Here is a 56,803-nt window from a genome sequence, read left to right as displayed (position 1 = left end):
CCAACGTGCAGCCCCACTCGGGCGCCCAGGCCAACGCCGCCGCCCTCGCCGCCATGATTCGGCCCGGCGACAAGATCATGGGCCTCTCGCTGGCCCACGGCGGACACCTCACCCACGGCATGAAGCTGAACTTCTCCGGCAAGCTCTACGAGGTCGCCGCCTACGGTGTCGAAGAGGACACCCACCGGCTCGACATGGACCGGGTCCGCGCCCAGGCGCTCGCCGAGAAGCCCGACGTCCTCATCGCCGGCTGGTCCGCGTACCCGCGCCACCTCGACTTCGAGGCGTTCCGCTCCATCGCCGACGAGACCGGTGCGCTGCTGTGGACCGACATGGCCCACTTCGCCGGACTCGTGGCCGCGGGCCTGCACCCCAGCCCGGTCCAGCACTCCGACGTCGTCACCTCCACCGTCCACAAGACCCTCGCAGGCCCGCGCTCCGGGGTCATCCTGGCCAAGCAGGACTGGGCCAAGAAGCTCAACTCGAGCGTCTTCCCCGGCCAGCAGGGCGGGCCGCTCATGCACGTCATCGCCGCCAAGGCCACCGCCTTCCGGATCGCCGGATCCGCCGAATTTAAGGAACGCCAGGAGCGGGTCCTCGAGGGCGCCCGGATCATCGCCGAGCGCCTGACCGGGTCCGACGTCACCGAGCACGGCGTCTCCGTCCTGACCGGCGGCACGGACGTGCACCTGGTGCTTGTGGACCTGCGCAACTCGAGCCTCGACGGGCAGCAGGCGGAGGACCTCCTCCACTCGGTCGGCATCACCGTCAACCGCAACGCCGTTCCCTTCGACCCCCGGCCTCCCATGGTCACCTCCGGGCTGCGCATCGGCACCCCGGCGCTGGCCACGCGCGGGTTCGGTGCCGCCGAGTTCACCGAGGTCGCCGAAATCATTGCCGCGGCCCTCAAGCCGTCCCCCGACGTCGCAGCCCTGCGGGCGCGGGTGTCGGCGCTCGCCGCCAACTTCCCGCTGTACCCGGGCCACGAGGAGTGGTAGGAGAACTCCCCGCGGGCGCCGCCTCCTCCCGGGCGGCGGCGTCCGGGGAGTTCGACATTCCCAGCGCGGAATGCTGCTTCACCGGGTGCTGCAACCGCGGGAAGGCGTTCCTTCTCGAACTGATAGACACCCCTGAAACGACCGGAGAACGTTCATGAGCACCACCACCGCCCGCGTCCTCGACGGCAAGGCCACGGCCGCCGCAATCAAGGACGAGCTCGCCGTGCGCGTCCGCGAGCTTGCCGCCCGCGGCGTGCAGCCCGGGCTCGGCACCGTCCTCGTGGGGGACGACCCGGCCAGCAAATCCTATGTCGCAGGCAAGCACCGCGACTGCGCCCAGGTCGGCATCCGTTCCATCCGCCGGGACCTGCCTGAGTCCATTACTCAGGAGGAGCTCGAGGCGGTCATCGACGGGCTCAACGCCGACGACGAAACCACCGGGTACATCGTCCAGCTTCCCCTGCCGAAGCACATCGACACCAACCGCATCCTTGAGCGGATCGACCCCGACAAGGACGCCGACGGCCTGCACCCCACCAACCTGGGCCGGTTGGTGCTCAACGTGGGCGCGCCGATGGCCTCGCCGCTGCCGTGCACGCCCAACGGGATCATCGAGCTGCTGCGGCGCCACGGCATCGAACTTGCAGGGCGCAACGTGCTGGTGGTCGGCCGCGGCGTCACCGTCGGCCGGCCCCTGGGGCTCCTCCTGACCCGCAAGGCGGTCAACGCCACAGTCACCCTCGCCCACACCGGCACCACCGACCTCGAGGATCACCTCGGGCGGGCCGACGTCGTCGTGGCCGCCGCGGGCTTCCCCGGCATGATCAAGGCCGCGCAGCTGAAGCCCGGAGCGATCGTGCTCGATGTCGGGGTCACCCGGATCGAGGATCCGGAGACGGGGAAGGCTGTCCTTTCCGGCGACGTCGAACCGGCCGCGGCCGAGGTCGCCGGCTGGCTGTCGCCCAACCCCGGCGGCGTCGGGCCCATGACCCGGGCGATGCTGCTGGCCAACGTCGTCGACGCCGCGGAGCGCCGGCTCTAGGCGCCAACGCACCCGAAAACGACAACCGCACCGGATATATCCGGTGCGGTTGTCGTTTCGGGGTGTGCTCGTCGTTCCTGGCTGCGCCGGCTGTCCACCCACCGCCCATTGCCCGGATTGGCTAGTCCCAATGACTTTTCTGGCCTAGGCTGGGCTGGTGCCTCCCAACCTCACCGCTGAGCCTGTTATTGCCGCGCGCGCCCTGAGCAAGCACTACGGCGAGTTCGCCGCGGTCGACGGGATCTCCTTCGAGGTGCCGGCCGGTGAGGCCTTCGGATTGCTGGGCCCCAACGGAGCCGGCAAGTCGACGACGATGAAGATGATCGGCGGGGTCTCCCAGCGCACCTCGGGCGAGCTTTCCATTATGGGCCTCGACCCCGAACGGCACGGCCCCGAGGTCCGCGCCCACCTTGGCGTCGTCCCGCAGCAGGACAACCTCGACGAGGAACTGCGGGTCCGCGACAACCTCCTGGTGTACGGGCGCTACTTCGGCCTGCCGATGAGCTACCTGAAACCCAAGGCCGACGAGCTGCTCGAGTTCGCGCAGCTGACCGAGAAGGCGACGGCGAAGGTCGACTCGCTCTCCGGCGGCATGAAGCGCCGGCTGACCATCGCCCGGTCGCTCATCAACGAGCCGAAGATCCTGCTGCTCGACGAGCCCACTACGGGCCTGGACCCGCAGGCCCGCCACATCCTCTGGGACCGGCTCTTCCGCCTCAAGGAGTCCGGGGTCACCCTGATCCTGACGACCCACTACATGGATGAGGCCGAGCAGCTGTGCGACCGGCTGGTGGTCGTGGACAAGGGCAGGATCATGGCGGAGGGCTCGCCGGCTACCCTTATCCGGCAACACTCGACCCGCGAGGTGCTCGAACTGCGGTTCGGCTCCGAACGCAACACCACCGTGGCGGCTGACCTCGAGGGTATCGGGGAGCGGCTCGAAACCCTGCCCGACCGGGTCCTGATCTATGCCTCCGACGGCGAGGCGGCCCTCGAGCAGGTCACCGCCCGCGGCCTCCACCCCATCACCTCCCTGGTACGCCGGTCCTCCCTCGAGGACGTGTTCCTGCGCCTGACCGGAAGGAGCCTCGTTGACTGAGCACCGCACCGGAGCCCCACCCACGGCCTCCGCGGGCACGCCGGGGCCGGGGCAGGGCGCCCATCCTCCCGCGGTCTCTGCCGCCCGGGCCCGTGCCTTCGGCTCCTGGTACTACGCCGAACATGTCCTGCGGGTAATGAACAGCTACCGGTGGACCATCCTCGCCTCCAGCGTGGGCACCCCGGTGATGTACCTCTTCGCCATGGGGGTCGGCCTGGCCAGCCTTGTGGACAGCTCCGGGGCCGGGACGTTCGGCGGCGTGAGCTACCTCGTCTTCCTCGCCCCCGCCCTGCTGGCCTCGGCCGCCCTGATGGCGGCGACGAACGAATTCACCTACCCGGTGATGGACGGCTTCAAGTGGCGCCGGGTCTACTACGGCCCGCACGCCTCGCCGCTGGGCACCCACCAGATCGTCAACGGCCACATTCTCGCCGTGACCCTGAGGCTGGCGGTCATGTCGATCATCTACTTCGCCATCGTCGCCCTCTTCGGTGCATCGCCGTCGCCCTGGGGCTGGGCCGCCGTCCCTGTCGCGGTGCTCAGCGGCCTGGCCTTCGGCGTGCCCCTGATGGCCTACGCGGCAAGCCTCACCGAGGACAAGGGCCAGTTCGCCCTGGTGATGCGGTTCATCGCCACCCCGCTGTTCCTGTTCTCCGGAACCTTCTTCCCGCTCGACACCCTCCCGCTCCTGCTGCGCTGGATCGGCTGGATCTCACCGCTGTGGCACGGCACGGAACTGGGACGGGCCCTGACCTACGGGCACGCCATCCCGCCGGGCCTCGCCGCGGTCCACCTGATCTACCTGGTTGCCCTGACGGTGCTCGGCTGGCGCCTGGCCCAGCGGACTTTCGCCCGGAGGCTGGGCGCGTGACGAACTCGCTCTCCGTCGAGGACTACCGGCTCACCGGCCGCACGCGCACCCTGGGCGCCCTGTATTCGCGCAACGCCCGCGCGGTCATCGCCCGCGGCCTGCGCGCCACGAAGAGCAGCAACTGGATGGTGATGGTCTCCGGTTTCTTCGAACCGGTGCTGTACCTGCTGTCGATGGGCGTGGGCCTCGGCGCGCTCGTGGGCACGGTGACCGGCCCCGGGGGTTCCGAGATCAGCTATGCCGCCTACATCGCTCCGGCTCTGCTGGCGGTCTCGGCGATGAACGGCGCCGTCTATGACAGCACCTGGAACGTCTTCTTCAAGATGAACTTCGCCAAGCTCTACCAGGGGATGCTCTCCACCTCGCTCGGGCCGCTCGACGTCGCCATCGGCGAGATCTTCCTGGCCCTGCTGCGCGGGGCCCTCTACGCGACCGGGTTCACAGCGGTGATGGGCCTGATGGGCCTGATCACCACCCCGTGGGCGCTGCTGATGATTCCGGCCTCGGTGCTGATCGCCTTCGGGTTCGCGGCGTTCGGCATGGCCATCACCAGCTTCATGAAGACCTTCCAGCAGATGGAGTGGGTCAACTTCGTGATGCTGCCGATGTTCCTGTTCTCGGCGACCTTCTACCCGCTGAGCGTCTACCCGCAGCCCATCCAGTGGTTCATCCAGGCCCTCCCGCTCTGGCACGGCGTCGAACTCCTCCGGCAGATCAGCGCCGGGGTGTTCACCGCGGCCACCGGCGTGCACGTGCTGTACTACGCCGTGATGATCGGAATCGGCGTGGTACTCACCACCGGGCGGCTGCGCGCGCTGTTCCTCAAATAGCCGGCGCCGACCCCCGGTGCACCCCGATGCAGCGGCTGACCCCGCACGGTGGCGCATACTGTGCACATGAATTCCGCTCGGCGCGACCGCAGCCTTCCCGTCCTGCTCGCGGTGCTTGGCCTCCTCGTGGTGGTTGCCCTGGCTGTCGTGTTCTCCCGCGGGGACGTGAAGCTGCTTGATGCCTCCACCCCCGGCGGTGTTGTCCAGCGCTACTCCGCGGCGGTGATCGACGGCGATGAGGAGGCCGCGGCCGCCTACCTCGCGGAGCCGTCCGAGCCCTGCGACGAGTTCTACACCCCCGTCGAGGACAACCTTCGAATCAGCCTCGTGGCGACCCGGGAGCGGGAGAACACGGCGGACGTCGAGGTGTCGATCGTGACGTTCGATGCGGGCGGTCCGTTCGGCTCCTCGGAATACGAATCCCGGGATGAGTTCGGCCTCGTCCGCGACGACGGCGGCTGGCTCATCGAGCGGGCCCCGTGGCAGCTGCGCGTATGCGGTTCCGACGCGGGGGCCCGGTGAGCACCGGCACGCGGGCCGCCCCCGGGCGGAGCTCCGCCCAGCCGGTCCTGCGCCGGCTGATTGTCTTCACGCTGCTCTTCGCCCTGGTGCTCATCGGCGCCGGCGGCCTCACCGGACTGCTCGGCCGGGCCCTGAATGCCGGCGACGTGCTGGTCGCAGACGATGTCACCGGCCTGGCCCGCTCGCTGGCCTTCACCCTCGTCGGCGGGCCGCTGGCCGCTCTCCTGTGGTGGGCCACGTGGCGGCGGGTGGAAAGCGAACGGTCCTCGACCGCCTGGGGCCTCTACGTGGCCGGGATCTACGCGGTTTCCCTGATCACCGCGGCCACCGCGCTGCTCGGCACGGCGGCCACGCTCATCGGCGGCGACCCGGAGCGGTGGTCCTCGGGCCTGGCGCGCGGCCTCGTCTGGACCGGGGTCCTCCTGTGGCACCACTGGATGTGGCGGCACCGGACCAGGGGACCGCTGGCGCTGAGGGATCTTCCGCGCGTTGGAGGCTACGTCTTTGGACTCATCCTGGCGGTCGGCGGGGCCTACTCGGCGCTGGCGGGCCTCTTCGGCGCGGCCGTCGAGGGCTCGGCCTCGGCGGGAGCCATCGGGGTGCCCTGGTGGCGCGCGTCCCTTTCGGCCCTCGTGTGGGCGGCCGGGGGAACCGGTCTGTGGTTCGCGTACTGGGTGCGCAGCGGCGGACGGCACCTGCGCACGGCGCTCTCCAACGTCGCCCTGGTGCTGCTCGGGGTGTTCGGTGCGGGACTGCTGACCCTCGGCGGGCTGGGCACGGTGCTCTTCGTGTTGCTGCGGCTCGCCTTCGACCGGACGGATCCGCTGCCGGCGCTGCTGGATCCCCTGGCGCCGGCGCTCGCCGCGGCGGGAATCGGCGCCCCGGTGTGGGTCTACCACCTGCGCGCCGCCGCCACGCGGGCCGAGGGCATCCGCCTGGCCGGCCGCCTTGTCACCTCGGGCGTTTCCCTGGCGGCCGCTGCGGCCGGCGTCGGGGTGATCGTCAACGCCCTCCTCGCATCTCTCGCCTCGCCCGTGGTGGGCGCCGATCCCCGGACCCTGCTGCTCGGGGGAATCAGTTCCCTGGCGGTGGGCGGCCCGGTCTGGTGGTCCGCGTGGCGCCCGACGGCAGCACCCGGTACCGGGGAACGGTCCCGGCGCAGGGTCTACCTTGTAGCGGTCTTCGGCATCAGCGCCCTCGTTGCGCTCATCACGCTGCTGGTGCTCGGGTACGTGATCTTCGAGTTCCTGCTCGCGGACGTCGGCGGGGCGGCCCTGATCGAGCGCGTGCGGGCGCCCCTCGGGCTGCTCCTGGCGACGGGCGGCACGGCCGCCTACCATTTCAGCGTCTGGCGCCAGGACCGGGCGGCGGGAGGAAACGCGCCCGCGGACCGCCGGGCGATCGGCTCGGTGATCCTTGTGGCCGGGGCCGGAGCCGCCGCTGAACCGCTCGCGGAGCTGATCGGCGGGATCACCGGCGCCGGGGTCACACTTTGGCGGCTGGCCGATCCCGCCCCGGACGCTGCGGTGCCATCCGCGGAGGACCTCGCCCGGGCCCTCGACGGCGTGGTGGGGGAGCGGGTGCTGGTGATCGTCGGCGCGGGCCGGGGGATCCAGGTCATCCCGCTGGCCGGGTAGGGCACCGCCGGAGGCTGCCTCCAGCATCTACCGGACGGGGACCCGCCCACGCATACTGGGACCATGATTGGATCCTGGCAAGCAACCGTCCTTGACTGCCCCGACCCCGGGCGGCTCGCCACCTTCTACCAGAACCTGTTCGGCATGGTCCGGGTCGACGAGTCAGATGACTGGATCACCATTGGTGACGCCGCCGACCGGCCCGCGCTGGCCTTCCAGCTGGTGGAGAACTACACCGCGCCGAAGTGGCCCGGACAGGAGGTCCCGCAGCAGATGCACCTCGATGTGCTCGTAGCCGACCTCGACGAGGCCGAGGCGAAGGTCCTCGCCGGCGGCGCCGTGAGCCTCAACTCGGGCACCGGCTCATTCCGCGTCTACGTCGATCCGGCCGGCCACCCGTTCTGTCTGGTCGCTGGCTGAGGCCGGGTCCGGAGGACGGGTCCAGCCCGGCGGGTTCAGCCCCGGCGGGTTCAGCCCGGCGGGTTCAGCCCCGATCGATTCAGCCCGCGAGGGCCGCGTACACCACGTAGTTGTCGTCGAACTCCCCGGTGGCGGGGTCGTAGCCGTCACACGTGATGAGCCTCAGCTCCGCGCCGGGGGTGTTCCCATAGACCTTGGCGGTCGGGAAGGCGTCCTTGGCGTACGCTTCGCCGCGCAGGACCTGAAACTCAGCGGTGGTTCCGTCCTCGCGCGCGACGCTGACGAGGTCGCCGGGTTTCAGCGCCCGGAGGCCGGCGAAGACGCCCTTGCCGCCGTCGGTGGCGTTTACGTGGCCCAGCAGGACGGCCGGCCCCCGTTCTCCCGGGGTAGGGGACTCGGTGTACCAGCTGGCGGGGGCGCCGGGGCCGTCGGGCGGCACCTCAAGGGTCTCATCCGCGCGCAGTCCCAGCCGGAGCAGCTCCGAGGTGGCGCCGATCGCGGGAATGGAGAGGGATAGCGGCGGTGAGGCCGCCAGGACCGCCGGCGCCTGAGGTGCAGGCGCCGGGGCCTTGGTGGGCGCCGTGGTCTCGGCCGGCGCCGGGGAGTCCGCGGTCGGCGCCGGCGTGCCGGGCGCTGCGGACGGGCTGGGGGAGGACGTGCTCGTCGGGGGTGGGGAAGTCTCGGGGCCGGAGGCGGCCGGGGTTCCGCCGCATCCTGCCAGGAGGAGGATGACAGCCGCCGCCGGGGCTGCGAAGCCCCAGCGGCGGCCGGTTGTTCTGTTCATCACGGGATGAGGATGGAGTTACGCGTTGTCCGCTGAACGGCGGCGGACGGCGTAGGTGCCGCCGGCTGCTGCCGCGAGGAGCAGGCCACCACCGAGGGCGATCATGGCGGTGTTATCGCCTGCAACCCCCTGCTCGACGCCGGTGTCCGCGCCGCCGTTGGGCATGGCCCCCATCTGCGAGGCGACGAGCGTGCCACACAGCGCGGGCGAGGTGGCACCCAGCGGGAGGTCGGGGTTCAGGTCGCTGGGCGAGTTGAACGCTTCTTCCGAGCCGGTCGAGGTGGCGGGGTCGAGGCCGTGGACCACCACGACGGCGGTTCCGGCTTCGAGTGCGGCCTTGGTTTCCGCGTTGAGCTCGATGGAACGCTGGATGGAGTAGGTTCCGCCCTGTCCGCCCAGTGCCAGGTTCAGGCCCTCGTCGGGGGTCGTGGCACCGCTGGTGCTCAGGGTGGTGAGGATGCCGCCGTAGCCCGGGGCGCCTTCACTGACGCTGATGATCCCGTCGCCGTTGGCATCGGCCTCAGGGGTCGGGCAGACGCCCTGGGCGCCGCCGTGGATGTGCTGGACGTGGGGGTAGGGCCCGTCCATGAAGGTCTCTGCGAGGCCGGAAACCTGAAGGTTGACCATGGCGGTGTCGCCGGTGACATCGACGGTGATGCTGCCGGTTCCCGTGGTGCCGTTCAGCTGGCCGAGGGTCGATGAGTAGGAGCCGTCCGCGGCCAGGGCGGGGGATCCCGCCAGGGCGACCGCGCCGAGGGCGAGGGCTGGGGCTGCAAGGAGACGCATTTTCTTGGTCATGAGAATTTCCTCCATAAGTGCGGATGATGCAGGCCGGTAGGGGCGCGCACACAGGAGGTTCGGGGTGAGATGCATCACGGATGGGTGGATCGGGGAAAACTTTTCCGGGCCCGGTGCGGCGGGTGCGTGCGCGCGGGCGTTCGCCGGTGGTGGAAGCCGTCGGGAGGGGGTTCGTTGTTTGGAAGAATGGGCCTATGCAGTCTTTGGGAAGCACAGGAAAGCCCGCCCGCCGGGGTATCAGCGTCCGCATGGGGACGGTGGGCATGGCCATCATGATCGTCGTTTTCCTCGTCGCCGTGGTGTTCGCGGCCAACGAGAACGACGTCGTCGGCTGGCTCGTCGTGCTCATCTCCCTCGGCTGGCTGCTCATCTTCTCCTACGTGGTCTTCACCCTCCGGGGGGCCGCACGGAAGGCCGCTGACCGCTTCAGCGAGGCGCAGCAGGGCTTCGCCCCGGCCCAGCGCCAGGCCGGGCCCTCCGACGAGGCGACCCGCGCCCGCGACCTAAAGCTCGATCACAGCTTCAAGATCGTCCAGGTCCAGGTGGGCGTCGTCCGCGAATACCTCGGCCGTGACGAAGGCATGGTTGAGCGCGCCCTGGAGACCATCGAGATCACCTCGCACAACGCCCGGTCGATGATGAAGAACGCCGGTGAGGGGCCCGTCGAGGGCACCATCGTCGACTAGGCCCCCAGCCGTCCTGATCGGGTTCCGCCAACATGATTCGCCCGGTGCTCCGGGGTAAGGTGGGTCGAGTGAGTGCCGCTTCCGATATCCCGATGAAACCCCTCCGGATTGCAACAGTAAACGTCAACGGAATCCGTGCCGCCTACAAGCGCGGCATGGAGCAGTGGCTGGCCGGGCGCGACGTCGACATTCTCTGCCTGCAGGAGGTGCGCGCCCCCGACGCCGTGGTGCGCGAACTGCTCGGGGATTCCTGGCACCTGCTCCACGCCGAGGCGGAGGCCAAGGGCCGCGCCGGGGTGGCCATCGCCTCCCGCGTCGAACCTTCCGCCACCCGGTCCTCGATCGGGGAGCCCTACTTCGACACCTCGGGGCGCTGGGTCGAGGCCGACTTCAAGGTCAACGGCTCCTCCCTCACGGTGGTGAGCGCCTATGTCCACTCCGGCGACGTCGGCACCCCCAAGCAGGACGACAAGTACCGCTTCCTCGATGTCATGGAGGCCCGCCTGCCGGCGCTCGCCGCCGAGTCGGACCACGTGCTCGTTGTCGGCGACCTCAACGTCGGCCACACCGAGCGGGACATCCGCAACTGGAAGGGCAACCTGAAGAAGGCCGGCTTCCTGCCCGAGGAGCGCGCCTACTTCGACCGGTTCTTCGGCGACGGCGTCGGCTATGTCGACGTCCACCGGGCCCTCTCCGTCGACGTCGACGGCCCCTACACCTGGTGGTCCTGGCGCGGGAAGGCCTTTGACAATGACACCGGCTGGCGGATCGACTACCACCTCGCGACCCCCGGGCTCGCCGCGGCGGCGGTCGAGGCCACCGTCGACCGCGCACCGTCGTGGGACACCCGTTTTTCCGACCACGCCCCCGTGGTCGTTGACTACTCTCTCTAGACGACAGGACGCGCGCCATGACACTCACCGCACCCACCGGCCGCCAGCGCATCCTCTCGGGGATGCAGCCCTCCGCGGGATCGCTCCACCTCGGCAACTACCTCGGTGCGCTGGTGCATTGGGTCCGGATGCAGGAGGACTATGACGCGGTGTTCTTCATCCCGGACCTGCATGCGATCACCGTGCCGCAGGACCCCGCAGAGCTCGCGGAACGGACCCGGATCACCGCCGCCCAGTACATCGCCGGCGGGGTGGACGTGGACAAGGCCACCCTGTTCGTCCAGTCCCATGTGCCCGAGCACGCCCAGCTGGCCTGGGTGCTCAACTGCATCACCGGGTTCGGTGAGGCCTCGCGGATGACCCAGTTCAAGGACAAGGCTTCGAAGCAGGGCTCCGAGCAGGCCAGCGTCGGCCTGTTCACCTACCCCATCCTCCAGGCGGCGGACATCCTGCTGTACCAGCCCGAGGGCGTCCCGGTGGGGGAGGACCAGCGCCAGCACGTCGAACTCAGCCGCGACCTCGCGCAGCGGTTCAACGCCCGCTTCGGGGAAACCTTCGTGGTGCCCAAGCCCTTTATCCAGAAGGAATCGGCCAAGATCTACGACCTGCAGAACCCGACGGCCAAGATGTCGAAGTCGGCCTCGTCCCCGATGGGGCTGGTCAACCTGCTTGACGATCCGAAGGTCACGGCGAAGCGCATCCGGTCGGCGGTGACCGATGCGGGCACGTCGATCACGTTCGACCGCGATGAGAAGCCCGGGATCTCAAACCTGCTGACGATCTACTCCGCGCTGACCGGCCGCTCCATCCCGTCCCTCGAGGCGGAGTACGAGGGACGGATGTACGGGCACCTGAAGGTGGACCTGGCCGAGGTGGTTGCCGAGTCCCTCGGGCCCATCCAGGCGCGCGCCGCCGACCTCCTGGACGATCCGGCCGAACTCGATCGCCTGCTCGCCAAGGGGGCGGCCAAGGCGCGGGAGACCGCCTCGGCGACGCTGGCCGATGTGTATGCGAAGGTGGGGTTTCTTCCCACTCCGGTCCCGGCCGGGGCACGTTAGGCCATGCGGCAGCGGATGAGTGAGCTGCGCCGCGACCCGGCCGACGCCGGGCCGGGACTGCCCGAAACCACCTGCGTGGGCGTCACGCTGCCGGTACCCGAACCGCTGGCGGCGGAGCTCGAACGCTGGCGGGCCTCCTTTGGGGATCCCATGGCCTTCCTCGTGCCCCCGCACATCACCCTCATCACCACGACGCCGGCCACCGACTGGGAGTGGACGCTCGAGCACGTACGCGCCGTGGCCGCGAAGCAGGGTCCCTTCACTGTGACGCTCAGCGGCACCGGCTCCTTCCGGCCGCTGTCACCCGTGGTGTTCCTCAACGTGCGGGCCGGATTCCGGGAGTGCGTCGAGCTTCACTCCCGGCTGCAGATTGGACCCCTCGAACGCACCCTCGAGTTCCCCTACCACCCGCACGTCACCGTCGCCCACGACGTGAGCGAGGCCAGTATGGACCAGGCCGCGCACCAGCTGAGGTCCTTCGAAGCCTCCTTCGAGGTCCGTACCATGGGACTGTATGAGCATGAGCATTCTGGGCTGTGGAAACTGCGGGAAGAGCTGAGCTTTGGCGAAGACACCGAGGACCGCGAGGAGCGCTGATCCCGCCTCGCCGGCCGACCATGCCCGGCTGGTCGTGAAGATCCTCGAAGCACGCCAGAACCTCACCCGTGCCGAGCGGGACCACGCGGGCTCTGTGGCCGTCGTCGCCGCGCGTCTCCGGGTCGCGCTCGCCCGGCTGAGCGCCCTGCGGCCGCTGCGGGCATTCCAGCTGTACGCCCTGCGCCGCGGGGCGCTGCTGGCCGCAGGCATCGCTTACCGAATGTTCTTCGCGATCGCCGCGATGCTCGTGGCGGGGTTCTCCATCCTCGGCCTGGTCATCGCCGGGGACACCCGCCTCCAGGACCTCATCGTCGAAACGGTCGGGGCCACCACGCCCGGCCTCATCGACACCGGCGACGGCGGACTCGCCACCCGGGAGGAACTGTTCTCGGGGGCGGGGTTCGGTGCCGCGCTCGTCATCTCCACGGCCGTCATGCTCATCTCCTCGCTCGTCTGGATGGCCGGCATCCGGGCGGGCATGCGGAGCATCTTCGCCCTGGGCCCGGTCACCGAGAGCGCAGTAAGGACCATCTTCAGGGATCTCGCGGTGCTGCTGGTCCTGGCCGTCGCGCTGCTGGTGACGACCGGCGTCGGATTCATCGCCAATACGATGCTCGACTTCGCCCTCGACCTGGTGGGGATGACCGAGGCGTCGCGTCCGTTGACGCGGTTCGCAGGCTTCGCCATCATGCTCGTCCTCGATACGGCGGTCGCGTCCCTCCTGCTCCACACCACCTCCGCGATCGACATGCCCCGGAAGGTCCTGCTGCAGGCCGCGGCCTTCGCGGGGGTGGGCAGTACCGTGCTGCGCACCCTGAGCGCGACGCTCCTTGCAGGTGTTGCCAGCTCGCCGTTGCTCGCCCCGTTCGCCGTGATCCTCGGTCTCTTCGTCTGGTTCTACCTGCTGAGCCAGGTGTACCTCCTGGCGGCGGCGTGGGGCGCCGTGGGAACGGCCGACGCCGAGGCGCTGGCCGCCCACGAGCACCGGGAAAAGGCGGGGACGCTGCGGCAGCAGAGCCGAAAGGCCCGCCGCAGGCCCTGACCCGGCGCCCTCCGCAGCGGGGATGCAGCCGGGGGCGGGAGACGCCCGGCCGGGATCGGAAAGGGCGCGATGCCAAAAGGGCGGCCCCGCCGGGGCCGCCCTTTTCGGACGCAGCGGTGGCCGGGGCCACCGGTACCGCGTCGGGTCAGATCTTGCGGGTCAGGATGGCCTGCTTGACCTCGGAGATGGCCTTGGTGACCTGGATGCCGCGCGGGCAGGCTTCCGAGCAGTTGAAAGTCGTGCGGCAGCGCCACACGCCTTCCTTGTCGTTGAGGATCTCAAGGCGCATGTCGCCGGCGTCGTCGCGGGAGTCGAAGATGAACCGGTGCGCATTGACGATCGCGGCGGGGCCGAAGTACTGGCCGTCGGTCCAGAACACGGGGCAGGACGAGGTGCACGCGGCGCACAGGATGCACTTGGTGGTGTCGTCGTAGCGCTCCCGGTCCTCGGCGGACTGCAGGCGCTCCCGGGTGGGCTCGTGGCCCTTGGTGATCAGGAACGGCATGATCTCGCGGTAGGACTGGAAGAACGGCTCCATGTCCACGATCAGGTCCTTCTCCACCGGCAGGCCCTTGATCGGCTCGACCAGGATCGGCTTGGAAGTGTCAAGGTCCTTCAGCAGGGTCTTGCAGGCGAGCCGGTTGCGGCCGTTGATGCGCATTGCGTCGGAACCGCAGACACCGTGGGCGCAGGAGCGGCGGAAGGAGACCGAACCGTCGTGCTCCCATTTGACCTTGTGCAGGGCGTCGAGCACGCGGTCGGTGCCGTACATGGTCAGCTGCCACTCGTCCCAGTGCGCCTCGTCGGAGACCTCGGGGTTGTAGCGGCGGACCTTGAGCGTGATGTCGAAGGAGGGGATTTCCCCGCCCCCGACGCCGGCGGGAAGCTCGACCTTCGAGGCCGGCTCTTTTTCGATGGTTGGGGTGCTCATCAGTACTTACGCTCCATCGGCTGGTAACGGGTGAAAATGACCGGCTTGGTCTCAAGGCGGACGCCGCTGGTCTCGACGGCGCTGGGGTCCTTGTAGGCCATCGAGTGGGTCATGAAGTTCTCGTCGTCGCGGGTCGGGTAGTCCTCGCGGAAGTGGCCCCCGCGGGACTCCTTGCGGTGCAGGGCCGCGGCCGTCATGACCTTGGCCATGTCCAGCAGGAACCCGAGCTCGACGGCCTCGAGGAGGTCGAGGTTGAACCGCTTGCCCTTGTCCTGGACGGAGATGCGCTTATAACGCTCCTCGAGCCCGTCAATGACGCGCAGCGCCTCGAGCAGGGTCTCCTCGGTGCGGAACACCTGGACGTTGGCGTCCATGATGTCCTGGAGTTCCTTGCGGATCTGGGCGACGCGCTCCCCACCCTCGGAACTACGGGCTGTGTCGAGCAGGGCGACGGTATCGGCCAGCGGGTCCTCGGGGATGTCGACGAAGTCGGCGGTAAGGGCGTACTCCGCGGCGTAGATGCCGGCGCGCTTGCCGAAGACGTTGATGTCGAGCAGCGAGTTGGTCCCCAGCCGGTTCGAGCCGTGCACCGAGACGCAGGCCACCTCGCCGGCGGCGTAAAGCCCGGGCACGATGGTGTCGTTGTCCTGCAGGACCTCGGCCTTGATGTTCGTGGGGATCCCGCCCATGGCGTAGTGGGCCGTCGGGAACACCGGCACCGGCTCGGTATAGGGCTCAACGCCGAGGTAGGTTCGTGCGAATTCGGTGATGTCCGGGAGCTTTGCGTCGATGTGCGCCGGCTCAAGGTGCGTCAGGTCGAGAAGCACATAGTCCTTGTTCGGCCCGGAGCCCCGGCCCTCGCGGACCTCGTTGGCCATCGAGCGGGCGACGATGTCGCGCGGGGCGAGGTCCTTGATGGTCGGTGCGTAGCGCTCCATGAAGCGTTCGCCCTCGGAGTTGCGCAGGATCGCGCCCTCGCCGCGGGCAGCCTCCGAGAGCAGGATGCCCAGCCCGGCGAGGCCGGTCGGATGGAACTGGAAGAACTCCATGTCCTCGAGGGGGATGCCGCGGCGGAAAGCGATGCCCATGCCGTCGCCGGTGAGGGTGTGGGCGTTGGAGGTGGTCTTGTAGACCTTGCCGACACCGCCGGAGGCGAAGACGACCGACTTCGCCTGGAAGATGTGGAGCTCCCCGGAGGCGAGGTCGTAGGAGACGACGCCGGCGACGCGCTTCTGCAGGCGGGTCACCCCGTCGACTGTCACTTCCTGGTCGACCATCAGCAGGTCGAGGACGTAGTACTCGTTGTAGAACTCGACGTTGTGCTTGACGCAGTTTTGATAAAGCGTCTGAAGGATCATGTGCCCGGTGCGGTCCGCGGCGTAGCAGGACCGCCGGACCGGCGCCTTGCCGTGGTCGCGGGTGTGGCCGCCGAAGCGCCGCTGGTCGATGCGTCCCTCGGGGGTCCGGTTGAACGGCAGCCCCATTTTCTCGAGGTCGAGCACGGCGTCGATGGCTTCCTTGGCCATCACCTCCGCGGCGTCCTGGTCGACGAGGTAGTCACCGCCCTTGACGGTGTCGAACGTGTGCCACTCCCAGTTGTCTTCCTCGACATTGGCGAGAGCGGCGCACATGCCGCCCTGGGCGGCGCCGGTGTGTGAGCGCGTGGGGTAGAGCTTTGTCAGTACAGCCGTGCGCGCCCGCTGGCCGGACTCGATGGCCGCGCGCATCCCTGCGCCGCCTGCTCCGACGATGACGACGTCGTACTTGTGGACCTGCATGCTTGTCGCTCTTTCTGTTGAAACAATGAAGCGGCCGCCCGGGCGGCCTGCGCCGCTACGCGGTGGGGCAGTAGGAGGCGACGTGGGCCACGCCGTCGATGACCGGGCAGGGGTCGAAGGTGAAGATGACAAGGGTGCCCAGGAGGATGATGACGACGGTGGCCGTGTAGAGCACGCCCTTGAGCCACATGCGCGTCGAGTTCTTCTCCGCGTAGTCGTTGATGATGGTGCGCACGCCGTTGGTGCCGTGCAGCATGGCCAGCCAAAGCATCACTAGGTCCCAGACCTGCCAGACCGGGCTGGCCCACTTGCCGGCCACGAAGCCGAAGTCGACCTGGCTGATGCCGTCGCCGGCCACCAGGGACGTCCACAGGTGGACGAAGATCATCACGACGAGGACCACCCCGGACAGGCGCATGAACAGCCAGGCGCCCATCTCGAAGTTGCCGCGGGAGGAGCGGGTGCGGGAGTAGCCGGGGGAGACGCGCCCCGAGCGGGGGCTTTCTACAGTGGGAACAGCCATGGCTTAGTGACCTCCGAAGACAACCGAAAGATGGCGGATGGAGAAGGCGAGCATTGTCAGCGCCCAGAGGCCGACGACGCCCCACAGCATCTGGCGGTGGTAGCGCGGGCCCTTCTTCCAGAAGTCCACGGCGATGACGCGGAGCCCATTGAAGGCGTGGAACACGATGGCGCCGACGAGGCCGAGCTCGCCCAGGCCCATGATGGGGTTCTTATAGGCGGCGATGACCGCGTCATAGGCTTCCGGTGAGACCCGGACCAGCGACGTGTCCAGGACATGGACGAGGAGGAAGAAGAAAATCACTACCCCGGTGATGCGGTGTGCTACCCACGACCACTGGCCCTCCCGGCCACGGTAGAGGGTGCCAGCTGGTGTCTTCGGCATTGAATTTACCTCCCTGCATCGCACGGGCGTTAGCGTGTCTTCCACGCAGGAATGTCGCCGGTGCGAGAGCACTCTAAGTCAAGGATAATCTAGGCCGTGGACGGGCCGCCTTCAATTTAGGCTCCCCTATACTGTGAGGCTATTCACATTGACGGACCGGGCCGCGGTACTGGTGTTTCCGAAAATCGTTCCCGCGCGCTCCCGAGGTGTCAGCTAACGTGGGAGGCGATGACTACAGAGAGGGCAGCCGCCCAACCCCAGAACGTGTTCGACCGCTTCCACGCCGTGATCCCCGCGGGCGGAGTCGGCACCCGGCTGTGGCCGCTGTCCCGCGCCGCCGCGCCGAAGTTCCTGCACGATCTCACCGGTTCCGGCAGCACCCTGATCCGGGCGACCTACGACCGGCTCGGGCCGCTGTGTCCGGGGCGCACCATGGTCGTCACCGGTGTGGTGCACCGCCGGGCGGTCCTCGCCCAGCTGCCCGAGCTTGAGGACACCAACCTTGTCCTTGAGAGCGAGCCCAAGGATTCGGCGGCGGCCATTGGACTGGCCGCGGCCATCCTGTACCGCCGGGACCCGGACATCATCATGGGTTCCTTCGCCGCAGACCAGGTCATCACCCCCGTCGACGTCTTCCAGGACGCGGTGCGCGAGGCGATCCACACGGCGGCCCAGGGCTATATCGTCACCATCGGCATCGAGCCGTCGCACCCGTCCACCGGGTTCGGGTACATCCGGGCGGGCGAGCCTCTCGACATCGCTGGGGCGCCCAGCGCGCACGCCGTCATCGAGTTCGTCGAGAAACCCTCGGAGCCGGTGGCGCGCGGCTACCTCGAATCGGGCAAATACAGCTGGAACGCCGGCATGTTCGTGGCGCCGGTGGCGCTGATGCTCAAGCACCTCGAGGCGAACGAGCCCGAGCTCTACGCCGGCCTGAGCGAAATCGCCGACGACTGGGACACCCCGCGCCGGGTGAAGACCGCGCGGCGGGTCTGGCCGTCCCTGCCGAAGATCGCCATCGATTACGCCGTGGCCGAGCCCGCAGCTGCCGCCGGCGACGTCGCCATGATCCCGGGCAGGTTCACCTGGGACGACGTCGGAGACTTCGCGGCAATCGGCAGGCTGCACCCGGCCACCGAAACAAGCAAGATCACTGTGATGGGGGAGGGGGCGCGGGTCTTCGCCGAAAACGCCTCAGGCATCGTCGTTTCCGATACCAAACGGGTGATCGCACTGATCGGCATCAACGACGTCGTCATCGTCGACACCCCCGACGCGCTGCTGGTGACGACCAAGGAACACGCTCAGGAGGTCAAGAAGGCCGTGGAGCACCTGCGGGCCAGCGGCGACACCGACGTCCTCTGACCCGGCCGCGGACGGGACCAGGTCAGGGCGGAGGCCGGCCGGGGCAGGTCCTGAGACCTTCGGTGACGCCGGCCGGCGCCCGCTTTACGGTTCCGGGGGCGCGGGTCGGTAGGCTTGGAGCGTGGAACTCAAACGCCCCGACGCAGCAGTACCGCACATCGGCGTGTGGCTCGCCCCCCTGCTCGAAGAACTGACCCACTTCCGGCGCGACCTCCACTCCCATCCCGAGCTTTCATACAAGGAATACCGGACCACAGACCGCATCGTCGAACGCCTCGAGCAGGCCGGCCTGCAGCCCAAGCGGCTGGAAAACACGGGCGTGTGCGTCGACATCGGGCAGGGGCCCATCAAGGTGGGCCTGCGCGCGGACATCGACGCGCTGCCGATCGTCGAGGAGACCGGCCTTGCGTATGCCTCGGTCAACCCGGGCGTGGCCCACGCGTGCGGCCACGACATCCACACCACCGTCATGGTGGGCGTGGCGCTGGTGCTCGCCTCGATCGACGCCCAGACACCCCTCGACGGCACGGTGCGCATCATCTTCCAGCCCGCCGAGGAGACGATGCCCGGTGGTGCGATCGAGGTGATCGCCCAGGGGATCCTCGCCGATGTCCCGCGCATCCTCGCCCTGCACTGCGACCCGCGCATCGACGTCGGCCAGGTGGGCACCCGCATCGGGGCGATCACCTCGGCCTCCGACACCCTTCGGGTCGAACTCACCGGACGCGGCGGCCACACCTCGCGCCCGCACCTGACGGAGGACCTGACCTTCGCGCTGGCCTCCATCGCCGTCAACGTGCCCGCCGTGCTCTCCCGGCGCATCGACGTCCGCAGTTCGGTGTCAGTGGTGTGGGGCCAGATCCACGCCGGCTCGGCGCCCAACGCGATCCCGGCCCACGGGTTCCTCTCGGGCACCCTGCGCTGCCTCGACGGGGAGGCCTGGCAGTCCGCCGGCGACCTGTTCGACCATGCGGTGCGCCAGGCCGCCGCACCGTTTGGGGTGGAGGTGCAGCTCGAACATATCCGGGGCGTGCCCCCGGTGATCAACTCCGAGGCGGAGACCGGGCTGCTCGAAGCCGCCGCCCGCGCCGAACTGGGCCCCGACGCCGTCGTCCTCACCCCGCAGTCGATGGGCGGGGAGGACTTCGCGTGGATGACCCAGGAGGTGCCCGGCGCCATGATGCGCCTTGGCACGCGCACTCCGCGCGGCGAGACCTTCGACCTGCACCGCGGCGACTACATTCCGGACGAGCACGCCATCGGCTGCGGCGTGCGCGTCATGGCCGCCGCCGCGCTGCGCGCGGTGCTCGGCCTGCGCCACTGACCGGCACTGACCGGCACTGACCGGAGCTGACCGGCGCGGCCGGCACACACCGTGGGATATCCTGAGGTGTAACAAATCCCGAACAATGTTGACGTGGCCGACGGCGGTGGTAGTGTCGCGCGTCACCCGCCCACTAGAGTGATCCCATACTGTGCTGCACTCAAGGTGCCGCCAGCGCCGTGGCCCGACCAGTGAAAACAGAGCTTCGAGCACGACTCGGAGCGGACACTCACCGGCGTTCAGCCGCGGGGCTCATCTTTCTTTTCTGGAGGAATATTGAAGAACTCACTGCGCACAACCAGGCGCGGCGCCGCCCTTTCGGCTGCCGTCCTCGGTGCGTCGGCCCTCATTCTCAGCGCCTGCGGCGCACCGCCCGCCGAGGAGGCCGGTGGATCCGGTGAGAGCTCGGACTACCTCGGCTGCATCGTGTCCGACTCGGGCGGATTCGACGACCGCTCCTTCAACCAGTCGAGCTACGAAGGACTGAAGAAGGCCGAGGAGGAACTCGGCATCGAGATCAACCAGGCCGAGTCCCAGGCCGAGACCGACTTCGGTCCCAACGTCGACCAGATGGTCCAGCAGGGCTGCGACCTCACGGTCACCGTCGGCTTCCTGCTCGCAGACACCACCAAGGAAGCGGCCGAGGCCAACCCCGAGGCGCACTTCGCGATCGTCGACGACAACTCGATCGAGGCCGACAACGTCAAGCCGATCATCTACGACACGGCGCAGGCCGCCTTCCTGGCCGGCTACGCGGCGGCGGCAACGTCCGAGACCGGCAAGGTCGCTACCTACGGCGGCATCAACATCCCCACAGTCACCATCTTCATGGACGGCTTCTCGGACGGTGTCGACTACTACAACGAGCAGAAGGACGCCGACGTCGAGCTGCTCGGCTGGGACAAGGAAGCCCAGAACGGCACCTTCATCGGCAACTTCAACGACCAGGGTGCGGGCAAGACCAACACCCAGAACTTCATCAACGAAGGCGCCGACGTCATCATGCCGGTCGCCGGGCCGGTCGGCCTGGGCACCCTCGACGCCGTGATCGAAGCCAACGAGGGCGGCAAGAACGCCACCGTCGTGTGGGTCGACTCCGACGGCTACGAGACCGCAGGCAAGGGCGAGGAGTTCATCCTCACCTCCGTCATGAAGCTCATGGGCGACGCCGTCAACGAGGTCATCAGCTCCGACGTCGAGGGCGACTTCGACAACTCGCCGTACGTCGGCACCCTGGAGAACGGGGGCGTGGCCCTGGCCCCGTTCCACGACCAGGAAGCCAACGTTCCCGAAGAGCTGCAGGGCGAGCTCGACGAGATCAAGGAACAGATCATCTCGGGCGACATCGCGGTTGAGTCCGCAGCCAGCCCCAAGTAGCACAAGGCAGTCTTGAACCGCTTCCCTCCTGCGGATCCAATCCCCGGGAGGGAAGCGGTTCGTTTTTGTGGACCGGGGCGGGGGCACCCGGTGCCGGTTCGAACAATGAAAGTCTCCGCACAGAACAGATTGGGTGGGTTGTGAAACTCGAACTCAAAGGAATCACCAAACGGTTTGGTTCCCTGGTCGCCAACGACCACATCGACCTCGTGGTCGAACCCGGACAGGTCCACAGCCTCCTGGGCGAAAACGGTGCCGGCAAGTCGACGCTCATGAACGTCCTCTACGGGCTGTACCAGCCGACCGAGGGCACCATCCTCGTCAACGACAAGCCCGTGACCTTCTCCGGCCCCGGCGAGGCGATGGCCTCGGGCATCGGCATGGTGCACCAGCACTTCATGCTCGTGCCCGTCTTCACCGTCGCCGAGAACGTGGCGCTCGGGAATGAGTCGGTCGGCGCGGGCGGGCTCCTCAACCTCTCAGAGACCCGCACCCGCATCCGGCAGATCTCCGACCAGTACGGGTTCGACGTCGACCCCGACGCCACCGTCGAGGACCTCCCGGTGGGCGTCCAGCAGCGAGTCGAGATCATTAAAGCCCTGGTCCGTGACGCCGAGGTGCTCATCCTCGACGAACCGACGGCCGTCCTGACGCCCAAGGAAACCGACGAGCTGCTCGGCATCATGGGCCAGCTCAAGGCCGACGGCAAGTCGATCGTCTTCATCTCCCACAAGCTGCGCGAGGTCAAGGCCGTCTCCGACGTCATCACCGTCATCCGGCGCGGCAAAGTGGTCGGCACCGCCGAACCCGGCGCGTCAACCACCGAACTCGCCTCCCTGATGGTGGGCCGTTCGGTCAGCCTGACCCTCCAGAAGGCCCCGGCCGCCCCCGGCGAGGTGACCTTCCGGGTGCGTGACCTCACGGTGCGCGCGGCCAACGGCCAGCACGTCGTCGACGGGCTCAGCTTCGACATCGCCCAGGGCGAGATCCTGGCCATCGCCGGCGTCCAGGGCAATGGCCAGACCGAGCTCACGGAGGCCATCATGGGCCTCCAGGAACACGTGAGCGGCTCCATCACCCTCGACGGCGAGGAGCTGCTGGGGCGCAGCGTCCGCGACGTGATCAAGGAGGGCGTCGGGTTCGTCCCCGAGGACCGCAGCGTCGAGGGCCTTGTAGGCACCTTCTCCGTCGCCGAAAACCTCATCCTCAACCGCTACGACGAGGCGCCCTTCGCACGCGGCCTGACCATGCGTCCCGCCGTGATCGAGAAAAATGCGCAGGAGAAGATCGCCGAATACGACGTGCGCACCCAGTCCGCCTCCGCGGCGGCGGGAACGCTCTCGGGCGGCAACCAGCAGAAGGTCGTCATGGCTCGGGAGTTCTCCCGGCCGCTCAAACTGTTCATCGCGTCCCAGCCCACCCGCGGCGTCGACGTCGGGTCCATCGAATTCCTCCACAAACGCATCGTCGCCGAACGCGACGGCGGCACCCCCGTGATGATCGTCTCCACCGAGCTCGACGAGGTCCTCGAACTCGCCGACCGTATCGCCGTGCTGTACCGGGGACGCCTGATGGGGATCGTCCCGGCCGACACCTCGCGCGATGTCCTGGGCCTGATGATGGCCGGCATGCACGCCGACGAGGCCCTGGCACAGGCCACCGAACTTCAAGGAGGGGACCAGTGAGTCCGCAGGAAAATCCGCCGGTGACACCGGATACCGCCGGCAGTCAGCCGCCTACCCGCCGGGCAGCCCAGGAGGCCGCCCGCGAGGAGGAACGGCGTCTCGAGGCCGCCGCCGAGACCGGTGGGGGACAGGTGCCGCCGCCGGCCGTGCCCGCCGCCCCGGCCGCCCTCGCCGCGGCCGGACCGGGGGATGAGCAGCCGCTGATGCAGCGGATCATGACCGGCAACGCCCTGGTGGCCGTGCTGGCCGTGGTCCTCTCGCTCATCCTCGGCGGGCTGCTGATCGCCGTTACCGACGAAGACGTGGCCCGCTCCGCCTCCTACTTCTTCTCCCGGCCCATGGACACTCTCGGCGCCGCCTGGTCGGCCGCCTCCGGTGCGTACGCCGCCCTGTTCCAGGGCTCGGTCTTCAATGCCGGCGGCGACAGCTTCGCCCGGATGATCTACCCGCTGACCCAGACCCTCACCGTCGCCACGCCCCTGATCTGCGCCGGCCTCGGCGTCGCCCTGGCCTTTCGTGCCGGGCTGTTCAACATCGGCGCCCAGGGCCAGATCCTGATCGGCGCCACGCTCGCCGGCTGGGTCGGGTTCACCCTCGACCTGCCCTTCGGTGTGCACCTGCTGCTCGTAATCCTCGCCGGCATGCTCGGCGGCGCGATCTGGGGCGGACTGGTCGGCGTGCTCAAGGCGCGCACCGGCGCCCACGAGGTCATCCTCACCATCATGCTCAACTACATCGCCATCAACCTGGTGCTGTACCTGCTGAGCACCCCCGGCTTCCAGCGCCCGGGCTCGACGAACCCGATCAGCCCGCAGCTCGAGGCGACGGCGCTCTACCCGCCGCTGCTGGGCAGCGGCTTCCGGCTCCACTGGGGCTTCGTCGTCGCCGTCCTGGCCACGGTCTTCGTCTGGTGGCTGCTGAACCGCTCCACCGTCGGCTTCGAACTGCGGGCCGTGGGCGCCAATGCCTCCGCCGCCCGCACCGCTGGAGTGAGCGTCAGCAAGGGCTACATCCTCGCCATGGCCATCGCCGGCGCCCTCGCCGGGCTCGCCGGTGTGGCCCAGGTCGCCGGCACCGAGAAGGTCCTCACCTCCGGGGTGGCCGCGAGCTTCGGCTTCGACGCCATCACCGTCGCGCTGCTCGGCCGCTCCAGCCCGTGGGGAACGTTCGCCGCGGGACTCCTGTTCGGGGCCTTCCGCGCCGGCGGCGTCACCATGCAGGCCTCGACCGGAACGAGCATCGACATCGTCCTGGTCGTGCAGTCACTGATCGTCCTGTTCATCGCGGCCCCACCGCTGGTGCGGTCGCTCTTCCGCCTGCCCACCCCGGGAGCCGTCCAGCCGGCCCGCAGGAACCGCAAGACCGCAGCCACCGGAGGCGCAGCATGAGTACAGTCACCACCGCAGCCCCGGACCGCTCCGCAGCACCCGCAGGAGCAGTCCGCAGCTGGAAGACCCCGATCCTGCTGGCCGTTCTGGCCCTCGTCGCCCTGCTGGTCTTCGGTGCGGGAGCGCCCCGCAACAATGTGACCTTCCGGCTCTCGGACCCCAACGACGCCATCGTGCTGCCCGACCTGGTGCTGCCCGCGGCGGCGACCGGCTGGCTCACCGCCGTCGTGCTGGCCGCCCTCGCGGTCCTGGCGGTCCTCGCAGTCCGGCGCGGGTCGGCGGTGCCCGTCTGGCTCGTGGCCGTCTTCGCGGTGCTCTTCCTCATCGGCTTCCTCACCTGGGTCGTCGGCAGCGCCAACAACCCCAACGTCGCCCTGTACGGGCTGCTCGCCGGGTCGGTGACCCTGGCCGTGCCGCTGATCTTCGGCTCCCTCTCCGGAGTGCTCAGCGAACGCTCCGGCGTCGTGAACATCGCCATCGAGGGCCAGCTGCTCTTCGGGGCGTTCGCGGCGGCCGTCGCCGCGTCAGTCTCCGGCAGCGCCATCGTCGGCCTGTTCGCGGCCGCCCTCGCCGGCGTCATCGTCTCCTTCCTCCTGGCGGTGTTCAGCATCCGCTACATCGTCAACCAGGTGATCGTCGGCGTCGTGCTCAACGTGCTCGTCTCGGGCCTGACCGGCTTCCTGTTCTCCTCCGTGCTGAGCAAGGACGCCGAAACGTGGAACTCGCCGCCGCGCCTTCCGGTGCTGAGCATCCCGGTGCTGTCGGAGATCCCCATCCTGGGCCCGATCCTCTTCGAGCAGACCATCGTCGGCTACCTCATGTACATCGCCGTCGCCGTCATCTACGTGGCGCTCTTCCGCTCCCGGTGGGGCCTGCGGACCCGCGCGGTCGGCGAGCACCCCAAGGCCGCGGACACCCTGGGCGTCAACGTCAACCGGATGCGGTTCATGAACGTGCTGCTCGCCGGTGTCGTCGCCGGCGTCGGCGGGTCCTTCTTCACGCTGGTCTCGGTCTCCGGGTTCGGCCGCGACATGACGGCCGGACAGGGCTACATCGCCCTGGCCGCGCTGATCTTCGGCCGGTGGAACCCGATCGGTGCGTTCTTCGCGGCACTGCTCTTCGGCTTCGCAACGAACCTCTCGAACGTGCTCAGCCTGCTCGGGACCCCGGTCCCGGACCAGTTCCTCCGCATGCTGCCCTACGTGGTGACGGTCTTCGCCGTCGCAGGCCTCGTCGGGCGCTCCCGCGCACCGGGAGCCAGCGGCATCCCCTACGTCAAGGGCTGAGCACCGGATCCCGGGGCCGCCCCGGCCCCGGGATCCAGCCGCAGACTCCGCCCGAGATCCCACGACGAAATCCCACGACCGACCCGAACCCGCCGAAGGAGCGATACCGGTGACCGACCCGGCCCTCGAACCCCGCGACCTCCCCTGGGAGGAACTGAAGCAGGCGGCCACCGCCGCGATGCAGCGCGCATACGTCCCCTACTCGAAGTTCCCCGTCGGGGCTGCGGCCCTGATCGACGACGGCCGCATCATCTCCGGGTGCAATGTCGAAAACGCCTCCTACGGGCTGACCCTGTGCGCCGAATGCGCACTGGTGAGCAGCCTGGCCATGACCGGCGGCGGCCGCATCGTCGCCTTCAGCTGCGTCGACGGCTCGGGGAACACCCTGATGCCGTGCGGGCGCTGCCGCCAGCTGCTCTACGAGTTCCGCGCCCCCGGCATGGTGCTGCAGACAGTCCGCGGCATCCGCACCATGGACGAGGTCCTTCCGGACGCCTTCGGGCCCGAGAACCTCTCCTGAATCCCAGCGCGACCCACCCCCCCCACGAACCCCAGAGGTAGAACCATGACCGAAGCCTTCGACGCCGTCGACATCATCCGGACCAAGCGGGACCGGGGCACTCTCACCCCGGAACAGATCGACTGGACGATCGACGCCTACACGCGCGGCGCCGTCGCCGACGAGCAGATGGCGGCACTGAACATGGCCATCCTGCTCAACGGCATGGACCGGGCGGAGATCTCGCGCTGGACCGCGGCGATGATCGCCTCCGGGGAGCGCCTCGACTTCTCCTCCCTGGGCCGGCCCACCAGCGACAAGCACTCCACCGGCGGGGTGGGCGACAAGATCACCCTGCCGCTGGCACCCCTCGTGGCCGTCTTCGGGGTCGCCGTGCCCCAGCTCTCCGGCCGCGGCCTCGGGCACACCGGCGGCACCCTCGACAAGCTTGAGTCGATCCCCGGCTGGCGGGCACACCTGAGCAATGACGAGATGATGCGCCAGCTCGCCGACGTCGGCGCCGTGATCTGCGCGGCCGGAACCGGTCTGGCCCCCGCCGACAAGAAGCTCTACGCGCTGCGGGACGTCACCGGCACCGTTGAGGCCATTCCGCTCATCGCCTCCTCGATCATGAGCAAGAAGATCGCCGAGGGCACCGGCTCGCTGATCCTCGACGTCAAGGTGGGCACCGGCGCCTTCATGAAGACCCGCGAGGACGCCCTCGAACTGGCGCGCACCATGGTCGACCTTGGCACCGACGCCGGAGTGCGCACCGTGGCCCTGCTGACGAACATGAGCACCCCGCTCGGACTCACCGCCGGCAACGCCATCGAGGTCGAGGAATCCGTCGAGGTCCTGGCGGGCGGAGGACCCGAAGACGTCGTCGAACTCACCGTACGTCTGGCCGAGGAGATGCTCGCCGCGGCGGGCGTGCCCGACGCCGACCCCGCCGCGGCGCTCCGCGACGGCCGCGCGATGGACGTCTGGAACCGCATGATCGAGGCGCAGGGCGGAGATCCCCGCGCCACCCTGCCCGTCGCCAAGGAATCCGAAACCATCTACGCCCCCGCCGACGGCGTGCTCGTCGAACTCGACGCCCTGTCCGTCGGTGTGGCGGCGTGGCGGCTCGGCGCCGGCCGCGCCCGCAAGGAGGACGCCGTGCAGGCGGGCGCAGGGGTACGGATGCACGCCAAGCCCGGAGCGCTGGTGCGTGCGGGAGAGCCGCTGATGACCCTGCTGACCGACACCCCGGAGCGGTTCGAGCGTGCACGCGAGGCCCTCGCCGATGCCGTCGTGATCGCCCCGGAGGGATCCCGGCCGGCCCAGGAACTCATCCTCGACCGGGTCTCCTAGCACCGGCACTCCCCGCCGGCCCGCACCCGGACCGCACCCGGGCCGGCGGGGACCCCGTGCGCCTGAACGGGCGCGGCGGTGGGAGGTGGTGCGTTCTAAGAGTGCGAAGGAGGAGTGCGAAGTAGGGGTGCGAAGCAGGGGTGATAGGGGGCCCAATTAGGGGGTCTCCCTGATGCGGGCCCTTCCTGGGCCGGAGCAGAATGATCCAATGCGTGATAACGAGGATCCCACCCGGCGGTGCGGGCCTGCGGCCGGCGGTTCCCCATGGACCTGATCGTCGCCCTGCTCGCCGGGATCAACGAATGGGTCATCGACGCCGCGGCACAGCCCTGGGTGTACCTGGTGGTGTTCGTCTGCTGCACCGTCGACGGGTTCTTCCCGCCCTTCCCCAGCGAATCGGTGGTCGTGGGCCTGGCGTCCCTGATCCTCACCCAGGGCCACCCCAACCCCTGGCTGCTGATGCTGGCCGCCTCGCTCGGGGCTTTTCTTGGCGACAATACCGCCTACGCCATCGGCCGGGGGATCGGGCTGACCCGCTTCCGGTGGATGCGCCGGCCCCGCATGCGCCGCTCCTTCGCCTGGGCGAAGTACGAGCTCGACAAGCGGGCCGCCTCCCTGCTCCTGGTGGGCCGCTTCCTGCCGATCGGCAGGGTGGCTGTGAACCTCGCCGCCGGCACCACCGGCTACCCGCGCCGGCGCTTCGTCGCCCTGTCCGCCCTCGCCGGGGGCGTCTGGGGGGCGTACTCCGTGGGCATCGGCGCGCTGGCCGGTGCGTGGTTCGCCGGCAACCAGCTGCTGGGGGTCGCCGTGGCGATCGCGGTGGCCGTGGTGATCGGCGTGGTCGTCGACCGGGTGCTCAGCGCGGCCTCCGGCAGGGCGGCGCCCCGGGTGCTTCCGGCGGCGGCCGGACCGGATCTTCCCGACATCGACCAGGCCGCCTGAGGGTGCGGCCCGTCCGGGCCCACCTGTAGGGTTGAACGCGTGACGAACTCCTCCCAGACCTCCGCCCCTGGCACCTCCTTCGACATCCGCAGCCTCCCCAAGGTCTCCCTCCACGACCACCTCGACGGGGGCCTGCGCCCCGCGACCATTCTCGAGCTGGCGGCCGAGGTGGGGCATACCCTCCCGGCCTCCGACCCGGAAGCGCTCGGCCGGTGGTTCCTCGACTCCGCCGATTCCGGATCGCTGGTGCGCTACCTCGAGACCTTCGACCACACCATCGCCGTCATGCAGACCCGCGGCGCCCTGGTGCGGGTGGCCCGCGAGTTCGTCGAGGACCTCGCGGCCGACGGCGTCGTCTACGGCGAGGTGCGCTGGGCTCCCGAGCAGCACACCGCCCAGGGCCTGAGCCTGGATGAGGCCGTCGAGGCCGTGCAGGAAGGGCTCTCCGCGGGCGTCGCGTCCGCCCGGGCCGCCGGGCGGGCCATCCAGGTCGGCCAGCTCATCACCGCCATGCGCCACGCCGACCGCGGCCAGGAAATCGCCGAACTTGCCGTCCGGCACCGGGACCGCGGCGCCGTGGGCTTCGACATCGCCGGAGCCGAAAAGGGCTTCCCGCCCTCCCGGCTTGCCGACGCGTTCACCTACCTCGCCGCCCACCAGTTCCCCGCCACCGTCCACGCCGGCGAGGCCGACGGGCTGGAGAGCATCGTCGACGCGCTGGTCTCCGGGCGGGCACTGCGCCTCGGCCATGGGGTGCGGATCGCCGAGGACATCTCCCTCGAGGGCGCCGACGCCACCGGGAACGGGGAGGACGGCGTCGAGACCGCCATCCTGGGCCGGGTTGCCGCCTGGGTGCGCGACCGCGGGATCGCCCTGGAGCTGTGCCCGTCGTCGAACCTGCAGACCGGGGCGGTTGAGTCCTTCGGGAACGACATCGGAAGCCACCCGATCGACATGCTGTACCAGCTGGGCTTCAAGGTCACAGTGAACACCGACAACCGGCTGATGAGCGGGGTGAGCCTGACCGGGGAGTTCGAACTCCTCGCCGACACCTTCGGGTACGACCTCAGCGACCTGCTGGAGCTGACCCTCAACGCCGTCGACGCCGCCTTCCTTCCCCTCGAGGACCGGGAGGCCCTGACGGAGTACGTCGTGTCCGAGTTCGAGACCGCCGCCTCCTAGGCCGCCATGCCCGACGCACCCAAATCCGCCGACCCGGCGGGCGGCGCCGGCGCCGCGGTTGACCGCCTCGTTGAGGTCATCGCCGTCCTGCGGGCCCGGTGCCCGTGGATGGGCGCCCTCACCCACGCCTCGCTCGTGCAGTACCTGATCGAGGAGAGCTACGAGCTCGTCGAGGCCCTCGAAGCGCTCGGCGGGCCCGCCGGCGCGGAGGCCGGGACCGCCGGGGCGCGGACCGAGCTGCTGGGGGAGCTGGGCGACGTGCTGCTGCAGGTGGTGCTTCACGCCCAGCTTCAACACGAGCAGGGCGGCTTCGGCCTGCGGGAGGTAGCGGAGGGGCTGACAGCCAAGATGATCCGCAGGAACCCCCACGTCTTCGCTGCCGACGGTTCGCTGGTGGCCTCCGGCGGCGGTGCGGGCGCCAGCGCCGAGGAGATCGCCCGGACCTGGCAAACGGTGAAGGAGCGCGAACGGCCGGACCGCGCCTCGGCCTTCGACGGTATTCCTCGGCACCTGCCCGCCCTCGCCCGCGCCGCCTCGAGCCTGCACCGGGCCGGGGCACTCGGCGCGCTGCCCGACCCCGACGACGCGGCCGCGCCCGACGGAGCCGCATCCGGCGCGGCCGGCCCGCACACCGAGGAGGAGCTCGGCGATGCCCTCTTCGCGCTGGTGCGCGGTGCCGCCTCCCGGGGGCTCGACCCGGAGCGGGCCCTGCGCGCCGCCGTCCGCCGCTTCCAGGACTCGGTGGCCGGTCCTGCGCCGGGTGGAGCCGGGTGACGGGCGTCCGCCGCCCGCGGCGGTGAACTACGCTTAAGACGGCACTGCCAACGCTTTGACCACCGTCCCGCGGTGGAATCTCGACCACTCCAACCCAAAGGAGCATTTCCATGGCAATCATCGACGCCATCCACGCGAGGGAAATCCTCGACTCCCGCGGCAACCCCACCGTTGAGGTGGAGGTCCTGCTCGACGACGACACCTTCGGCCGCGCCGCCGTTCCCTCCGGCGCCTCCACCGGTGCCTTCGAAGCCAACGAACGCCGCGACGGCGATAAGGCCCGCTACCTGGGCAAGGGCGTCCTGCAGGCCGTCGAGGCGGTCATCGACCAGATCCAGCCCGCCCTCCTCGGCTTCGACGCCGCCGACCAGCGCGCCATCGACCAGGCGATGCTCGACCTCGACGGCACCGAGAACAAGTCAAGCCTCGGCGCCAACGCCATGCTGGGCGTCTCGCTCGCCGTGGCCCGCGCCGCCGCCGAATCCTCGGCCCTGCCGCTCTACCGCTACCTGGGCGGCCCCAACGCGCACGTCCTCCCCGTGCCCCTGATGAACATCCTCAACGGCGGCTCCCACGCGGACTCCGACGTCGACATCCAGGAATTCATGATCGTCCCCCTCGGTGCCGCCTCCTTCTCCGAGGGCCTACGCTGGGGCGTCGAGGTCTACCACGAGCTCAAGGCCGTCCTCAAGGAAAAGGGCCTCGCCACGGGCCTCGGCGACGAGGGCGGCTTCGCCCCGAACCTTCCCTCGAACCGGGACGCGCTCGACCTGATCACCACCGCGGTGGAGCGGGCCGGCTACAAGCCCGGAACCGACATCGCGTTCGCCCTTGACGTCGCGGCCTCGGAGTTCTACAGCGACGGGGTCTACACGTTCGAGGGCAAGTCCCTCAGCACCGCCGAGATGAGCGCCTACTACGAAGAGCTGGTGCGCGACTACCCGCTGGTGTCCATCGAGGATCCCCTGGACGAGGAGGACTGGGAGGGCTGGAAGGCCCTCACCGCGTCCCTCGGCGACAAGGTCCAGATCGTCGGCGACGACCTGTTCGTCACCAACCCCACCCGCCTCGAGCGCGGAATCACCGCCGACACGGCCAACTCGCTGCTGGTCAAGGTCAACCAGATCGGCACGCTGACCGAGACCCTCGACGCGATCTCGCTGGCCCAGCGCTCGGGCTACACCACGATCACCTCGCACCGCTCCGGCGAGACCGAGGACACCACGATCGCCGACATCTGTGTTGCCACGAACGCCGGCCAGATCAAGACCGGCGCCCCCGCGCGGTCCGAGCGCGTCGCGAAGTACAACCAGCTGCTGCGCATCGAAGAGGAACTCGACGACGCCGCCCGTTATGCCGGGCGCAGCGCCTTCCCGCGTTTCACTGCATAGTTGAACCGGAGGGCAGTTACCCTCGTTAGACGGGGTCCGTAAGGATCCCGTCGCAGCAACCAGCCGAGGAGTGCCATGTCTGCCCGCCGCCCCAATGTGCCGCGTGCCGTCCGTCCGTCGCCCCACGCGGCGGACCGGACGGCTGCCGGGGCGCCCCCGGCGAAACCCGGCGCCCATGCGGGGCAGGTCGGAGGGCCGCCGGCGGACCGCGTCCGGACCAAGCCCGCCGCCGCCACGGCACCCGCACCCCAGCCCGCCCCGGCCCGGAAACATCCAACGCCGTCCGAGGTCCGGGCCGCCGAACGGGAGCAGCTCGCCGGGGCCATCCGCAGGGCCGGGGCCAGCGCCGTCCGCCCCCGGAACCGCGTGATCGTTCCGGCCGAGGATGCCAAACCCATTCCGGCGCAGTCGTTTTCCGGACGCCTGCTGGCGCTGGCCCTCGTCCTCGTTGCGGTGATCGTGCTGCTCGTCCCCTCGGTGACCAACTACCTCCGCCAGCAGGGCGAGGTGGCGGCCCTTCGGGACCAGATCGCCGAGCAGCAGCAGGCCCAGGAGCAGCACCGGGCGGATCTGGCCCGCTGGGACGACCCCGCCTACATCAAGCAGCAGGCTCGTGAACGCATCTTCCTCGTGATGCCGGGGGAGAAGCGCTACCTCGTCAAGGGTGGCTCGGGCATCGAGGAGTCAACCGGCACCGGCTCCGCCGGACAGCCCGAGGACCTCCCGTGGGTCGACTCGCTGTGGGAATCGGTCTCCCGCGCCGCGACGGACTGACAACACTCGAACACCTGCCCGCACGGGCAGCAAGGAAGGACCCCAAGTGGCTCAGCAGGACGAGCGGACCCCCACGGACCGGGACCACGAGGTCCTGAGCCGCCAGCTCGGGCGGCCGGTCCGCGACGTCGTCGAGATCGGGGCGCGGTGCGTGTGCGGCAACCCGCTGGTGGCCGTGACCGCACCCCGCCTCGGCAACGGCATTCCCTTTCCCACCACCTACTACCTGACCCACCCGGTGATCACCTCCGCCGTGTCCCGGCTCGAGGCCGACGGCGTGATGACGGAAATGACCGGGCGGCTCGGCCGGGACGCCGACCTCGCCGCACGGTACCGGGCCGCGCACGAGGCCTACCTTGCCGCACGCGAGGAGGTCGGGAGGCGGGCCGGGACGGGCCCGGTTCCCGAGATCGCCGGGGTATCCGCCGGCGGCATGCCCACCCGGGTGAAGTGCCTCCACGTGCTGGTCGGGCACTCCCTGGCCGCAGGGCCCGGCGTCAACCCACTGGGCGACGAGGCGCTTGAGGGCATCGCCGAGTGGTGGACCGCCGACGTTTGCTACTGCACCGGCGCCTGGGACACCTCCGGCGAGCCGCCGTCGGCCGACCTCAGCCGGCACACCAAGACCCAGGGACTCAGCCCCGAAGAGCTCGAGCGCAAGCGTGCCGGGCGACGAGCCGAAGCACAGGAGAAACAATGAGGACCGCCGCGGTTGACTGTGGAACGAACTCCATCCGGCTGCTGATCGCCGACATCGAGGACGGCGTGCTGACCGACGTCGAACGGCGCATGAGGGTGGTGAGGCTCGGGGAGGGGGTCGACGCCACCGGCCGGCTCTCCGAGGCCGCCCTGACGCGGACCTTCGAAGCCACCGAGGAATATGCCGAACTGATCCGCCGGCACGGCGCCGAAGGGCTCCGCTTCGTCGCCACCTCCGCCTCCCGCGACGCCGAGAACCGGGACGTCTTCGTCGAGGGCATCCGCCAGCGCCTCGGCGTCGAGCCCGAGGTGGTCAGCGGTGACGAGGAGGCTTCGCTGTCCTTTCGCGGCGCCGTGAGCGTGCTCGACGTGCCCGACACGGATACGGTGATGGTCGTAGACCTCGGCGGCGGCAGCACCGAGTTCGTCGCGGGGCGCGGCGGCGTCGTGACCGCTGCCCGGAGCATGGACATGGGCTGCGTCCGGTTCACCGAACGCTTCCTCCGCTCCGATCCGCCCACCGGGGCCGAAATCGAGGCGATGGAACGCGAGGTCCGCGCGCTGATCAGCGAGGCCGGACGCGAGGTGCCCTTCGGGGAGGTGAGCACTTTGATCGGTGTCGCCGGAAGTATCACCACGGTGACAGCGCACGCGCTTCAGCTTCCCTCCTACCTTCCGGAGCGCATCCACGGCGCACGCCTGAGCACCACCGCCATCGCCGGAGCCGCCGACGACCTGCTGCGCCGCGACCGGGCCGCCCGCGCGGCCCTGCCCTACATGCACCCCGGCCGGGTCGACGTCATCGGCGCCGGGGCCCTGATCTGGAAGTGCGTCGTCGAGCACATCGCCGAGGCCACCGGCGGCCGGGTCGACTCCGCCGTGGCCAGCGAACACGACATCCTCGACGGCATCGCCCTCAGCGTTCCCGCCCTCCGGAAGTGATTTTTTGACCTTTTCGCCCTCCAGCGCCCTTTCACCCACCCGGGCGGCCCGCCGCCGAGCCTCCCGAGCCGCCGCGGCGGTCCTCGCCGCGGCAATGCTGCTGTGCACTGCCGCCCCGGCCCGGGCCGACCACGTCCGGGACAAGCAGTACTGGCTGGAGGACTACGGGGTAACCGAGGCCTGGAAGTCAACCCAGGGCGAAGGGGTCAAGGTCGCGGTGATCGACAGCGGCGTCGACAGCTCCCACCCCGACCTGCGCGGCGCCGTCACCGCCGGGATCGACGCCTCGGGCGCCGGGCGCGGGGACGGCCAGCAGGGCATCGGGGAGGTCCCCGAGCACGGGACCCTCGTGTCGACCCTCCTCGCCGGCAGGGGGCATGGGCCGCGTCCCACCGAAGGGGCCGCGCAGTCCCCGCTCGAAGCTTACGGCCAGGGCCCCAACGGCATCGTCGGGGTGGCCCCGAAGGCTGACCTGCTCGCCGTGTCGGTGTGGATCGAGGGGCCCAACAGCGGCCCCAACCCGGCGGGGGTCGGCACGGACGAGCAGATCCCCAATGCCGTGCGCTGGGCGGTGGACAACGGGGCCAAGGTCATCAACATGTCGCTCGGGAGCACCTCGACCACCTGGCCCGAGAGCTGGGACGAGGCGTTCCTCTACGCCGAGAAGCGCGACGTCGTCATCGTGGCCGCCGCGGGCAACCGGGCGGGCGGGCTCACCCAGGTCGGCGCACCCGCCACCATTCCCGGCGTCCTGTCGGTCGCGGGGCTGGACCGCAGCGGGGTCGCGAGCAGGGAATCCTCGTCCGAGGGCATCAGCATCGCCGTCGCGGCGCCGTCGGAGAACCTTGTCGGCGGGCTGCCCGGGGCTTTCTACGCCGAATGGTCGGGAACCTCGGGCGCCGCGCCGCTCGTCTCCGGGGTGGCGGCGCTGATCCGCTCCAAGTACCCGGAGCTGAGCGCCGCGCAGGTCATCAACCGCATTGTCGGAACGGCCCGCGACGCCGGCGCGCCGGGCTTCGACACCATCTACGGGCACGGCATCCTGGACGTCGCCGCCGCCGTCGGCCCCGGGGTCGAGGTCCCCGAGGCCAACCAGCTCGGCAGCATCGAGCAGTGGATCCAGGTGTACCGGCGGGGGAAGCCGCCCGCCGAGGCGGCACCTCCGGCTCCGGCCGAGAACACGGCCGCTCCCGACATCCCGGCCGCCCCGGTCCCGCAGGCCCACGAAGGGGCCGGATCCTCGACGGTGCTGCCCCCGGTGGTGGTCCTGGGCTTCTCCGGCCTGTTCGTCCTGCTCCTGGTGGCCGGAACCGTCCACGTCCTGCGTGTCCGCCGCGCCGAGCGCCTGGCGCCCCCGCGGGAGGAGCCGGACACCGGTGCCTTCGACGTCCCGCAGCGGACCGACCGCCCAGCGGAAACCGGTCACGGGAGCGCGCGCGGCTGAGCAGGTAGAGGTTCCTCACAGTTAGTGAAGACTTTCACAAAGTCCGGTACTATCGAGCCATGGCATCGAACTCACTGTTCTCTGATCGTCCGCGCATCCTCGTCGTCGGAGGCGGCTACGTCGGCCTCTACGTGGCCCGCAATCTGCAGAAGAAGGTGAAGTCCCACGGTGGCATTGTCACCCTGGTCGACCCCCTTCCCTACATGACGTACCAGCCGTTCCTCCCCGAGGTGGCCGCCGGAAGCATCGAGGCGCGCCACGCCATCGTCTCGCACCGCGTCCACCTGCCCCAGACCGAGCTCATCAGCGGCCGGGTCACGTCGGTCGACCACGCCGCGCGCACCGCCACGATCGAGCCCGCAGGCGAGGGTGAGCCGTTTACGCTCGGCTACACCGACATCGTCATGGCCGCCGGCGCGATCACCCGCACCTTCCCCATCGAGGGGCTGAAGGACCAGGGCATCGGCCTGAAGACGATCGAAGAGGCCGTCGCGCTGCGCAACCAGATCCTCGAGCGGATCGAGACCGGCTCGCTGATGCCCGCCGGCCCGGCCCGGGACCGCATGCTGACCTTCGTCGTCGTCGGCGGCGGGTTCGCCGGCATCGAAGCCATCACCGAGATGGAGGACATGGCCCGCGATGCGGTGAAGAAGAACGCCCGCCTCAAACGCTCCGACGTCCGCTTCGTACTGATCGAGGCCATGCCGCGCGTCATGCCCGAGGTCACCGAGCAGCAGGCCGTCTGGGTCGTCGAGCACCTGCGCTCACGCGGCATCCAGGTCCTGCTCAACACCTCGCTTGCCAGCGCCGTGGACGGCAACCTGAAGCTGATCAACATGCCGGACAAGACCCCGGCCGACGAGTTCGCCTCCGACACCCTCATCTGGACCGCGGGCGTGCAGGCCAACCCGGTCGTCCGCTCCACCGATTTCCCGGTCGATGACCGCGGCCGCCTGCGCGCGAACGCCGAGCTGCGCATCACCGGTGACGACGGACCCCTCCAGCACGCCTGGACCGCCGGCGACGTCGCGGCCGTGCCCGACCTCAGCGGCGGCGGCGTGGGAGGGTTCTGCGTCCCCAACGCCCAGCACGCCGTGCGCCAGGCGAAGCGCCTCGCCAAGAACATCTACGCGCAGAACTACGGCGTAGGCCGCGTCCAGGAGTACAAGCACACCAACCTGGGTGCCGTCGCGGGCTTCGGTACCTTCAAGGGTGTCGCCAACATCATGGGCTTTGGGATGCGCGGCTTCCCGGCCTGGCTGGCCCACCGCGGGTACCACGGCATGGCCATGCCGATGTTCGAGCGCAAGGCCCGGGTCATCTCCAACTGGTCGATGAGCTTCATCTTCGGCAGGGACCTTGCCCCGATCGCGGACCTGCAGACCCCGCGCCGCCAGTTCCGCAACGCCGCCACTCCGCCGCCGAAGAAGGACACCGCCCTTCAGTCGGCACCTCCGGTCCCGGCCGGAAAGGCAAGCGGCAAGGCTGCCTCGAACGCCTGATCCAACCGGTCCGCCGGAGACGACGGTGGGTTCCCGCAGACGCGGGGGCCCGCCGTCGCTGCTTAACCGGTGATGCACTCCAGCCCGGGGTTCACCCGGTGCCCGCAACGCCCGCCCGCCCCTGGAGCGGGCGCGGGTGTCCCGGCGCGATATTCTTGACCTGCGGAGCATCCGCCCCAGTAGCCCAATGGCAGAGGCACCAGACTTAAAATCTGTTCAGTGTCGGTTCGAGTCCGACCTGGGGTACCACCGGGCCCGCCGGCCCGGCACCCAAGCAGTTCCTTCCGTCCGCCGGCGGCCCCAGTGCCGAGGCTCACTTGCCGAGGCCCCAGGTAAGGCCGCACTGACGGCGGGCGTTGACATCGCGCGCATGCCGGGCCGTCCGACCGCCGCCGCTGCCCACGGTCGGCTTTCACCGTCCGCAGCAATCGCGCCCACACCTCGACGGGCGGAGGGACGCATCTCCGCCCGATCATCGCCCGACCGCCCCCTGTGTCAACCCCGCCGAGCCCTCGGTGTGACGAGCGTTACAAGGATGTAACCGGATTCCCTTATGTTCGGCCCATTTTTGCATTAGCTTTTCTACATACCAGGAACACCTGGTGAGTGCATCAAAGGCTGACGACGCCTTTCGGTCGAGGAGAAAAATTGATGACTGTAACACGCAACCCGATGCGGTCCGGCATCGGGGAGAATGCTCCGCGCGCAGCGAAGATCGCAGCCCTCAGCCTGGGTATTGCACTCTTTGCCTCGGGCTGTGGCGGCGGAGGCGGCGGATCCACTGCCCCCGAAGACGGCGCTGATCCCAGCGCCTCGGCGTCCGCCCAGACCGCGGGCGCACTGTCCTGCCCGCCCAGCGAAGGCGGCGAGGCGGCGGAAGCCGGCGAGAAGGGCGACCCCTCGGCGGTCCCCGAGGCGGAGACCGTCACCGATACGCCCCTGAAGCTCGGGTCGATCCTGCCGACCACCGGAACCCTCGCGTTCCTCGGCCCGCCGGAAATCGCGGGCGTGAACCTCGCGGTCAAGGAAGTCAACGAAGCAGGCGGAGTCCTCGGCAAGGAAATCTCGGTGGTCCACCGCGACTCGGGCGACACCACCACCGACATCGCCACCCAGTCGGTCACCGACCTCCTGTCCCAGGATGTCAGCGGCATCATCGGCGCGGCCTCGTCCGGTGTCTCCAAGACCGTCATCAACCAGATCACCGGAGCGGGCGTCGTGCAGTTCTCGCCGGCGAACACCTCCCCGGAGTTCACGGACTGGGATGACAAGGGTCTGTACTGGCGCACCGCGCCTTCGGACGTCCTGCAGGGACGCACCCTCGGCAACTACATCATGTCCTGCGGCGCCCAGACCGTGGGCATGATCGTCCTCAACGACGCTTACGGCACCGGCCTGCAGGCCAACATCACCGAGACCGTCGAAGGAGCCGGCGGCCAGGTCGTCGCCGCCGAACTGTTCAATGAAGGTGACTCCCAGTTCAGCAGCCAGGTCGATGCGGTGGTCGCGGCCAAGCCCGACGCCATCGTCATCATCACCTTCGACCAGGCCAAGAGCATCGTCCCGCTGCTCACCGGCAAGGGCATCGACCCCTCGAGCATGTTCATGGTCGACGGCAACACCACCGACTACAGCGAGGACCTGGAGCCGGGCACCCTCGAGGGCGCCCAGGGCACCATCCCCGGTCCGTTCACCGGAGATGAATTCCAGACGGCTCTGCTTGAGATCGATCCCAAGCTGACCAGCTGGAGCTACGCCGGTGAAAGCTACGACGCCGTCAACCTGATGTCGCTGGCAGCAGAGGCTGCGGGCAGCACCGAGGGTACCGCCATCGCGGGAGAGCTTGAGGCTGTCTCCAAGGACGGCGAGAAGTGCTTTGACTTCGCCGGCTGCGTGACGCTGCTGCGCGAGGGTGAGGACATCGACTACGACGGTATCTCCGGCCCGGTCTCCTTCGACGAGAACGGCGATCCCACCGAAGCCGCCATCGGCATCTACCAGTACGACGAGAACAACGTGCCGCAGCCGAGCCGTTCCGAGGTTGGCAAGCTCTAACCTCCGGATCTCGGGTCAGCACATCCGCTGCATTGGAAGGCCCCGTCCACCAGGGCGGGGCCTTCCGCCTGTCCGGGCCTTCCGCCTGTGCGGGCCTTCTGAGCACCACTTAACGACAAACGCACCCGATATATCGGGTGCGTTTGTCGTTAAGTGACGCGTGTGTCGTTATCGGGTGCGTTTGTCGGTTTCGTTGTGACGGGGGGAACGGGCGACGGCGTAGGAGCCCCGGCGCAGCGCGGCGGCCCACTCATAGGCCGACGCCGTGGGCAGGGGATTGCGGACCGGGTCGAACCGCAGGTCCTCCTGGCCCTGATCGGGGTTTACGGTGAGCGTGAGGGTTCCAAACGGGATCCAGGGCCCCAGTGGACGGGCATAGGACAACTCCATCGACCAGGGGCGTCCCGCGAGCCTGCGCCGGAAGGCCGTCAGCGTCGCCGGTAGCCGCCCGGAGGGTCCCGTGCTTCGCGCGGCCAGGAGGACCGGCCCGCGTGCTCCCCGGTACGGCATCATGGTGGTCAACGGGGAGCGGGCGATGTTCAGCCGGGGGACCAGCACGAACCGGCCCACCGGGGAACTCCCCGTCGAGGCCAGCAGCACATCGGCCTGCGCGTCGCCGGAGGGGATCCTCACCGCGAGTCCGATGATGTCCGGCAGGGGACCGGGCAGGCCCACCGACCGTGAGAGCCGCGCCTCGACCGGGGTGCTGCCCGCGGTGTCGAGCCATGGGATGCCGCTTGAGGCACCTCCGTCGACGGCGAGGTATCCCGTCAGGCGTACCCCGCGAGGGTGGATGGGGCGGGAAGGCCGGAGCACCTTCAGCACCCGGAACACTCCCATGAACCCCCTGCCGGCCACTCGGGCCGGTGCCGGGCCCCTCGGCTCTGCAACCCTCGGTGCTGTGCCCTTCGGTTTTGCAACCCTCGGTGCCTTGCCCCCCGGTTGCGTGCGCCCTGGTGCCGCGCTCCCGTGACCTGCGTTCATTGCGTCCTTCCCTGTCTGCCGTGGAACCGTCCGAGCCCTGCGGCAGGGACGGTCCCCGGCAGTCTAAAGGCGCGCCAGCAGGGCTTCCATCTCCTTAATTTCGGCCTCCTGCGCTTGCACTATCGACGCGGCGAGGTCTCTGGCACCGGGATCGGCGCCGGCATCCAGCTCCTGTTCCGCCATGTCGATGGCGCCCTTGTGGTGTTCGATCATCCCAGCAAGGAACAGCCGCGACGCCTCGTCGCCCTCGGCGCCCGCGAGCTCCTCAAGCTGTTCACCGCTCATCATCCCGTCTCCGGTGCCCCCGCCGGCAGCGTCCTCCCCGCCGTGTCCGGAACCGTGGCCGGCTCCGCTGCCGCCGTCCGCGCTGGGCTTCCCCCACGCGTCGAGCCAGGTCTTCATCGTTCGGATCTCCGGCGCCTGGGCGGCCTTGATGCGGGTGGCCAGCGCCTTAACCTCCGGGTCGATCCCGGTCTTGGCGAGCATTCGATCGCTCATTTCCACGGCCTGCTCGTGGTGCGGGATCATTCCGGCGGCGAACTCCATGTCGGCGGCGTTGGACAGTCCGGCCGACACTGCAGGGGAGCTGGACGTTGACGGCGGCGCCTGTCCGGCCTCCGGGCCGGCTCCGCAGCCGGCGAGGATCAGGACCAGGGCGAGGCCGCTCAGGGCCGGGTAGCGTTTCATGTTTCTTCTCCTTCGGGTTCTTGAGTGGACCAACACTTCGGGCTCGAGGTGTCAGCGGCGTTCAGCGGGGCGTTGCCGCGAGGCGCCGCGGGTCGAGGTTGAGCCGGCGCAGCAGCTGGGCGTTGAGTGCCACAACGATCGTCGAGACGCTCATCAGCACGGCTCCGGCCGCAGGGGACAACAGCACCCCGGCGAAAGCCAGCACGCCGGCCGCCAGCGGCACCGCGGCCACGTTGTACCCGGCGGCCCAGACGAGGTTCTGGATCATCTTCCGGTAGCTGGCCCGCGACAGGTCGATCATCGACAGCACCGCGCGCGGGTCATTGCCGGCGAGCACCACCCCTGCGGTCTCGATGGCGACGTCGGTCCCTCCGCCGATCGCGATCCCGACCTCCGCACGTGCCAGCGCAGGGGAGTCGTTGACGCCGTCACCGACCATCGCCACGGTCAATCCCCGCGACTGGAGTTCGGCGACCTTCGCGTCCTTGTCCTGCGGGAGGACCTCAGCGAAGACCTCGTCCACACCCAGGTCGCGGGCCACCGCGTCGGCGACCTGCCGGGCGTCACCGGTGATCATCGCGACCTTGACCCCACGGTCCTGCAGCGCCTTCACCGCAGCACGGGACTCGTCCCGCACCCGGTCCTCAAGCGCCAGCGCCCCGATGACGCTGCCGTCGCGGACCACGGAGAGCACCGACGCCCCGCGGGCCGTCCATTGAGCCACCGGCCCGGCAATGCCAGCCGGGATGTCGAGGGAGAGCTCCCGCAGGAGGTTCGGCCCGCCGACGAGGACCTCGGAGCCGGCCACGGTGGCCCGCACGCCGCGTCCGGTCATTGAGGAGAACCCGGTTCCCGCATAGGCGAGCTCCATCGCCCCGGCGTCCCCGGCGGCGGCTTGGGCCACGGCCCGCGCCACAGGATGCTCGCTGTCGGCCTCTGCCGCGCCCGCAAGCGCCAGCAGCCGGGAGTGGCTGATGCCGGGCACGGCGGCCACGCCGGTGACCTCCGGGCGGCCCTCGGTGAGGGTCCCGGTCTTGTCGAAGAGCACGACGTCGATGGTGCGCATCCGCTCCAGCGCCAGCCGGTCCTTGATCAGCACCCCGGCCCGGGCAGCCCGCTCGGTCGACAGCGCGATCACCAGAGGGATAGCCAGGCCCAGGGCATGGGGGCAGGCGATGACCAGCACCGTCACCGTGCGGACGACGGCGTCCTCCGGGCTTCCGAGGGCCAGCCAGGCGAGGAAGGTTACGATGCCGGCGCCCAGGGCGAAGTAGAACAGCAGTGCGGCGGCCCGGTCCGCCAGGGCCTGGGCCCGGGAGGAGGAGGCCTGGGCGTCGGCGACGAGCCGCTGGATGCCCGCCAGTGCCGTGTCACCGCCGACCGCTGTCACCGCCACGCGCACGGCGTTGTCGGTGGCCACGGTGCCCGCCGTCACGGGGTCGCCCTTCCGGCGCAGCACGGTGCGCGATTCACCGGTGATCATCGATTCGTCGAACTCGGCCGCGCCCTCGGTGACCGTGCCGTCGGCGGGCACCCGGGCCCCCGACCGCACCAGGACGACGTCGCCGGGGGCCAGAGATGACACCGGGACGGTTTCGATTCCGTCCGCGGTGACCCGATCGGCCTCGTCGGGCAGCAGGGCCGCGAGGGCGTCGAGGGCGCCGGCGGCTGAGCCGAGGGCGCGCATCTCCATCCAGTGACCCAGGAGCATGATGACGATCAGCAGGGCGAGTTCCCACCAGAAGTCCAGGTCGAACCCGCCAAGGCCGAGGGTGGTGCTCCAGGAGGCGGCGAAGGCCACGGTGATGGCCATGGCGATCAGCAGCATCATCCCGGGCCGCCGCGACCTCAGCTCGCCCCACCCGCCGCGGAGGAAGGGGGTACCGCCGTAGATGAAGATGGCCGTGCCCAGCACCGGGGAGATCAGTGCCGCGCCCGGGAAGGTCGGCAGGCTGTACCCAAGGATCATGGCGAACATTGGGCTGAAGGCGACGACCGGGACGGCGAGGGCGAGGCTGATCCAGAACCTGCTGCGGAACATGGCGGTGCTGTGCCCGGCATGCTGGCCCGAGGCGTGGACCTCGTGGTCTCCGTGACCGGCATGACCGGCATGACCGGTGGGCGCTTCGCCGTGGTGTGCCGCCCCGGGGGTCGACTGTGACCGGGGCCGACCAGGCGGAGAGGCCGGGGACCCGCCGGGGCGCGGGGGAGAGGCTGGCGCCACGGGGGAGTGCTGGTGCGCCCCGGGGGAATGCTGGGTTCGATGCTGCATGGGAGGCTCCTTGACCCGACCAGGTGATGCTGACGTACCGAACATATACCCCTGGGGGGTATGCGTCAAGGGGTAGCCGTGATGGAATCAGCGGCGGTCGGGGGGCTGACCAGCCTCGGGCTTAAACAGCTGCGGGCGGCCCGTTTCCGGTGCCGCCCGCAGTTCTGTACTGAGGAGCTCAGGCCGTGTCGGCCAGGGTGCCCAGGTACAGCTGAATCACCTTGGGGTCCTTCATCAGCTCGCGGCCGGTGCCGGTGTAGGCGTCCTTGCCCTGGTCGAGCACGTAGGCTCGGTCGCAGATCTGCAGGCACCGCCGCGCGTTCTGCTCGACCATGATCACGGAGACGCCGGCCCGGTTGATCTCGTGGACGCGCAGGAACGTCTCGTCCTGCTTGACGGGGGACAGGCCTGCTGACGGCTCATCGAGCAGCAGCACCGCCGGTTCCATCATCAGCGCCCGGCCCATGGCCACCATCTGGCGCTCGCCGCCGGAGAGGGAGCCGGCCCGCTGGGCGCGCCGCTTGCCCAGTTCCGGGAACAGGCCGGTGACGAAGTCGAACCGCTTCTTGAAGTCCTTGGGCCGCTGGTACATGCCCATCTGCAGGTTTTCCTCGATGGTCAGCGTCGAGAAGACGTTATTGTTCTGGGGCACGAAGCCCACGCCCTGGCTGACCAGGCGGTTCGCCTTGAGGCCGGTGAGGTCCTTGCCACGGACCATCACCTGCCCGGAGTGGATTTTCACCAGACCGAACATCGCCTTGAGCAGGGTCGATTTGCCGGCACCGTTGGGCCCGATGATGCCGATCAGTTCGCCCCTGCGGGCCTCGATGCTGCACCCGTTGAGGATGTTGACCCCTGGCAGGTAGCCGGCCACCAGGTCGGTCACCTTCACCACGGAATCGCCGTCGTATTCGCTCATCGCTTTGTCTCCTCAGTGCCTGTCGATCCGGTGCGGGTGGATCCGGGTTCGCTGACCTCGGTGATTGAGTGGCCGAGGATTCCCTCGTCCTCGGTTCCGACGACCGACTCGGAGTCATGGGCGAGCTCCTCCTCGAGGCGCTCGACGCCGGTCGAGTCGCCAAGGTCGACGTCGTGGTGGGCGCCCAGGTACGCGTCGATGACGGCCTGGTCCTTCATCACGATGTCCGGCGGGCCCTCGGCGACAACCTTCCCCTCGGCCATCACCACCACCCAGTCGGCGATGTGGCGGACCATGTGCATGTCGTGCTCGACGAACAGCACCGTCATGCCTTCGGCCTTGAGGTTCTTGATGTGGTCGAGCAGTGACTGGGTCAGGGCCGGGTTCACGCCGGCCATAGGCTCATCGAGCATCACCAGGCGCGGCTTGACCATGAGGGCCCGTGCCATCTCCAGGAGTTTGCGCTGCCCGCCCGAGAGGGAGGCGGCGTAGTCGTCCCGCTTGGTGTCGAGTTTGAACTTCGCGAGCAGCACCTCGGCCTGGGCGGTGATCTCCTTTTCGCGGGCACCCCACAGGTTCTTGAACAGCGCCTTGGCCAGGCTCTCGCCGGGCTGCTTGGTGGCACCGAGCCGCATGTTCTCGATGACCGTGAGCTTGCCCATCACCTTGGTGAGCTGGAAGGTGCGCACCATGCCCATCCGGGCCACCTTGTACGGCGGGACCTTCGCGAGCGGCTTGCCGTCGAACTCCCAGTCCCCGCTGTTCGGGGTGTCGAACCCGGTCAGCAGGTTGAACAGGGTCGTCTTTCCGGCGCCGTTGGGGCCGATCAGGGCCGTGATCTTGTTGCGCGGAATCTCGAGGTACTCGACGTCGACGGCGTTGATGCCGCCGAAGCTGCGGGTGACGTTCTTCGCGACGACAATGGGGTCCCGCTTGCGGCAGCCCGGCCCGGCCTCGCCGGTGGCGATGGGCCGGGAGTCGTTCATGTAGTCCTCGCCCGCGGGGGCCTCGGCGACGGCGGACCCGGCCGCCTGCTCCGACGGCGTGGCACGGTGTGCGCCGCCGCCGGACGGAACGTGGTTGGTGGAATTTTCGCTCATGCGAATGCCAGCTCCTTCTTATTGCCCAGCACGCCCTGCGGTCTAAAGACCATCAGCAGCATCAGGGCGATACCGACGAGGATGTAGCGCAGCTGCCCGGCCTGGACGTTGGTGAGGAAGGTGATGGCACCCGACTCGATCGCACCGTACAGGAGGCCCTGGGTCAGCGACAGGACCACCCAGAACATCATGGCCCCGATCACCGGCCCGAGCACCGTGGCCATGCCTCCGAGCAGCAGGCAGGTGTACAGGAAGAAGGTCAGTTCCGTGGCGTAGTTGGCTGGTTGGACCGCGCCGCGGGGGAGGGTGAACACCATCCCCGCGAGCGAGCCGAGGATGCCTCCGATCACCAGCGCCTGCATCTTGTAGGCGTACACGTTCTTGCCGAGGGCGCGGACGGCGTTCTCGTCCTCCCGGATGCCCTTGAGTACGCGCCCCCAGGGGCTGCGCATGAGCAGCCACACGGTGAGGCACGCGAGGATGACAACCGACCAGCCCACGACGCGGATCCAGAAGTTGCGTTCGTTCATCGCCAGGGGGCCGATGTTGTAGGTGCCCGCCGGGAAGGGGTTGAGCGCGTAGAACCCGCCCTCGAAGGCAGCCAGTCCGTTGGCCGAGCCGGTGACCTCCGTGAGGTCGTTGGTGGTCACCACGTACCGGACGATCTCCGCGGCGGCGATCGTGACGATCGCCAGGTAGTCGGTGCGCAGGCGCAGTGTGGGGATGCCCAGCACGATGGCGAACACCACCGACGCGAGCATGGCCACGAGCACCGCAACCGGCAGGGGGGCGTTGAAGGTCAGCGTGGAGATGGCGAAGCCGTAGGCTCCGACGGCCATGAAGCCCGCCTGGCCGAAGTTCAGCAGACCCGAGTAGCCGAAGTGGACGGCGAGGCCGAGGGCGGCCAGCGCGTAGGCCGCCGTCGTCGGGCTGATGAGTTCGCCGAAGGCGTTGACAAGGATATTTCCGAAATCCATTGGAACCCCTAACCTATGCGCTCGCGGCGGCCGAGGATACCCTGCGGCCGGAAGAGGAGCACGAGAATCATGATGAGCAGAGCGCCGACGTACTTCAGGTCGGCTTCAAGCCAGAGCGTTGAGATTTCGACGAACAGCCCCACGATGATCGACCCGATGAGCGCCCCGAAGACCGTGCCGAGGCCGCCGAGCACGACGCCGGCGAAGATCAGCAGCAGGATCTGCTGGCCCATGTTGTAGGAGACCCCTGGGCGGTAGTAGGCCCACAGGATGCCGCCGAGCGCGGCGAGCATTCCGCCGATCACCCAGACGATCCGGATCACCCGGTCGACGTCGATGCCCGACGCCGCCGCCAGCGCGGGATTGTCGGCCACCGCGCGGGTGCCCTTGCCGATGCGGGTTTTCAGCAGCAGGAACGCCACCAGCAGGATGACGACCAGGCTCACGATGAGCGAGTTCAGGTTGTTCCGCGAGATGGAGACCGCACCGAGGTTGATGATCTCGCCCTGGGAACCGGGAAGCTGGGTGGTTGCCCCGCCGAAGTTGAACTGGATGATGTAGCGCAGAGCCAGCGCCAGGCCGATGCTGACGATCATCATGGGCACGAGCCCGGTGCCGCGGTTCCGCAGCGGCTTCCACAGCCCGGCGTCCTGCACATAGCCGAGCACTCCGCCGCCGATCACCGCGAGGACGATGGCGACCGGCGCGGGGAGGCCGAGCGCGGCGAAGCCGAAGGTCAGGACGGCCCCGAGGGTCACCATCTCGCCGTGGGCGAAGTTGGTCAGGCCCGTGGTGCCGAAGATCAGCGAGAGTCCGACGGCGCTCAGCGCGAGGAGCAGCCCGAAGCTGAAGCCCGCGAGGGCACGTTCGGCGAGGGTGTCCCAGAAGGTTCCGCCCTGGGCGACGATTCCCTCACCGAACAGGAAGAGGGTTGTGGCGTTGGAGGTTCCGGCGAAGGTGACCGTACGCGGGTTTTCCTGGCCCTCGGCGAGGGTGATTCCCTCGGGCAGGGTGTCTTCGTCGACCTCGACCTCATAGGAGCCCTGTTCCGGCACTCCGATGGACCAGAAGCCGTTCTCGCCGGAGGTGGTCTCGCCTTCGAAGCCGTTGCCCGTGGCCGTGATGGTGACGTCGGCGATGGGGCCGTCGACGCCTCGAAGGACGCCGCTGATGCGGTCCTGGAACTCTTCCGCCTGGACAGTTGCAGGTACTGCTGCAGAATTCATCGCCCTTCCGGGCGGCTGGTTGGACGCCTGCGCTGACGGTGCGCTGAGGAGCACGGCGAGAAGGACGCTGAAAAGGGCAGCGAACATCCTCCCGAGCCGAGCAGGCGTCGGTTGGGTTATCAAGATAGGAACCTCCACGGTGGGGGCCGCCTGCCGGACGGGCAGGAGATCATGCGTGTGACTGCTGTCACTCAATGTGGAGCTTATGTTACTCGGGCGCTGTTTCCGTTCCGCACCAATCGGCCCCGGACAGGTAGCGATTGGATAACAACTGCGCGCAACGGAGCGGGGCACGCGGCCCGGGACGGGAACAAAAGCCCACTTATAGCGTTGATATGGGTAGGGTTGGAACACTTACAGCCCCCAATTGGAGGACTACACAAAATGGCAATCGGCGGAAATCCGGTTTTCAACGGAAAGACCTTCCGTTCTGCCGCCCGCGGCACCAGCCCGGCGGCCTACGGCACTACGACCTTCGCGGGTCAGTCGGCTCTGAACCAGCAGCAGCTGGAGCACATGTACAACCGCCCTGCGGCGGGACCGGCCGAGACCGGCCGGATGACCTACGACGACGTCATCGTCAAGACGATCCTCTCGATCGCAGTCGTTCTTGTGGGCGCGGCCATCCCGGTGTTCCTCGTACCGGGGCTCGCACCGGTCCTGATGATCGTCGGCCTGATCGGCGGACTCGTCCTGGGTCTGGTCAACTCCTTCAAGCGCGAACCCGTTCCCGGGCTGATCCTCGCCTACTCGGCGCTCCAGGGCCTGTTCCTCGGCGGGATCACCATGTTCCTCGAGGCGTCCTTCCCCGGCATCGCGTTCCAGGCCCTCCTCGGCACCCTGACGGTGTTCGGTGTGACCCTGGCGCTGTTCAAGAGCGGCAAGGTGCGTGCGACGCCCAAGGCGATGAAGTTCTTTATGATCGCCATGCTGAGCTACCTGGCGTTCTCGCTGATCAACCTGGGCCTCATGGTCTTCGGCCTCAATGACGACCCGTGGGGCCTGCGCAGCGCCGACTTCCTGGGCACCGGCATTCCGTTCGGCGTCATCATCGGTATCTTCGCCATCGGCCTCGCCGCGTTCTCGCTGATCATCGACTTCACCCAGATCGAGGAGGCGGTCCGGAACGGCGCCCCGCAGCGCTACTCCTGGACGGCCGCATTCGGGCTGACGGTCACGCTGATCTGGCTCTACATTGAGTTTCTGCGCCTGATCGCGATCCTGCGCGGCGACGAGTAACACGGCCGCAGCACCGCTCGCCAACTAAAGAACAAAAAAGGAAGGGCCCGCAGCTGGTGCTGCGGGCCCTTCCTTTCGTTTCCGGCCCTGCAGTCCGGTGCGCGTCCGGGCCCGGGCTCAGGCCACCCGGCGGGCCCCGGCGTCGGGCATAACGCCGAAGATCACCGGCTCCTTGAACCCGGCGTCGGCGAAGGCGGCGGTGACCGCCTCGGAGACGGCCCCGGCGTCCTCGGTGTGCACAAGGGCGATCGCAGCGCCGCCGAAGCCGCCGCCGGTCATGCGCGCACCCACCGCGCCGGCCGAGACCGCGGTGTCGACGGCGAGGTCGAGTTCGGGGGAACTGATCTCAAAGTCATCGCGCATCGAAGCGTGGCTCTGGTTCAGCAGCGGCCCCAGGGCGCCCGGGCCCTTGGTGGTCAGCATGGCCACGGCGTCCTCCACCCGGGCGTTTTCGGTCACCACGTGGCGCACCCGCCGGAAAGTTTCCTCGTCGAGGATCCCCGCAGCGTTGCCCAGGTCGGCCACCGAGAGATCGCGCAGGGCGGGCACACCCATCTGCCGGGCGCCCTCCTCGCAGGATGCGCGGCGGGAGGCATAGCCGCCGGTCGAGTGGGAGTGGCTCACCCGGGTGTCCATCACCAGCAGGGTCAGCCCCGCGCCGTTGAGGTCGAGCGGCACAAGCATGGTCTCGAGGCTGCGGCAGTCGAGGAAGACGGCGTGGCCAACCTCGCCCAGCAGCGAGGCCGTCTGGTCCATGATGCCGGTGGGCGCCCCGACCATCTCGTTCTCGGCCAGCCGCCCGATCGAGGCCAGTTGGGAGCGCGAGAGCCCCGCCGAGGCCAGATCATTGGCCGCCGCGGCGACGGCACACTCGAGCGCGGCCGAGGAGGAGAGCCCGGCACCGACGGGCACCGAGGAGTCGACGAGCAGGTCCATGCCGGGGACCGCGTGGCCCGACCGGCCGAGCGCCCAGAGCACGCCCACGGGGTAGGCCGCCCAGCCTTCGACGTCGCCCGCGGCCAGCCCGCTCAGGTCGGCGGTGACGACGTCGCCCTCGCTGAAGGTGGAGGCGACGCGGACGGTGCTGTCGGTGCGGGGCCGGGCGGCGACCATGGTCGAGCGGTCGATGGCGAAGGGAAGAACGAAGCCGTCGTTGTAGTCGGTGTGCTCACCGATCAGGTTCACCCGGCCCGGAGCGGACCAGACGCCGGCTGGCTCGGTGCCGAAGCGGGCGGTGAACGCCGCGGCGAGTTCTGCTGCGGAGAGAGTCATGAGGTTGCCTTTCCTGGGGTTCCCGGCACGGCGTTGCGCAGTCGGTCGGCAACCTGCTCGGGGGTGGTGTCGTTGATGAACGCTCCCATTGCGGCTTCGGAGCCGGCGAGGAACTTCAGCTTGTCCTCCGCACGGCGCGGCGAGGTCAGCTGCAGGTGGAGGTAGCTGGCGGGGCGGATGCGCGCATCCAGTGGCGCCTGCTGCCAGGCGGCGATGTACGGGGTGGGGGTCGAGTAGAGGGCGTCCACCTTGCCGAGCAGGTTCAGGTAGACCTCGGTGAGGTCATCGCGCTCTGCCTGGTTCAGCGCCGCGAGGTCGGGGACCTGGCGGTGCGGCACGAGGTGCACCTCGAGCGGCCAGCGCGCGGCGAACGGGACGAAGGCGCTGAAGTGCTTGCCCTCGAGGATCATCCGCTCCCCGGAGTCCCGCTCCTTCTTCAGGGCGGCACCCATCAGCGTCTCGCGTCCGCCGGAGGCCTCGTAGAAGGCGGTTGCCTGCGCGCCGAGCTGTGCCGCCCGCGGCGGGATGAAGGGGTAGGCGTAGATCTGCCCGTGCGGGTGGAGCAGGGTGACGCCGATTTCGGCGCCGCGGTTCTCGAAGGGGAAGACCTGACGGATGCCTTCCATCGCCGAGAGGGCCTCGGTGCGCTGGGCCCACGCGTCAATGACGGTGCGGGCACGCTCGTGGGAAAGGGAGGCGAAGGAGCCGTCGTGTGCCGGGTCGAAGGCGATGACCTCGCAGCGGCCGAAGGCCGTCGTCGTCGTGCCCCACCCCGGGGTATCCGGCAGCGAGCCGAGCTGCGGGCCGAAGGAGGCGAACCGGTTCTCGAACACCACCACCTCGTAGTCCGGGGCCGGGATCTCCGAGGCGTAGCGCTCGTTCGAGGCGCACAGCGGGCACTGATCGGCCGGGGGGAGGTGCGTGCGGGTCTGGCGGTGCGCGGCCACGGCGACCCACTCGCCGCTGAGCGCATCGTAGCGGGCATCGCCGGTGGCGGTGCCGCGGGGGTCGAGGCCGCGGCGGTCGGCGGTCGCGGCGGGGTCGGCGTGCAGCCGGGCCGAATCCTCCGAGGCGTCGAAGTAGATGAGCTCGCGGCCGTCCGAGAGCGTGGTGGGGGTGATATGCGTCATGTGAGGGCTTTCCTTGCGTCCTTGATGGTCTCGGGGGTGGTGACGAGGGTGTGCCGTGCGAAGCCGGGCTCCGCAGGGAGGGTCTCGGTGATCAGGCATGAGGTTTCCTCGAGGCCCGCGATGCGGGCCAGACTCACGACGCCGAACTTGGTCGAGTCGGCAAGCACCACGAGGTGCCCGCAGCCGTCGGCGAAGGCCCGGTTCGTTTCGGCCTCGGCGAGGTTTGGGGTGGTGATGCCGGCGTCAACGTCGACGCCGTGGACGCCCATGAAGCACAGGTCGACGTTGAGGGTGCGGATGGAGGCCGTGGCCAGCGGGCCCACGAGGGCCTCGGAGGGCGAACGTTCCCCGCCGGTGAGCAGCACGGAAGGCCCGCGGCCGCCGGCGGTGAGCCGGTGGAGCCGGTCGGCGGCAGGCAGGGAGTTGGTGACGACGGTGAGCCCCTCGATCTGCGCCAGGTGGTCGACGAGCTGGACGGTCGTGGTCCCGCCGGTCACCGAGATGGTCATGCCCGGGAGCACCAGCTGGGCCGCCGCCCGGGCGATCGCCCGTTTCTGGGCCGCCTGGCGGCGCGCATTGGCGGGAAAGCCCGGCTCGGCCGCCGCCAGCACTCCGGCCCGCGCCGCGCCGCCGTGGATGCGGTGGACCGAGCCGGCAGCCTGGAGGGCGTCGATATCGCGCCGCACGGTCATCTCGGAGACCCCGAGTTTGCCGGCGAGTTCGGTGACGCGCACCACCGGGCGCCCGTCGAGGGCGGCAAGGATGGCGGCGTGCCGTTCGGCAGCGAGCATCGCACCTCCCGGGCAGCGGTGGGGGAAAACAGGTGCCGGAACCGCTCCGGCTCCGGATCGAGAGCACGTGTAACAAAATCGAACAGAATCAAACATATCCGAAAGCGGCTGCCGGGGAAAGCGCACCCTCCGGCGCGGCTGTTCGGCCGGGCGCGCTTACCCCGGCGGCGGTAGCATCGGAGCATGGATACTCCGCGGCCGGCCTCCGGCACGAACTACCTCCTGACCTCTGGCAGCTCCACGGCGGTGATCGCATCCCTCGCGGCGGCCCTCCGCTCGTACACCGTGGACGGGGTGCAGCTGACCGAGACCTGGGGCGATAACTCAATTCCCGCGGGCGGCGCGGGGATCCTCCTCGCGCCCTGGGCCAACCGTGTCGACCGCGGCGTGTGGGAGCTCGACGGCGCCGAGCAGCGCCTCGACATCACCGAGCCGTCCAAGGGCAATGCCAGCCACGGACTGCTGCGCAACACCGGCTACTACGCCCAGTCGGTGGCCGAGGACGCCGTCGTCCTGGCCGCCGAGATCTTCCCCCAGCACGGCTACCCGTTCCACCTGACGCACACCGCGTCCTACGAGCTCAACGGCGGGGGCCTGCAGGTCACCCAATCGCTGACCAACCACTCCGACGCCCGGGCACCATTCGGCCTCGGCGCCCACCCCTACCTCAAGATCTCCGGGGTGCCCACCGAGGACCTGACGCTCACAGTGAACGCCGACACCGTGTTCGACACCGACGAACGCTCCATTCCGGTGGCCCGCGTGTCGGTCTCCGGCGACCGGGACCTGCGCGGCGGGAAGCGGGTCGGTGACATCGAGTTCGATTCGGCCTTCACCGGGCTCACCACCGTCGACGGACGCTTCGAGCACACCCTCACCGCGCCGGACGGCCGGTCGGTGACCCTCTGGGCCGACCCGGAGTTCGAGTTCGTGCACGTGTTCATCAGCAGGACCTACCCTGGCGTTGACCGCGCGGTCGCCGTCGAACCGATGACGGCACCGGCCAACGCCTTCAACTCGGGCCACGGCCTGAGGTGGCTCGAGCCCGGGGCCACCTTCGCCGCCCAGTGGGGAATCCGCCCGCGTCTCGGATAACTCCCGGCGCAGGCTTGTGTGGAAAGATTGGCTTATGCAGCGACTCTCCGGAGGTTTCCCCAAGCGGGCCCCCCAGCGCGCCGTTCCCGCCGCCGCCACCCCGGGCGCCGCTGACGGCGCGGCTGCATCACCCACCACCGCCCCCAACGGGGCGGGCGACCCCGCCGGAAGGTCCTCCCGCGCACCCAGCGGAACTGACGGCGGAGCTCCTGCATGGCGCGGACGCACCTCGCCCCAGGACGATGTTCCCTACGCCCTGAGGGTCGGCGCCGCCTGGTCCTGGCGCGTTGGCATTGTCCTGGTCGTCTCCGGCGTCCTGATCTGGCTGCTCAGCCACATCTCGCTGATCGTCATTCCGCTGATGATTGCGGGCCTGCTCGCCTCGCTGCTGCTGCCGCTCACCACCTTCCTGATTCGCCACAAGGTGCCCACCGGGCTGGCGGTCACCCTGACGGTCCTCGGGCTGGTCGTCCTCGTCGTCGGAGCACTCTCACTCGTCGGCCGGCAGCTGGCGCTGGGGTTCTCCAGCCTGTGGGGGGAGACCCGTGCGGGCATCGAGCAGATCCTCGCCGGACTGTCCGACGGGCCGCTGAACATCACCACGGATCAGGTGGTCGGTTTCCTGCAGGAGGCAGGGGACGCCATCCAGAACAATGGTGGAACCATCGTCAGCGGGGCGCTGTCCTTCGGGTCGAGCGCCGGGCACTTCGCTGCGGGTTCGCTGCTGACCCTGTTCGCCCTGTTTTTCTTCCTGCTCGACGGTGGACGGATCTGGCGCTTCATCGTCGGTCTGGCGCCGCTGCGCGCGCGGGCGGCGATTGACGGCGCGGGCCGGCGGGGCTGGACCTCGATGGGCAGCTACGTCCGGGTCCAGCTACTCGTGGCCTTCGTTGACGCAGCCTGTATCGGTGCCGGTGCGGCCATCATCAACGTACCGCTGGCCCTCCCGCTGGCGGTGCTGGTGTTCATCGGCTCCTTCATTCCCATCGTCGGAGCCCTCGCCACCGGTATCGTCGCCGTGCTGCTGGCCCTGGTGGCCAACGGCTGGGTCAACGCCCTGATCATGCTCGCGATCGTGCTCATCGTCCAGCAGCTCGAGGGAAACTTCCTGCAGCCGATGATCATGGGCCCGGCGGTCGCCCTGCACCCCCTCGCGGTGGTGCTCGCGGTGACCGGCGGGACCCTTGTCGCGGGAATTCCGGGCGCCCTGTTCTCCGTGCCGCTGCTCGCCGTGCTGAACACCTCCGTGAAATACATTGCGCGGCGGGCCTGGGAGACCGACCCTGCCCTGCGCGGGCCGCACCCGGCCCCGGAGCCGCTGCCGCTTCCCGAATCCCGAAAAGGAATACCCCTGTGACAGAGCAGACCGCCCTCGGCGCCGCGTCCACCCACACCCTCGAAGAAATGTCCCGGCTTCCGGTCACCCTCGGGGACATCGAGGCCGCCCAGGAGCTGCTGGCCGGCGTCATTGCGCGGACCCCCATCGAGGAGTCCCGGGCGCTGGGCCGGCTCATCGGTGCCAACGTCTGGCTCAAGTGCGAAAACCTCCAGCGGGCCGGCTCCTTCAAGGTGCGCGGGGCCTACACCCGGATGGCCAAGCTCACCCCGGCCGAACGGGCCCGCGGCGTGGTTGCGGCCTCCGCCGGCAACCACGCCCAGGGCGTGGCCGTGGCGGCCAGCCGGCTGGGCATTCAGGCCCGGATCTTCATGCCGCTGGGCGTGGCGCTGCCCAAGCTCGCCGCCACCCGCGGACACGGCGCGGAGGTGGTCCTCCACGGACACAACGTGGACGAGGCCCTCACCGAAGCCAAGCGCTACGCCGACGAGACCGGCGCGGTCTTCGTCCACCCCTTCGACAATGTCGACGTCGTCGCCGGGCAGGGCACGATCGGCCTTGAAATCCTCGAGCAGTGCCCCCAGGTCGACACCATCCTGATGGGCGTCGGCGGCGGGGGGCTCCTGGCCGGGGTCGCGGTGGCGGTCAAGGCCCGGGCGCGCGAACTCGGCCGGAACATCCGCATCATCGGCGTGCAGGCCGAAAACGCCGCAGCCTACCCGCCTTCGCTCGCCGCCGACGCGCTGGTGCCCTTGACGAAGGTCTCGACCATCGCCGACGGCATCGCCGTGGGCAGGCCGGGGCAGCTGCCGTTCTCCATCATCCGCGAACTCGTCGACGACGTCGTCACCGTCAGCGAGGACTCCCTCGCGCGGGCCCTGATCTTTTTGCTCGAACGCACCAAGATGGTGGTCGAACCGGCCGGCGCCGTCGGGGTCGCCGCACTGCTCGACGGCAAGCTCACGGAGAACGGCGCCCTGCCGGGCAACACCGCCGTCGTGCTCTCCGGGGGCAACATCGACCCCATGCTCATGCTCAAGGTGATCCAGCGCGGCCTCGCCGCCGCCGGCCGCTACCTGGTGGTCCGCATGCTGCTCGATGACCGGCCCGGCTCGCTGGCGACCATCTCGCGGATCATCGCCGAATCCGATGCGAACGTCACCGGCGTCGACCACACCCGGGTGGGCGGCTCGATCAGCATGGGCGACGTCGCCATCACCATCAATATGGAGACCAAGGGCGATGAGCACTGTGAACAGGTCCTGAGCAACCTGCGGGCCGAAGGTTTCCAGCCCGTCGTCATCCAGGGCTGAGATGCTGGCCCGGCGCGCGAAGCTCGGTCTCACCACCGTCCTGGCCTTTGCCGCGGTGCTGTGGGCGCTGTACCTCATCGACACGTTCTCCGGGCGGGGGCTGACCTCGGTCCTCGCCATTGAACCGCGCCGGGTCCGCGGGCTCGATGGAATCCTGTTCGCGCCGCTGCTCCACGGCGGCGTCGGGCACCTGCTGAGCAACACGCTGCCGCTGGTGGTGCTCGGGTTCCTCGCGTTCCTTGAGGGGATCCGGCGGTTCGCCGTGGCCCTGGGTACGAGCTGGCTGGCCAGCGGGCTCGGCGTCTGGCTCACCGGCGGTGGGCTGACCATCGGCGCCTCGGGGGTGGTGTTCGGTCTGTTCACCTACCTTGTGGCCCGCGGCTTCTACAACCGGAACTGGAGGCAGATCCTCCTGGCGGTGCTGCTGTTCCTGATGTACGGGTCGATCCTGTGGGGGGTCCTGCCGGTGGTCGGCTCAAACGTGTCCTGGCAGGCGCACCTGTTCGGTGCCCTCGGCGGGATCCTCGCGGCGTTCCTGCTGCGGAAGCGGCCCGTCCCTCCCGGAGCGGGCCGCATCCTGCTTCGGTGAATCGGTGCCGGCCTGAGGGTCGGCTCAGCCCGCGTAGGGCTTGGCGGAGAGAATCTCCACCGTGATGTTCCGGCCGTTCGGGGCGGTGTAGGAGACGGAGTCGCCGGCCTTCTTGCCCTGGATGGCTGCGCCCAGGGGTGAGCGCTCGCTGTAGACGTCGATGTCGGTGTCGCCGGCGACCTCACGGCTGCCCAGCAGGAAGGACTCGACGTCGCCGGCGATCTTCGCCTCGACCATCATGCCCGGCTCGACAACACCATCGTCTGCTGGTGCCTGGCCGACCTGGGCATTCTCGAGAAGCTGGGTGAGCTGGCGGATGCGCGCCTCGGCCTTGCCCTGCTCCTCCTTGGCGGCGTGGTAGCCGCCGTTCTCCTTGAGGTCGCCCTCGGAGCGGGCCTGTTCAATTCGTGCAACGATCTCTGTACGCCCGGGCCCGGAGAGGTGTTCCAGTTCGGCCTTGAGGCGCGTGTAGGACTCCTGCGTGAGCCAGGCAACGGGTGCGCTGTTAGTGGACACGGGGCATCTCCTTAGGTACGTCCGGACCCGCGGATGCGGGCCGGCTCTTGATGTTCTGCCGCGGGCCGGCACCGAAAGGCCGACCACAAGCAAGAACCCCGCCGTCTGGGTGACCGCGGGGGTCTCCGTCGGGGCGGGGTGGGTATGTGTCCAGTCTAGTCAGCACTCGCAGATAACCCAAGTAAAAACCCAGCGTCCTTCTTTTAGCAGCAGCCCTTGCGCTGCTGCGGCATCTTTCGGGAGCGGTTTCCCCGTCGAATGTGCGGCTCACCACGCTCCGGGACCGGCAAAGGGTGGTGATCTGCGGTTTCGGTGGGGGTCCTCCCGGCGAGTGCGCAGCTGACCAAGCTCTGGGGGCGGCTGTCTCAGGTTGTTAGCGCAACACCGGTGATCAGTTCGTTGAGTTTGTCATAGGGTTTGCGCCAGTGGAGGGTTTGTCGGGGGCGGATGTTGAGTAGCGTTTGGACGTCGGCGAGTTCAGC

General features: G+C 69.3%; 53 protein-coding genes and 1 tRNA gene (1 of these 54 cut by a window edge). 37 read left to right on the top strand and 17 right to left on the bottom strand.

All coding sequences use genetic code 11. The features are described from left to right. The 8 genes from glyA to GVV86_RS09665 all read left to right on the top strand — a co-directional run. Positions 1 to 998, top strand: the 3' portion of a protein-coding gene (gene glyA / locus GVV86_RS09700; RefSeq protein WP_159802661.1) for a serine hydroxymethyltransferase. 292 nt of this gene lie to the left of the window's left edge; only the last 998 of its 1,290 coding nucleotides appear in the window; its start codon lies off the left edge, out of view; the stop codon is at positions 996 to 998. Between the two features lie 154 nt (positions 999 to 1,152). Continuing rightward, a complete protein-coding gene (locus tag GVV86_RS09695; RefSeq protein ID WP_159802660.1) occupies positions 1,153 to 2,040 on the top strand; it encodes a bifunctional methylenetetrahydrofolate dehydrogenase/methenyltetrahydrofolate cyclohydrolase in 888 nt (295 codons plus the stop codon). Positions 2,041 to 2,197: 157 nt separating this feature from the next. Then, on the top strand, positions 2,198 to 3,139 hold the full coding sequence (locus tag GVV86_RS09690; RefSeq protein WP_159802659.1) for an ABC transporter ATP-binding protein: 942 nt from the start codon (positions 2,198 to 2,200) through the stop codon (positions 3,137 to 3,139). Next, positions 3,132 to 4,010: an ABC transporter permease gene (locus GVV86_RS09685; protein ID WP_246199557.1), complete on the top strand. Its 879-nt coding sequence runs from the start codon at positions 3,132 to 3,134 to the stop codon at positions 4,008 to 4,010. Before GVV86_RS09690 ends, GVV86_RS09685 begins: the two co-directional genes overlap by 8 nt. Beyond that, positions 4,007 to 4,840: an ABC transporter permease gene (locus GVV86_RS09680; protein WP_159615589.1), complete on the top strand. Its 834-nt coding sequence runs from the start codon at positions 4,007 to 4,009 to the stop codon at positions 4,838 to 4,840. Before GVV86_RS09685 ends, GVV86_RS09680 begins: the two co-directional genes overlap by 4 nt. Before the next feature lie 66 nt (positions 4,841 to 4,906). After that, positions 4,907 to 5,362: an LpqB family beta-propeller domain-containing protein gene (locus GVV86_RS09675; RefSeq protein WP_159802658.1), complete on the top strand. Its 456-nt coding sequence runs from the start codon at positions 4,907 to 4,909 to the stop codon at positions 5,360 to 5,362. Further along, positions 5,359 to 6,999: a DUF5671 domain-containing protein gene (locus tag GVV86_RS09670; protein WP_246669941.1), complete on the top strand. Its 1,641-nt coding sequence runs from the start codon at positions 5,359 to 5,361 to the stop codon at positions 6,997 to 6,999. The genes GVV86_RS09675 and GVV86_RS09670 overlap by 4 nt, the downstream gene beginning before the upstream one ends. Positions 7,000 to 7,062: 63 nt before the next feature. Further along, positions 7,063 to 7,419, top strand: coding sequence for a VOC family protein (locus GVV86_RS09665; protein ID WP_159802657.1), 357 nt, complete (start codon positions 7,063 to 7,065; stop codon positions 7,417 to 7,419). A gap of 79 nt (positions 7,420 to 7,498) precedes the next feature. Here the strand turns inward: GVV86_RS09665 and GVV86_RS18870 are convergent, their stop codons facing one another. Together GVV86_RS18870 and GVV86_RS09655 are read right to left on the bottom strand one after the other, a co-directional pair. Beyond that, positions 7,499 to 8,203, bottom strand: coding sequence for a class F sortase (locus GVV86_RS18870; protein ID WP_159802751.1), 705 nt, complete (start codon positions 8,201 to 8,203; stop codon positions 7,499 to 7,501). Positions 8,204 to 8,221: 18 nt separating this feature from the next. Further along, positions 8,222 to 9,001, bottom strand: a complete 780-nt coding sequence (locus GVV86_RS09655) for a CHRD domain-containing protein (protein WP_159615595.1) — start codon at positions 8,999 to 9,001, stop codon at positions 8,222 to 8,224. A 194-nt stretch (positions 9,002 to 9,195) separates the two neighbouring features. On the opposite strand from GVV86_RS09655, the gene GVV86_RS09650 reads away from it, so the two are divergent. From GVV86_RS09650 to GVV86_RS09630, 5 genes are all read left to right on the top strand, one after another. Next, positions 9,196 to 9,687: a hypothetical protein gene (locus GVV86_RS09650; protein ID WP_159615597.1), complete on the top strand. Its 492-nt coding sequence runs from the start codon at positions 9,196 to 9,198 to the stop codon at positions 9,685 to 9,687. 92 nt (positions 9,688 to 9,779) lie between these two features. Next, entirely contained in the window at positions 9,780 to 10,580 is an 801-nt protein-coding gene (locus tag GVV86_RS09645; RefSeq protein ID WP_159802750.1) for an exodeoxyribonuclease III, read from the top strand. 17 nt (positions 10,581 to 10,597) lie between these two features. Continuing rightward, on the top strand, positions 10,598 to 11,638 hold the full coding sequence (gene trpS, locus GVV86_RS09640) for a tryptophan--tRNA ligase (RefSeq protein WP_159615599.1): 1,041 nt from the start codon (positions 10,598 to 10,600) through the stop codon (positions 11,636 to 11,638). 15 nt (positions 11,639 to 11,653) lie between these two features. Next, on the top strand, positions 11,654 to 12,235 hold the full coding sequence (locus tag GVV86_RS09635) for a 2'-5' RNA ligase family protein (protein WP_246669940.1): 582 nt from the start codon (positions 11,654 to 11,656) through the stop codon (positions 12,233 to 12,235). Continuing rightward, a complete protein-coding gene (locus GVV86_RS09630) occupies positions 12,201 to 13,277 on the top strand; it encodes a YihY/virulence factor BrkB family protein (RefSeq protein WP_159615603.1) in 1,077 nt (358 codons plus the stop codon). The genes GVV86_RS09635 and GVV86_RS09630 overlap by 35 nt, the downstream gene beginning before the upstream one ends. Positions 13,278 to 13,422: 145 nt before the next feature. Here the strand turns inward: GVV86_RS09630 and GVV86_RS09625 are convergent, their stop codons facing one another. From GVV86_RS09625 to sdhC, 4 genes are read right to left on the bottom strand one after another with little or no spacing between them, the layout of a single operon-like run. Beyond that, entirely contained in the window at positions 13,423 to 14,208 is a 786-nt protein-coding gene (locus tag GVV86_RS09625) for a succinate dehydrogenase iron-sulfur subunit (protein ID WP_120167038.1), read from the bottom strand. Continuing rightward, positions 14,208 to 15,986 (bottom strand): succinate dehydrogenase flavoprotein subunit, encoded by a 1,779-nt coding sequence (gene sdhA / locus GVV86_RS09620; RefSeq protein ID WP_159802655.1) that lies wholly within the window; start codon positions 15,984 to 15,986, stop codon positions 14,208 to 14,210. The genes GVV86_RS09625 and sdhA overlap by 1 nt, the downstream gene beginning before the upstream one ends. 55 nt (positions 15,987 to 16,041) lie before the next feature. Continuing rightward, positions 16,042 to 16,509: a succinate dehydrogenase hydrophobic membrane anchor subunit gene (locus GVV86_RS09615; protein ID WP_159615607.1), complete on the bottom strand. Its 468-nt coding sequence runs from the start codon at positions 16,507 to 16,509 to the stop codon at positions 16,042 to 16,044. Between the two features lie 3 nt (positions 16,510 to 16,512). Next, positions 16,513 to 16,893 carry a succinate dehydrogenase, cytochrome b556 subunit gene (gene sdhC / locus GVV86_RS09610; RefSeq protein WP_120167033.1) on the bottom strand — a complete coding sequence of 127 codons (381 nt, stop codon included), beginning with the start codon at positions 16,891 to 16,893 and terminating at the stop codon, positions 16,513 to 16,515. A 228-nt stretch (positions 16,894 to 17,121) separates the two neighbouring features. Here sdhC and GVV86_RS09605 point away from each other — a divergent pair, with 228 nt between their 5' ends. From GVV86_RS09605 to GVV86_RS09515, 19 genes are all read left to right on the top strand, one after another. Then, entirely contained in the window at positions 17,122 to 18,258 is a 1,137-nt protein-coding gene (locus tag GVV86_RS09605; protein ID WP_159615611.1) for a mannose-1-phosphate guanylyltransferase, read from the top strand. Positions 18,259 to 18,379: 121 nt separating this feature from the next. Further along, positions 18,380 to 19,582, top strand: coding sequence for an amidohydrolase (locus GVV86_RS09600; RefSeq protein WP_120167029.1), 1,203 nt, complete (start codon positions 18,380 to 18,382; stop codon positions 19,580 to 19,582). Positions 19,583 to 19,858: 276 nt separating this feature from the next. After that, complete coding sequence (locus GVV86_RS09595; RefSeq protein ID WP_159802654.1) at positions 19,859 to 20,959, top strand: BMP family lipoprotein; 1,101 nt, start codon at positions 19,859 to 19,861, stop codon at positions 20,957 to 20,959. 140 nt (positions 20,960 to 21,099) lie between these two features. Continuing rightward, the gene (locus GVV86_RS09590) at positions 21,100 to 22,644 is read left to right on the top strand and encodes an ABC transporter ATP-binding protein (RefSeq protein ID WP_159615615.1); all 1,545 of its coding nucleotides are present in this window, start codon (positions 21,100 to 21,102) and stop codon (positions 22,642 to 22,644) included. Continuing rightward, a complete protein-coding gene (locus GVV86_RS09585) occupies positions 22,641 to 24,032 on the top strand; it encodes an ABC transporter permease (RefSeq protein ID WP_425513927.1) in 1,392 nt (463 codons plus the stop codon). The genes GVV86_RS09590 and GVV86_RS09585 overlap by 4 nt, the downstream gene beginning before the upstream one ends. After that, complete coding sequence (locus tag GVV86_RS09580; RefSeq protein WP_159615617.1) at positions 24,029 to 25,318, top strand: ABC transporter permease; 1,290 nt, start codon at positions 24,029 to 24,031, stop codon at positions 25,316 to 25,318. The genes GVV86_RS09585 and GVV86_RS09580 overlap by 4 nt, the downstream gene beginning before the upstream one ends. A gap of 103 nt (positions 25,319 to 25,421) precedes the next feature. Next, positions 25,422 to 25,838, top strand: a complete 417-nt coding sequence (locus GVV86_RS09575; protein ID WP_159616132.1) for a cytidine deaminase — start codon at positions 25,422 to 25,424, stop codon at positions 25,836 to 25,838. A gap of 45 nt (positions 25,839 to 25,883) precedes the next feature. Next, a complete protein-coding gene (locus GVV86_RS09570; protein WP_159802653.1) occupies positions 25,884 to 27,170 on the top strand; it encodes a thymidine phosphorylase in 1,287 nt (428 codons plus the stop codon). A gap of 264 nt (positions 27,171 to 27,434) precedes the next feature. Further along, positions 27,435 to 28,112 carry a DedA family protein gene (locus GVV86_RS09565; RefSeq protein ID WP_159802652.1) on the top strand — a complete coding sequence of 226 codons (678 nt, stop codon included), beginning with the start codon at positions 27,435 to 27,437 and terminating at the stop codon, positions 28,110 to 28,112. A 39-nt stretch (positions 28,113 to 28,151) separates the two neighbouring features. After that, complete coding sequence (locus tag GVV86_RS09560) at positions 28,152 to 29,294, top strand: adenosine deaminase (protein WP_159615623.1); 1,143 nt, start codon at positions 28,152 to 28,154, stop codon at positions 29,292 to 29,294. A 6-nt stretch (positions 29,295 to 29,300) separates the two neighbouring features. After that, positions 29,301 to 30,068: a MazG nucleotide pyrophosphohydrolase domain-containing protein gene (locus GVV86_RS09555; RefSeq protein WP_246199560.1), complete on the top strand. Its 768-nt coding sequence runs from the start codon at positions 29,301 to 29,303 to the stop codon at positions 30,066 to 30,068. 110 nt (positions 30,069 to 30,178) lie between these two features. Then, entirely contained in the window at positions 30,179 to 31,459 is a 1,281-nt protein-coding gene (gene eno / locus GVV86_RS09550) for a phosphopyruvate hydratase (RefSeq protein WP_159615625.1), read from the top strand. 75 nt (positions 31,460 to 31,534) lie between these two features. Continuing rightward, positions 31,535 to 32,233 (top strand): FtsB family cell division protein, encoded by a 699-nt coding sequence (locus GVV86_RS18470; protein ID WP_201291418.1) that lies wholly within the window; start codon positions 31,535 to 31,537, stop codon positions 32,231 to 32,233. A 46-nt stretch (positions 32,234 to 32,279) separates the two neighbouring features. Continuing rightward, on the top strand, positions 32,280 to 32,933 hold the full coding sequence (locus GVV86_RS09540) for a DUF501 domain-containing protein (RefSeq protein ID WP_159802651.1): 654 nt from the start codon (positions 32,280 to 32,282) through the stop codon (positions 32,931 to 32,933). Then, positions 32,930 to 33,874, top strand: a complete 945-nt coding sequence (locus GVV86_RS09535; RefSeq protein ID WP_159802650.1) for a Ppx/GppA phosphatase family protein — start codon at positions 32,930 to 32,932, stop codon at positions 33,872 to 33,874. Before GVV86_RS09540 ends, GVV86_RS09535 begins: the two co-directional genes overlap by 4 nt. A gap of 94 nt (positions 33,875 to 33,968) precedes the next feature. After that, positions 33,969 to 35,318: a S8 family serine peptidase gene (locus GVV86_RS09530; protein ID WP_159802749.1), complete on the top strand. Its 1,350-nt coding sequence runs from the start codon at positions 33,969 to 33,971 to the stop codon at positions 35,316 to 35,318. 59 nt (positions 35,319 to 35,377) lie between these two features. Then, on the top strand, positions 35,378 to 36,820 hold the full coding sequence (locus GVV86_RS09525; protein WP_159615631.1) for an NAD(P)/FAD-dependent oxidoreductase: 1,443 nt from the start codon (positions 35,378 to 35,380) through the stop codon (positions 36,818 to 36,820). 173 nt (positions 36,821 to 36,993) lie between these two features. Further along, a tRNA-Leu gene (locus GVV86_RS09520) sits at positions 36,994 to 37,069 on the top strand. Positions 37,070 to 37,471: 402 nt separating this feature from the next. Beyond that, the gene (locus tag GVV86_RS09515; protein ID WP_159615633.1) at positions 37,472 to 38,875 is read left to right on the top strand and encodes an ABC transporter substrate-binding protein; all 1,404 of its coding nucleotides are present in this window, start codon (positions 37,472 to 37,474) and stop codon (positions 38,873 to 38,875) included. Positions 38,876 to 39,043: 168 nt separating this feature from the next. Here the strand turns inward: GVV86_RS09515 and GVV86_RS09510 are convergent, their stop codons facing one another. From GVV86_RS09510 to GVV86_RS09480, 7 genes are all read right to left on the bottom strand, one after another. Then, positions 39,044 to 39,715, bottom strand: coding sequence for a hypothetical protein (locus GVV86_RS09510; RefSeq protein ID WP_159802649.1), 672 nt, complete (start codon positions 39,713 to 39,715; stop codon positions 39,044 to 39,046). A 207-nt stretch (positions 39,716 to 39,922) separates the two neighbouring features. Next, positions 39,923 to 40,546, bottom strand: a complete 624-nt coding sequence (locus tag GVV86_RS09505) for a DUF305 domain-containing protein (protein ID WP_159802648.1) — start codon at positions 40,544 to 40,546, stop codon at positions 39,923 to 39,925. Positions 40,547 to 40,607: 61 nt separating this feature from the next. Beyond that, a complete protein-coding gene (locus GVV86_RS09500) occupies positions 40,608 to 42,818 on the bottom strand; it encodes a copper-translocating P-type ATPase (RefSeq protein ID WP_159802647.1) in 2,211 nt (736 codons plus the stop codon). A 178-nt stretch (positions 42,819 to 42,996) separates the two neighbouring features. Beyond that, positions 42,997 to 43,737, bottom strand: coding sequence for an ABC transporter ATP-binding protein (locus GVV86_RS09495; protein WP_159615641.1), 741 nt, complete (start codon positions 43,735 to 43,737; stop codon positions 42,997 to 42,999). Then, entirely contained in the window at positions 43,734 to 44,723 is a 990-nt protein-coding gene (locus tag GVV86_RS09490) for an ABC transporter ATP-binding protein (RefSeq protein ID WP_159802748.1), read from the bottom strand. The genes GVV86_RS09495 and GVV86_RS09490 overlap by 4 nt, the downstream gene beginning before the upstream one ends. 110 nt (positions 44,724 to 44,833) lie before the next feature. Further along, positions 44,834 to 45,814: a branched-chain amino acid ABC transporter permease gene (locus tag GVV86_RS09485; protein ID WP_159615643.1), complete on the bottom strand. Its 981-nt coding sequence runs from the start codon at positions 45,812 to 45,814 to the stop codon at positions 44,834 to 44,836. A gap of 8 nt (positions 45,815 to 45,822) precedes the next feature. After that, the gene (locus GVV86_RS09480) at positions 45,823 to 47,127 is read right to left on the bottom strand and encodes a branched-chain amino acid ABC transporter permease (RefSeq protein WP_159615645.1); all 1,305 of its coding nucleotides are present in this window, start codon (positions 47,125 to 47,127) and stop codon (positions 45,823 to 45,825) included. Between the two features lie 297 nt (positions 47,128 to 47,424). Between GVV86_RS09480 and GVV86_RS09475 the strand changes: the two genes are divergently transcribed. Continuing rightward, positions 47,425 to 48,279: a Bax inhibitor-1/YccA family protein gene (locus GVV86_RS09475; protein ID WP_159802646.1), complete on the top strand. Its 855-nt coding sequence runs from the start codon at positions 47,425 to 47,427 to the stop codon at positions 48,277 to 48,279. A gap of 117 nt (positions 48,280 to 48,396) precedes the next feature. Here GVV86_RS09475 and galK read toward each other — a convergent pair whose 3' ends face one another. The 3 genes from galK to GVV86_RS09460 are packed head-to-tail and all read right to left on the bottom strand — an operon-like array spanning position 48,397 to position 51,472. Then, positions 48,397 to 49,551 (bottom strand): galactokinase, encoded by a 1,155-nt coding sequence (gene galK / locus GVV86_RS09470; RefSeq protein ID WP_159802645.1) that lies wholly within the window; start codon positions 49,549 to 49,551, stop codon positions 48,397 to 48,399. Then, entirely contained in the window at positions 49,548 to 50,681 is a 1,134-nt protein-coding gene (gene galT, locus GVV86_RS09465) for a galactose-1-phosphate uridylyltransferase (RefSeq protein ID WP_159802644.1), read from the bottom strand. The genes galK and galT overlap by 4 nt, the downstream gene beginning before the upstream one ends. Beyond that, entirely contained in the window at positions 50,678 to 51,472 is a 795-nt protein-coding gene (locus tag GVV86_RS09460) for a DeoR/GlpR family DNA-binding transcription regulator (protein ID WP_159615653.1), read from the bottom strand. Before GVV86_RS09460 ends, galT begins: the two co-directional genes overlap by 4 nt. Positions 51,473 to 51,655: 183 nt before the next feature. Between GVV86_RS09460 and GVV86_RS09455 the strand changes: the two genes are divergently transcribed. Genes GVV86_RS09455 through GVV86_RS09440 form a run of 4 tightly spaced genes read left to right on the top strand, consistent with a single transcriptional unit; the run spans position 51,656 to position 55,805 of the window. After that, positions 51,656 to 52,567: an aldose 1-epimerase family protein gene (locus GVV86_RS09455; RefSeq protein WP_159802643.1), complete on the top strand. Its 912-nt coding sequence runs from the start codon at positions 51,656 to 51,658 to the stop codon at positions 52,565 to 52,567. 34 nt (positions 52,568 to 52,601) lie between these two features. Then, on the top strand, positions 52,602 to 53,924 hold the full coding sequence (locus tag GVV86_RS09450; protein ID WP_201291417.1) for an AI-2E family transporter: 1,323 nt from the start codon (positions 52,602 to 52,604) through the stop codon (positions 53,922 to 53,924). Positions 53,925 to 53,971: 47 nt separating this feature from the next. Further along, positions 53,972 to 55,216 carry a threonine ammonia-lyase gene (gene ilvA, locus GVV86_RS09445; RefSeq protein WP_159616141.1) on the top strand — a complete coding sequence of 415 codons (1,245 nt, stop codon included), beginning with the start codon at positions 53,972 to 53,974 and terminating at the stop codon, positions 55,214 to 55,216. A gap of 1 nt (position 55,217) precedes the next feature. Next, positions 55,218 to 55,805, top strand: a complete 588-nt coding sequence (locus GVV86_RS09440; RefSeq protein ID WP_159802642.1) for a rhomboid family intramembrane serine protease — start codon at positions 55,218 to 55,220, stop codon at positions 55,803 to 55,805. 24 nt (positions 55,806 to 55,829) lie between these two features. Here GVV86_RS09440 and greA read toward each other — a convergent pair whose 3' ends face one another. After that, on the bottom strand, positions 55,830 to 56,321 hold the full coding sequence (gene greA / locus GVV86_RS09435) for a transcription elongation factor GreA (RefSeq protein WP_159615659.1): 492 nt from the start codon (positions 56,319 to 56,321) through the stop codon (positions 55,830 to 55,832). Between the last annotated feature and the right edge of the window lie 482 nt (positions 56,322 to 56,803).

The organism is Arthrobacter zhaoguopingii, from assembly GCF_009828595.1.
GTDB classification, from domain to species: domain Bacteria; phylum Actinomycetota; class Actinomycetes; order Actinomycetales; family Micrococcaceae; genus Arthrobacter_D; species Arthrobacter_D zhaoguopingii.
The sequence above is the reverse complement of the archived record's forward strand: the minus strand, read 5'-3'. Positions and strand labels throughout refer to the sequence as shown.

Excerpts from the sequence above, each read along its gene's own strand:
- GVV86_RS09605 (WP_159615611.1), top strand. The coding sequence starts at position 17,122 with ATGACTACAGAGAGGGCAGCCGCCCAACCCCAGAACGTGTTCGACCGC.
- eno (WP_159615625.1), top strand. The coding sequence starts at position 30,179 with ATGGCAATCATCGACGCCATCCACGCGAGGGAAATCCTCGACTCCCGC.
- GVV86_RS09450 (WP_201291417.1), top strand. The coding sequence starts at position 52,602 with ATGCAGCGACTCTCCGGAGGTTTCCCCAAGCGGGCCCCCCAGCGCGCC.
- GVV86_RS09440 (WP_159802642.1), top strand. The coding sequence starts at position 55,218 with ATGCTGGCCCGGCGCGCGAAGCTCGGTCTCACCACCGTCCTGGCCTTT.
- GVV86_RS09530 (WP_159802749.1), top strand. The coding sequence starts at position 33,969 with ATGCTGCTGTGCACTGCCGCCCCGGCCCGGGCCGACCACGTCCGGGAC.
- GVV86_RS09650 (WP_159615597.1), top strand. The coding sequence starts at position 9,196 with ATGCAGTCTTTGGGAAGCACAGGAAAGCCCGCCCGCCGGGGTATCAGC.
- GVV86_RS09625 (WP_120167038.1), bottom strand. The coding sequence starts at position 14,208 with ATGAGCACCCCAACCATCGAAAAAGAGCCGGCCTCGAAGGTCGAGCTT.
- galK (WP_159802645.1), bottom strand. The coding sequence starts at position 49,551 with ATGACTCTCTCCGCAGCAGAACTCGCCGCGGCGTTCACCGCCCGCTTC.
- GVV86_RS09510 (WP_159802649.1), bottom strand. The coding sequence starts at position 39,715 with ATGGGAGTGTTCCGGGTGCTGAAGGTGCTCCGGCCTTCCCGCCCCATC.
- GVV86_RS09565 (WP_159802652.1), top strand. The coding sequence starts at position 27,435 with ATGGACCTGATCGTCGCCCTGCTCGCCGGGATCAACGAATGGGTCATC.
- trpS (WP_159615599.1), top strand. The coding sequence starts at position 10,598 with ATGACACTCACCGCACCCACCGGCCGCCAGCGCATCCTCTCGGGGATG.
- GVV86_RS09495 (WP_159615641.1), bottom strand. The coding sequence starts at position 43,737 with ATGAGCGAATACGACGGCGATTCCGTGGTGAAGGTGACCGACCTGGTG.
- GVV86_RS09475 (WP_159802646.1), top strand. The coding sequence starts at position 47,425 with ATGGCAATCGGCGGAAATCCGGTTTTCAACGGAAAGACCTTCCGTTCT.
- GVV86_RS09505 (WP_159802648.1), bottom strand. The coding sequence starts at position 40,546 with ATGAAACGCTACCCGGCCCTGAGCGGCCTCGCCCTGGTCCTGATCCTC.
- GVV86_RS09555 (WP_246199560.1), top strand. The coding sequence starts at position 29,301 with ATGCCCGACGCACCCAAATCCGCCGACCCGGCGGGCGGCGCCGGCGCC.
- GVV86_RS09655 (WP_159615595.1), bottom strand. The coding sequence starts at position 9,001 with ATGACCAAGAAAATGCGTCTCCTTGCAGCCCCAGCCCTCGCCCTCGGC.
- GVV86_RS09515 (WP_159615633.1), top strand. The coding sequence starts at position 37,472 with ATGACTGTAACACGCAACCCGATGCGGTCCGGCATCGGGGAGAATGCT.
- ilvA (WP_159616141.1), top strand. The coding sequence starts at position 53,972 with ATGTCCCGGCTTCCGGTCACCCTCGGGGACATCGAGGCCGCCCAGGAG.
- GVV86_RS09570 (WP_159802653.1), top strand. The coding sequence starts at position 25,884 with ATGACCGAAGCCTTCGACGCCGTCGACATCATCCGGACCAAGCGGGAC.
- GVV86_RS09675 (WP_159802658.1), top strand. The coding sequence starts at position 4,907 with ATGAATTCCGCTCGGCGCGACCGCAGCCTTCCCGTCCTGCTCGCGGTG.
- sdhC (WP_120167033.1), bottom strand. The coding sequence starts at position 16,893 with ATGCCGAAGACACCAGCTGGCACCCTCTACCGTGGCCGGGAGGGCCAG.
- sdhA (WP_159802655.1), bottom strand. The coding sequence starts at position 15,986 with ATGCAGGTCCACAAGTACGACGTCGTCATCGTCGGAGCAGGCGGCGCA.
- GVV86_RS09500 (WP_159802647.1), bottom strand. The coding sequence starts at position 42,818 with ATGCAGCATCGAACCCAGCATTCCCCCGGGGCGCACCAGCACTCCCCC.
- GVV86_RS09485 (WP_159615643.1), bottom strand. The coding sequence starts at position 45,814 with ATGGATTTCGGAAATATCCTTGTCAACGCCTTCGGCGAACTCATCAGC.
- GVV86_RS09455 (WP_159802643.1), top strand. The coding sequence starts at position 51,656 with ATGGATACTCCGCGGCCGGCCTCCGGCACGAACTACCTCCTGACCTCT.
- GVV86_RS09580 (WP_159615617.1), top strand. The coding sequence starts at position 24,029 with ATGAGTACAGTCACCACCGCAGCCCCGGACCGCTCCGCAGCACCCGCA.
- GVV86_RS09645 (WP_159802750.1), top strand. The coding sequence starts at position 9,780 with ATGAAACCCCTCCGGATTGCAACAGTAAACGTCAACGGAATCCGTGCC.
- GVV86_RS09490 (WP_159802748.1), bottom strand. The coding sequence starts at position 44,723 with ATGAACGACTCCCGGCCCATCGCCACCGGCGAGGCCGGGCCGGGCTGC.
- GVV86_RS18870 (WP_159802751.1), bottom strand. The coding sequence starts at position 8,203 with ATGAACAGAACAACCGGCCGCCGCTGGGGCTTCGCAGCCCCGGCGGCG.
- GVV86_RS09635 (WP_246669940.1), top strand. The coding sequence starts at position 11,654 with ATGAGTGAGCTGCGCCGCGACCCGGCCGACGCCGGGCCGGGACTGCCC.
- GVV86_RS18470 (WP_201291418.1), top strand. The coding sequence starts at position 31,535 with ATGTCTGCCCGCCGCCCCAATGTGCCGCGTGCCGTCCGTCCGTCGCCC.
- GVV86_RS09535 (WP_159802650.1), top strand. The coding sequence starts at position 32,930 with ATGAGGACCGCCGCGGTTGACTGTGGAACGAACTCCATCCGGCTGCTG.
- GVV86_RS09525 (WP_159615631.1), top strand. The coding sequence starts at position 35,378 with ATGGCATCGAACTCACTGTTCTCTGATCGTCCGCGCATCCTCGTCGTC.
- galT (WP_159802644.1), bottom strand. The coding sequence starts at position 50,681 with ATGACGCATATCACCCCCACCACGCTCTCGGACGGCCGCGAGCTCATC.
- GVV86_RS09615 (WP_159615607.1), bottom strand. The coding sequence starts at position 16,509 with ATGGCTGTTCCCACTGTAGAAAGCCCCCGCTCGGGGCGCGTCTCCCCC.
- GVV86_RS09665 (WP_159802657.1), top strand. The coding sequence starts at position 7,063 with ATGATTGGATCCTGGCAAGCAACCGTCCTTGACTGCCCCGACCCCGGG.
- GVV86_RS09695 (WP_159802660.1), top strand. The coding sequence starts at position 1,153 with ATGAGCACCACCACCGCCCGCGTCCTCGACGGCAAGGCCACGGCCGCC.
- GVV86_RS09460 (WP_159615653.1), bottom strand. The coding sequence starts at position 51,472 with ATGCTCGCTGCCGAACGGCACGCCGCCATCCTTGCCGCCCTCGACGGG.
- GVV86_RS09480 (WP_159615645.1), bottom strand. The coding sequence starts at position 47,127 with ATGTTCGCTGCCCTTTTCAGCGTCCTTCTCGCCGTGCTCCTCAGCGCA.